Genomic DNA, 45,376 nt, shown 5'->3' on the forward strand with positions numbered 1-45,376 from the left:
GACCGGCGGAACTCCTCACTGCGTTCGTCAGACACCACCGGTCGGGCGTTCGGAAAACCTAACCGGACCCTCGTTCCTGCTCCAATGGTCTTCCGGCATAAAACCCTGCATCTTCCGTCAGCACTACAGGGCAAAGAAGGAGAGTTTCATTGAATGAAAGGGCAGGCCACCCTGACCGGAGTATGGATACCTGGGTTACCTGACCGGATTATTCCTATAAAATACCGATTACTGAATTAATTCCGAAGGTAAGGGTTCAGAAAAACAGCTGTTTGATAGAAGTTTATACTTTTCAGGTCATAGTTCGTTTCCTATGCAGTGATAACGTAAGTCGGAGGTGTTCGTGTTCGGGGACCATTGGAGCTCTGTCGGGTGTCGTCTTGCTTTTTCTGAACGCCCGACCGGTGGTGTCTGACGAGCCTGCGAGGAGTTCCGCCGGTCAGTGAAAGAAAAAGGTAGACGACCGACAGAAGCGACCGGGTCCCCGAACACGAATACCGAAGACGAACAAGTAACAAAATAATTCTACGTTTATAACGTGTAAATATGTATATAACTGTCAAAAATATATATAGCATAGGGGACTGATAGCTTATAGTGGAACCGTTTGTTTGTCTTCCGTATAACAAGTAAAAATACCCAGAGCTCCCTGCAGGTTACCTTTTAAAGGGACAGGGGTCGTGATACTGCTCTGATTGGCTGTATTTGCTGCATTTAGGGATACCTGGTAATCGTAATTAGCTTTCGTAATTCGTTTCAGCGTGAAAATAATTTCCTCTGCCTGTCCGATATCCGGAAGGATAACGGACTTTTCAGTAAGGCCTTCCTGTTGGAATTCACTATAATCCAGATAACATACTTCTTTGTTGAGAATCGAATCTGCATGGACAGCTTCTGCTGTATAAATGTAATAGTTTTCATCGGCTTTTTCCGAAATATAAAAACGAATGATCGCTTCATTTCCTGCTACCTGGCAATTATAGATAGATACTGCCGGAGGGATGGAGGTCGAAGCTGTGATCGATTTGTTATCGATCGTAGTAATATCGAGGAATAAAGAATCGATATAGCGGACTTCAAATTTTTCCGGGCTTCCATAATTGTATATAAACTCGGAACCGGGGAGAGTGTATAAAGTATGTATCAGTGAAATGGCTTTGTCTGCATGAATGGTCACTTTCATTTCTTTTGAAAAGTCGATTTGCAGATCTTCGGATACCGGAAGCACACTCGTTGCCGATAAAGCGAACGGCCGGCCGGGTTGACAATAACACTCGATAAAATACTCCGGAGTTTCCCCGGTATGACGGATAGGGAGATCTTCTTCAGGCATACACGCTACCTGGAAAAAATACAGCAGTAATATCGGATAGTATCGGTGTTTCATTTATAATTTTATTTTAAACGAAATATACGGTATAAACGGCAACATGACTTTAGATTTTGGAATAAATTTTGTATGATTGGTTGCTGTTTGTTCAGCTTTAAAATAGACAAAAGAGGGATTCGATTGATTGTAAACATTATAGGCTCCGATACTTAATTTTAAACTTGCATATTTATAAGGGATCGTATAATCGAGGCTTAAGTCCAGACGATGATTGTTGGGGAGTTTGTAATTGTAACGGTCTGTATAAACCGGCACAAGGATCGGTTTGTTTTGGCTACTGCTAATATTATGAGCGACAGCAACTCCGACAGGGAAAGTGGTATAAACTCCTGAAGAAAATGTCCATAAACTATTAAAAGTGAGTCGTGTACTGATATCGTAGGAGGTATTGACCACAACATTGTGTTTGACATCATAAGGAGGGAAAAAGGATTTTCCGTTATTGATTTCAGCAAATTTACGTTTGGATTCCGAGAGGGTATAGTTAAACCGGGCACTGATCTTTCTATGCTCCAGGGCTAGATTGAATTCAACCCCCCGGGCATGTCCGCTGCCGGTAATCATATTGTCGGTCAAAGCAGTGTATTTAGTAGACAACCCTGAGGAGAAATCTTTGACATGTTTCATTTTTTTATAAAAAATACCCGCATATAAAGTCAAACCTCCCTGGATTTCCTGTTCTGCTCCGATCGAATATTGATGGCAAAGCGCGGGTTTCATGTTTTTTTCGAGAGGATACCAGATGTCTACCGGAGTTTTTACAGTAAAGTAGGGATAAAGGCTTAAATATTGTGCCGTTTGGGCATAGTCGGCCCAGAAAGTGAATCTGTTTTTTGAAAAGCTGATTTTTGCCCGGGGAGAAACACAGAAGTTTTTTAAATTTCCGTTGTAATATTGAAAATTTAAACCGGCATAACAGGTAAAGTAATTATTTATTTGATAGGATATATCTGAATATATTTCATAGATATTGAATTTTTTATCAGAACTGCGGATGAGTATGTTTTCTTCTGCATCGGGCCTATTGGCTGTTTCAAAACGGGCTTGTTCGAATTTTCCTCCGATATTCCATTGAAACTTGTCCAGAAAAGAATGGGTATACATGATCCGTGCAATGATGGAATAATTCCGGTTACCACCTCCCATAGGAATCGTACCTTCGGCATCTCCTTCACTGAAAGCAGATTTTACCCCTAATCGGAAATGCAGGATATCACCGTTTGCAGGGGTATACCAAGCACCTGCATTGCCTGAAAAAGTGTGCCAGTTAAAGTCATAATTTACATTTTCATTTAACTTCATACTTAGACCGTCGATCGTAAATAACCCGAAGGCAGTGACCCGCCAACGGTTGGAAAGTTTGGAATCTATACTGACGGTGGCATCGTTGAAAGCATATTCGGGCATAAAATTTTGTTGTTTCTGGTCTTTTACCGATTTGTTATATAAGCGGGCGATGGTTTGTAAATAGGACGTACGGAATGAAGCGGCAAAAGAGGTATGATCTCTTACTAACGGACCTTTTATTTTCAGGGCAGAAGAGACAAGGCCTAAAGTGATTTCTCCCTCGTATTTTTGTTTGTTTCCGGGATCCGGCCTCATATTGATGTAAGAGGATAAGTAACTGTTGTAAACTGCCGGAAAACCGCTTTTATAGACTGTCGAATTATTCAGGATAAAAGGATCGAAAGTAGAGAGGATTCCGGTAAGATGATCCGGACTGGCGATTTCCATATCATGGGTGAGGAAACCATTTTCGCAACTGTTGCTTCCCCGGACATAAATCCCCGGATCGAGTGCATTGGTGGTAATAATGCCCGGAGTTGTGGCCAGGTATTTTAAAATGTCTTGTTCGCCCAGAATGGCCGGAATCATTTCTATACCTTCTTTCGAGGAATAGAGGCGTCCGGGAGTTGATCGGCCGGTAACGACAACTTCCCTTAGGTTGTTGAATTTATTTCTCAGAATGACGATAAATGGACTCCGGGTGTCTTTCAAAGTATAGCTTTCTTTTTTGTAATTCACATGTGAAAATTCCAGCGTACAGGGAACTTCACAGGCTAACTCAAAATAGCCTGTGGAATCGGAAGAAGTACCCTTGTTTTGTTCGGGGCACCAGACATTGACGCCGCTTACCGGAGTCCCGTCATGGATGATTACCCGCCCGACGATAAGAGTCTGGGAGAAAACAATTCCTGGGAAGAATAAACCGATGATAAATAAGAATTTATGCATAAGAAGCTATCAACAATCCTTACAAATGTAGTAAAAAGATGAAGACTGCACTCTGTTGGTTCCGGATTTTGTTCTTAGCTTTGTATCGAAATTTCAAAAAATCGCTATGGGCATTTATGTACATATCCCTTTTTGCCGGAGTAAGTGTTATTATTGTGGTTTCTATTCGGTTGCTTCTACTCAGCTGAAAAAAGCCTACATAGCTGCATTAGGACACGAAATACAATTGCGTAAAGATTATTTGGGTACATCGGAAGTAAAGACACTTTATTTTGGGGGAGGTACTCCCTCATGGTTGAGTATGGATGAATTGACCGATATCGTTACGACACTCGAAATGAATTTCGCATTGAACTGCGTAGCTGAACGCACTATCGAAGCAAACCCTGAAGATATTACCCGGGATAAACTGAAGGGGTGGAGAGCCTTGGGGTTTAATCGGTTGAGTATCGGTATCCAATCGTTTAACGATGAGGTTCTGAAACGGATAAACCGGACACATACGGCTCAGGATGCCCTCCGGTCCGTGGAGTGGGCTGCTGATTCGGGATTTGAAAATATAGGGATAGATTTGATACTTGGATTACCGGGGTATACGAGACTGCATTTGCAACAAGATCTGGAAATCGTAAATCATTTACCTATAACACATTTATCGGTTTATTTATTAAGCATCGATTCAAATACAGTCTTTGAAAAATTGATGCAGAAAGGTCGATTTCAGCCTCAAACCGACGATGAACTGGCTGATCAATATTTGTGGGTTTCCGATTACTTGAAATCAATTGGTTTCGAGCATTATGAAATTTCTAATTTCGCTAAAAACTCTAAATATTCCCTACATAACACCTCCTATTGGCAACAACAGAAATATGTGGGCTTTGGTCCGGCTGCACATTCTTTCGATCTGAATTCTCGTCAATGGAATGTAGCTCATCTAAAATCTTATATCGATAATTTAGCTAATGATAGGTTAAGCTTTGAAAAAGAGATTTTGACGGATAAAGATAAATTTAACGAATATATCATGACCAACCTGAGGACGATGTGGGGGATTCAGGAAGAAAAGATGCAATTACAGTTTCCTGACTTTTCGAAGACCGTTCGTCCGAAACTAGCCCCTTTTCTCGAAAACGGGTCGGTGGTTTGTCAAAACGGCCGGATCAGGCTGACAGAAAAAGGATGGTTGGTTTCGGACGATGTGTTCAGTGATTTATTCGTCGTTTGATTAGGAGATTTTCTTTGAAGGTATTGAATAAAGTTTTAAGCAGGAGAACTTTATTTTTGTCTGAATTTGTTATCTTTGCAAATCCGTGTCTTGAAGAGGCGGAAGAGAATGTTAAACGATTCATGTGTAAATTAAACGAGATGAGCACAAAAAAATTGTCAATCAAAGAGTTATTGCAATCTGGAGATTGCGACAAAGAAGTGGAAATCAGTGGTTGGGTGAGAACCAAGCGAGGTAATAAGCAAGTGAATTTTATCGCTTTGAATGATGGCTCTACCATAAATAATATCCAGATTGTGGTTGACATGAATAATATTTCAGAGGAGTTGATGAAAAAAGTCACCACAGGAGCTGCGATTCATGTGAAAGGATTGTTGGTGAAGAGTGAGGGAAGCGGACAATCGCATGAAATTCAGGCTCATGAATTGGACGTATTAGGGGAAGCCGATCCTGAAAAATATCCGATACAACCTAAAAAGCATAGTCTGGAATTTTTGAGAGACCATGCCCATCTGCGTTTTCGCACCAATATGTTCGGGGCTATTTTCCGGATTCGTCATGCTATGGCGTTTGCTATCCATCAATATTTCGATCAGCACGGGTTCTTTTATTTGCATACTCCGCTGATTACGGCTTCCGATTGTGAAGGTGCCGGCGAGATGTTTCGGGTAACGACACTGGATCCTAAAAATCCGCCTTTGACAGAAGAGGGAGAAGTCGATTTCAGACAGGATTTTTTTGGTAAAGCAACCAATCTGACGGTGAGTGGACAATTGGAAGGAGAGCTTGGAGCTATGGCTTTGGGAAAAATCTATACTTTCGGACCCACTTTCCGGGCTGAAAATTCAAATACGACCCGGCATTTGTCGGAATTCTGGATGATCGAACCGGAGGCGGCTTTTTACGATCTGGACGATAATATGGACTTGGCGGAAGATTTTCTGAAATACCTGATCCGTTATGCTTTGGACAATTGTATGGATGATCTGAAATTCCTGAGTGCCCGTCAGCAGGAGGAAGAAAAGAATAAGAAAGCAGAAGAACGTTCTATGGAATTGATCGAGAAGTTGAATTTTGTGCTGACTCATTCTTTCGAAAGAGTGACTTATACAGAGGCGATCGAGATTCTGAAAAATAGTAAGCCCAATAAGAATGGAAAATTCCAGTATCCGGTGGATGGCTGGGGTGTCGATTTGCAAAGTGAACACGAACGTTATCTGGTAGAAAAACACTTTAAAAAACCGGTGATTCTGACAGGCTATCCCAAAGAAATCAAAGCTTTCTATATGAAGCAAAATCCGGACGGAAAAACAGTTGCAGCCATGGATGTGTTGTTCCCGCAGATCGGTGAGATTATCGGAGGGTCACAGCGTGAAGAGAACTATGATAAATTGGTAGCCCGGATGAACGAAGTGGGGATTTCCGAAGAGAGCATGTCCTATTATTTGGATACCCGTCGTTTCGGATCGGCTGTTCATAGTGGGTTCGGCTTAGGATTCGAACGCTTATTGTTATTCGTAACCGGTATGGGAAATATTCGGGATGTGATTCCTTTCCCGCGTACACCTAAGAATGCAGAGTTTTAAAAATTAATTCGGTATACCAATGTAATTTTTACATTGGTATATTTTCAATGAGAGAATAGAAAACGTGCTCAAACAAAGTTTACAACAGAAATTAGGATTGAAGATTAATCCTCTTCAAATACAGTTGATTAAACTGTTGGAGCTTCCTACGTATCAATTGGAGCAGCGGATAAAAGAAGAATTGGAACAAAATCCTTTGTTGGAGGAGGTGGAAGAAAAAGGAGAAACGGATGTAAACGAGGAAACTGCCACCGATTCGGGAGAGGAGTTTGAGGATGATTATCAGGAAGATGAAAGCGAAGAGGAAAATGATTTGAGAGGTGACGATGATTTTTCTTTAGAGGATTACATGACAGATGATGACGATACACCTGATTACCGTTTGAATTCTTCCAACGCTTCTAAAGACGAGGAGACACGTGATTTTGTATTCTCTCAGGCTTCCTCGTTCCGGGAAAGTCTGATCGCACAATTAGGGACACGTCCGTTGAGCGATCTGGAGCGGCGCATCACTGAATATATCATCGGAAACATCGATGAGGACGGTTATTTAAGGCGGGATATCGAGAATATTGTCGATGATCTGGCTTTCGGTGCAGGGATCGAGGTCTCTGAGGAAGAGGTTTTTCGCTTGCTGAAGATTATTCAGGAGTTCGAACCGGCAGGAGTGGGGGCCCGTGATTTGAAAGAATGTCTGTTATTGCAGATTCAACATAAATTGAACGAAAATCCGGAGCACAAACTGTTGCAGGATGCCAAAGCAATTTTGGAAGAATGTTTCGAAGAGTTTTCACGTAAACATTACGAAAAAATATCCCGGAAACTACGATTGAGCGATACAGAACTGAAACAGGCCATAGACGAAATTTTGAAATTGAATCCCAAGCCCGGGGGGACAGTCGCCGATTTTTCTTACGGACAACAGGCCGAAAAGATTATTCCGGATTTTATGCTCGATTTGGTAGATGGAGAATTGCAGCTGAGTTTAAATTCAGGGGATATTCCCGAATTGAAAATCAATAAAGCTTATCTGAATATTCTTGAACAGTATCAGAAAGACCAGTCGCCTAAGAATAAGAAAGATGTCGTGTCGTTTGTAAAGTATAAGTTGAATTCTGCCAGATCGTTTATAGATGCTGTACAACAACGAAACAACACCCTGATGCTGACCATGACCGCTATCGTACAGTTTCAGAAACAATTTTTCCTGACCGGTGATGAAACGATGTTGAAACCGATGATTCTAAAAGATATAGCTGATATTACCGGATTGGATGTTTCAACGATATCACGGGTTTCCAATTCAAAATACGTTCAGACGTGGTTTGGAATATATGCTTTAAAGGATTTTTTTACTGGCAGTATGCAAACGACAAGTGGTGAGGAGGTAAGTACAGGTGAATTGAAGAATATGTTGAAAAAATTGGTCGATGATGAAGACAAGAAAAAACCGCTGACAGATGACGAATTAGTGATTTTGATGGAGAAGGCCGGTTATCAGATAGCCCGGAGGACGGTTGCCAAATACAGGCAAATGCTCGATATTCCGGTGGCCCGATTAAGACGTGAAATATAAACTCAACCTCTATCGATGAAATATATAGCTCAAACAATATCTTATGTTTTGCATCCGATGCTGATGCCTTTGTATATTCTTTTTTTTATCTTCAATAGTAACACTTTGTTTGCGTATATTCCCTGGGGGGTAAAACTGTATTGTTATCTGGTGACCGTATTCGCTCTTTTGATCATGCCCGTTATCAGTTTGCCTTTGTTTAAGTATTTCAGGTTGATCCGCAGTTATGAGTTGAACGATAAACAAGAAAGGGTATATCCGATATTGGTGGCTGTGGCCTTTGCCTTTTTAGGTTTTTGGCTGTTGGGACGTATCGGTTATACAAATATCGTAAGGCAGCTATACCTGGTGTTGATTATTTTGTTGTCCACTTTTTCAGTGATTACTTTCCGGTGGAAGATCAGTATGCATATGACGGCTATCGGTGGATTATGTGGTTTTCTGCTGGTCTGGGGGATGAACTATCAGGGGGACGTGCGTAATGCTTTTATTTTATTTTTGCTTTTGTCCGGTATATTGGCAACTTCCCGTTTGTATCTGAAAAAACACACTCCTTTGCAGGTTTATCTGGGTTTTTTGTTCGGTTTGTTTTTTGTATTTGGAATCCTTTTATAGGTCAGTTGACTTTGTGAACCCAAATATCTTGCCGGTCGGTGATTTTCCGGTATTCATCCCGGGCTGCATTCGCTTCGTTTTCTGTTGGGAAACTTTCTATGCTGACACGATATCTTTGGGAAGAACTGATCAATGTGGCCGGATAATCCTGGGCTTTTAATTTTTCGACAAGCTGTTCCGCCCGTTTTTTTTCTGCAGAGCTGAAACTCCCCACGATAATATGATATCTGGTACCACTATGGGTATTAGCTTGCTGGGGAAGTATTGGCGTAGCATGGGAAGGTGAAGTAGCTTCCTCGCCGGTTTGCCGTATGTTGTGGTTGCCTCCTGTTTCGCGGACAACAGTAATCGTACTCAGGTACTTGGCCGGCAGTTCTTTATTTTTACAACCGTAAATCAAAAAACTAAGTAATAGAAATAGCAGTGTAAATTTCATTGTCAAAGAATTTTGTCGCAAATATACAGGTTTGAACCGGAAAACGATATTTCGTCACAAATTTAGTAAAAAATAGGTTAGTTTATGCCGAGATAAATTAATTTTGCTGACAAGAAAGGTATCATTCGGTCCTAATGGTTGTAGTTTATGAAAAGAATTGTTTTTATCCTGGTGTTAAGCCTGCTGCTCGGAGCTTGTGAGCGGAAAAAGGAAACGGTTATCCGCATGGAGACTTCTTTGGGAAATATCCGGTTGAAATTGTATGATGAGACGGTATTACATCGTGATAATATCCTGAAATTAATCCGCGAAGGCTATTATAACGGTATGCTTTTTCATCGGGTAATAAAGGATTTTATGATTCAGACCGGTGATCCGGATTCGAAATCGGCACGTCCGGGGATGGTCTTGGGAGCTAACGATATCGGATACACATTGAAAGCAGAGATTGTCCCGAAATATTTCCATAAAAGAGGGGTACTGGCAGCGGCCCGTGAAGCCGATAATATCAATCCGGAACGGAGCTCCAGCGGATCGCATTTTTATATCGTGCAGGGAAGAATTTTTACTCCCGATATCATCGATGAAGAAATAGAGAAAATCAATAACAAGCGCTATACCGCCCTTTTTAATCGTTTACAACAAGCTTGTGAAGGAGAAATCCTGAAGTATCAACTAGCAAATGATTATGAGAAGTTGATGCAGTTGAACGAAAAGCTATCCGATACGACCCGTCTTTTATTCGATCAGGTGAAGTTGAAACTTACCGGGGAACAGCGGGCAGCCTATACGACCATCGGGGGAAGTCCCCATTTAGACGGGGAATATACTGTTTTCGGTGAAGTGATCGAGGGAATGGAAATTGTCGATTCTATTGCCGAACAAGAGACGGACGATAATTGCCGCCCCTTGAGGGATGTTGTGATTCTAAAAATAGAAGAGGAATGAGAACGGTTTGTTTGTTCGTGTTGTTGTGCGTATCGGCCTTGTCATACGGGGCTAAAAAATATAAATTGGTAGAGATAAGCACGAATTTAGGAAATATCAAAATCAGGTTGTACGAAAATACACCCCGGCATAGTGAGAATTTTTTGAAATTGGTGAAAGCGCATCATTACGATAGTCTTTTATTTCATCGGGTGATCGGGGATTTTATGATTCAGGGCGGTTCTTCCGATTCACGGCATGCTCCGAAAGAAACGGCAGTAGGAATGTCAAATCCGGGATATACCATCGAGGCCGAGATTCGTCCGGAGTATCGTCATTTCAAAGGTGCTTTGGCTGCTGCACGTCAGGGAGATGAGGTCAATCCGGAGAAAAGATCGTCGGGGGAACAGTTTTATCTGGTTCAGGGGAAGACATATACGGATCAGGAGCTGGACCAGATAGAAAAAAGAAAATGGCTGGCGGCGAAAAATCAGTTGGGGGATCGGTTATTTAAACCCTTACAGGAAGAATTTCAACGGTATAAAAAGACAGGCCAATATCAAAAAGCAGATAGTTTGCTACGGTACGTCAATGAGGAGATAGAAAAGCAATATGCCGAAAATCCTTATAAAATGTCACCGGAAACAAGGGAAATGTACAAATCGGTGGGGGGAACCCCCTTTCTGGATGGAGACTATACTGTATTCGGAGAGATTGTGGAGGGAATGGATGTTCTTGAGAAAATAGCGCTTGTCGCGACCGATTCGAACGATCGTCCTAAAGAAGATGTGATTATTTTAGGAACCAAGTTGAAAAGGAAATAAAGAAGATTTTATTTAAAAGTCGAAATACAGACTTTTCGTATAAAGGTAAATCCGGTCGGCAAACCTGAATCTTTCGGTTGAAATTATTCCAGTCTTGAAGGTTGCCGATTGGATTTACTAAAAGTTGCTGATATTTCTGGGATTTATTTTATCCTAAAATGATTTTCTTGATTTCACTCAGTTTGTTCAGGGCTTCGAGCGGAGTCAGACCGTTGATATCCAGGCCTGCGATTTCGTCACGTATTTGCGAAAGAACCGGATCGTCCAACTGGAAAAAGCTTAATTGGAGGCCTTCACGTGCTGAAGCGATACTTTCGACATTCTTTTGGATCGTGCCATTTTTATCCCGGTCGTTTTCCAGTTGTTTCAGGATTTCATCGGCCCGTTTGATAACAGATTGAGGGAGACCGGCCATTTTTCCAACCTGGATACCGAACGAGTGGTTCGAACCTCCTTTAACCAGCTTACGCAAAAAAATAACTTTGTGTGCGACTTCTTTTACCGATACATTATAGTTTTTTATTTTTTTAAAAGAATGCTCCATTTCGTTCAGTTCGTGATAATGGGTGGCAAAGAGCGTTTTGGCATGATATTTCGGATGTTCGTGCAGATATTCGACGATCGCCCAGGCAATCGAAATCCCGTCGTAAGTCGAAGTACCTCGTCCTAATTCGTCGAATAACACCAGGCTCCGGTCGGATATATTGTTGAGAATATTAGCAGCTTCATTCATTTCGACCATAAAAGTGGATTCACCTTGGGAAATATTATCGGAAGCTCCAACCCGGGTAAAAATTTTGTCGACATAACCGATTTTGGCGCTGGCTGCCGGTACGAAACAGCCGGCTTGGGCCATAATCACGATCAGGGCAGTTTGCCGGAGGAGAGCCGATTTACCGGCCATATTCGGGCCGGTAATGATGATAATCTGTTGTTTTTTATTGTCCAGCAGTACGTCGTTACTGATGTATTCCTCACCCGGGGGCAATTGTTTTTCGATAACCGGGTGACGTCCTGCTTTTATGTCCAGTACATCCGAATCGTTGATCTCCGGCCGGTGGTAATTATTGGCTATCGATATCTCGGCAAAAGAAATAAGTACATCCAATGCTGAGATAATCTTGGCATCCTCTTGCAGAGGGCGGATGTAACCGGCTGCTTCTTGCAGCAAATTGTTATACAGTTCTGTTTCTATGGCTAAAATCCGGTCTTCTGCTCCCAGGATCTTGTCTTCATATTCTTTGAGCTCGGGCGTAATGTAACGTTCCCCGTTGACCAGAGTTTGTTTGCGGATCCAGTTGGCCGGTGCTTTGTCTTTATGGGCTTTGGTTACTTCGATATAGTATCCGAAGACATTATTGAATCCGATTTTCAAAGAGGGGATTCCGGTTGCTTCTATCTCCCGTTGTTGCATTTGGAGCAACAGTTCTTTGCCGTTGCTTGAGATATTACGAAGTTCGTCCAGTTCGGCATTTACTCCCGTAGCGATTACTCCTCCTTTGTTGACCTGATGAGGAGCGTTTTCCTGAAGTTGAAATTTGATCTTTTCGAATAATTCCGTGCAAGGATTCAGAGGTTCTGTCATTTTTTTCATAACGGCCGATTCACTCTGCTGGCAAAGATCTTTCAACGGCGTGATGCAGGATAGGGCAATTTTCAACTGATTCATTTCCCGGGGAGTGATCCGGCCTACGCCGATCTTTGAAGCGAGCCGTTCCAGATCGCCGATGCTTTCCAGAAAGTTTTCTGCTTGTAACCGTCGGTCTTCCTGCCGGATAAAATGATCGACGATATCCAGTCGCTGATTGATTTCTTCGGGAGATTTCAAAGGCATACAAATCCATCTTCTTAGCGTCCGTCCTCCCATAGGCGTGATTGTCCGGTCGATAATATCCACCAGGGACCGTCCTTCTTCGTAAGCAGAATGTAGTAATTCCAGATTACGAAGAGTGAACTTATCGAGCAGGACACAGTGCGATTCGTCGATCCGGGAAATAGAGGTGATATGAGAAATCATATCGTGTTTGGTCATCTCCAGGTAATTCAATATGGCACCGGCGGAGGAAATACCGCAGTTCATATGTTCGATACCGAAACCTTTCAGAGAATTGACTTCGAAATGTTTCTCCAGGCGTTCGCTGGCTGCGTCCCGGTCGAAAAACCATTCTTCGATGGGATAGATATAGAATTTATTACCGAAAAGTTCATGAAAACGGGCTTCCTGCCCCCGGGGATAGATGACTTCTTTCGGTTGAAAACTATTCAGTAATTTATCGATCGTAGCATGCGAACCTTCGGTAGTCAGAAATTCACCTGTGGACAAATCCAATAAAGATAATCCGGCTTCGGTTTTGTTGAAATAGACCGAGGCCAGGAAGATGTTACTTTTCGTGTCGGTGGAATATTCGCTGTAACAAGCTCCGGGAGTGACCAATTCGATCACCCCTCTTTTTACCAGGAATTTTGTTTTCTTAGGATCTTCCAGCTGTTCACAGATAGCTACCCGCTGTCCTGCACGGACAAGTTTCGGTAAATAAGTGTCGATCGCGTGATAAGGAAAACCGGCTAATTCTACTGTACCTGGAGAACCACTGGAACGTTTGGTTAAGGTAATACCCAGGATTCTGGAAGTGGTGATAGCATCTGCCCCGAATGTTTCATAAAAGTCTCCCATCCGGTACAATAGAATGGCATCCGGATATTTAGCTTTAGTAGCATAATATTGTTGCATTAACGGGGTTTCGTTACCTTCTTTTTTGGCCATATTTATGTTGTTTTTTGATTGCTGGATATTTTATTTTGTTTTGTATCAATAGTGTAAACCTTTCATTATCTGCACAAAATAATGACTTAATTCTGACTGCTGACTTGTACTTATAAACGGCATTCAAAGATAAATATTTTCGGGGAGAAAAGTTTAAAAGCTCGTAAACATTATGTAATTTTGTGTCCATGAATATAGAGGAACTGACTGAATATTGCCAGAGTTTGAAGTTTGTGACAACTGAAATTTTATGGGGTGATGTACTGGTTTTCAAAGTAGGTGGGAAGATGTTTTGTTTTGCTCCGATGGATGAAGGCGAGTTAAAAATGAACCTGAAATGTGATCCGGAAGAGGCTATTGAATTGCGGGAACGATTTCCTGCTGTGCTTCCTGGGTATCATATGAACAAAAGATATTGGAATACCGTACTAATAGATGGTTCGGTAAGCGATAATATGCTCAGAATCTGGATAGGAAATTCATATCGGTTAGTGTTATCGAAACTATCCAAAAGCGATCGGAAGCTTTTGGAGGTATGATTGTCCTCTTTTAATAAGATAAATAAACAACAAGATAATGGATGGTATATCAGAAATTTTAGCAACGTACAATTGTGTCAGCTTGGACGAAAAAATTCAGTTCGAACTGGATGGTGTTGTAGAAAAAGAGATTAAGCAGGCTTATTGTATTGAAAATCTGGAATTTTGTGTTTCTTGTATGGATTACACAACCTTGAAAGTTTCAGATACCGAAGAATCAGTAAAGAATTTTACTGCTGATTTGCTGAAAAAACTGAAGAAGTTTAATTTGCGGGATGTCGCTGCTGTGTGTGTATTTTCTAATTATGCCGGAATTGTTCGGGAGGGATTGAAAGGAACGGAGATTCAGACGGCAGTAGTGGCGGGAAATTTTCCTAATTCCCAGACATTTACCGAAATAAAATTGGCTGAATGTAAAATGGCGATCGGTGCAGGGGCACAAGAAGTCGATGTTGTCATCTCGGTCGGGGATATTCTGGAAAAAAATTATGAAAAAGTATATCGCGAATTGAAGGCTATCCGGAAAGTTTGTGAAAATGTCCGGTTAAAGGTCATTTTGGAAACCGGCGAACTGAAAGACTTGGAAAGTATTTTCAATGCTTCGTTAATCGCTGCGTATGCAGGAGCTGATTTTATCAAAACCTCTACCGGAAAAGTCCCTGTGAATGCAACACCGGAGTCGGTTTATGTGATGTGTGAAGCAATCCGGCAATATTATGCCCAAACCGGAAAAAGGATCGGGTTGAAAGTAGCCGGAGGAGTGTCGAAAGCTCAGAATGCCATCCGATATCTGACTATCGTAAATCATGTTCTGGGATGTGAATGGCTGACTCCTTATTATTTCCGGATCGGGGCTTCTCAATTAATGGACGATATTGTGAAGGAAATCAAAGCTTTGCAGATGATAAAGTAAGATACTGTGTAAACAGGAAAACAGGACTAAGTAAATACTCAGTCCTGTTTTTCTTTATCTTCATGTTCTATTTCCAGCTTATCTTCATCGATGTCTTCTTCTTCATTGTAAATCTGAAGAAGTGGCTCTGCCCGGAAAGTACGTTTACTGATGCTGTGCTCCATGGTCAATAGTAAAGAAGGAAGCAGGATTAAATTAGCCAGCATGGCGGCGAACAGCGTGATAGAGGTTAACAATCCTAAAGCGAAAGTCCCGCCGAAACTAGACAGGCAGAAGATACCGAATCCGAATAATAAGATGATAGATGTATAAATCATACTTTGACCGGTCTCTTTTAACGCCAGGACTACCGAAGAACGGATACTCCAATTGGTAGCCTGTAGTTCCTGACGGTATTTAGCCAGATAGTGAATGGTATTGTCGACAGAAATTCCGAAAGCGACACTGAATACGAGAATGGTGGATGCCTTTATAGGAATACCGAAATATCCCATTACGGCAGCCGTGATGATCTGAGGAATGACATTGGGTACTAAAGCAATCAGTACCATTCTTTTACTTTTAAACATCCAGGCCATGAATCCTGCAATCAGGACGATGGCTAAAGCCAATGAAGAAAACAGGTTTTTGATCAGGTATTGGTTACCCTTGAAAAAAATAACACTCGAACCGGTAACCGATATATCATGTTTATCTCTCGGGAATATCGTTTCTATCTTTTTATACAGAGAATCTTCTTTAGCTTCCATTTTTTTGGTTCCGATATCTTTCACCCGGAAATTCATTCTTACTTTTTGCATGGTTGAATCGACAAAGGAATTGGCCATGGCATTCATACCTCCTGTCGATTCCATGACGTATTTCATAATGAAATTTTTGGTCATGTTACTGGGGAGTTTGTAATAAGAAGCTTTTCCGTTATAATAAGCCTGGTTGGCAAATTTGGCCGCTTCGACTACCGATAACGCCCGTGAAAGATCCGGATCTTGTGATAGTTCGGTATTTAACCGGTCCAATTTCTCTAGATTGCTTAATTTGAATACCTGGTTCGGTTTTCCGAAATCCAGGGTTACCTCTAAGGGCATCAATCCGTCGAAGTTCGACTCGAAGAAAGACAGATCTTGGCGGATGGGATCGGTTTCTTTCAAATCGTCCACCATATAACCGGTGGTTTTCATCAAAGTGATTCCGAATATTCCCGCAATAACGAGCACAATTGTTATATAATAAACGGTATGCCGGCGATTGATCACCAAGTAGATCAGTTTATCGATCACTTTGTTGATAAAAGGATTATAAAGATGTTTGGTTTGTTTGGTATCGGGGACGGGTAAATAACTGAAAACACTGGGTATCAGAATCAGACAGATAAAAAATACGGTAGAGATACTGATAAAAGCGATGAGACCGAAGTCTACAAGAATTTGGCTCGAAGTGATGATGAAAGTAGCAAATCCCGCAGCTGTCGTCAGGTTGGAAAGTAAGGATGCATTTCCGACTTTTTGGATCATTCGCTGCAAAGCTTTGATTTTGTTGCCGTGCCTCACATATTCGGCATGATATTTATTGACCATGTAGACACAGTTGGGAATACCGATTACAATGAGCAAAGGTGGTAACATGGCAGTCAATAAGGTAATCTTAATGCCCATCATAGCCATAAAACCGATGGCCCAGATTACGTTGATCCCGATGATCCCGACACAGAAGCCTACAATCCGGAAAGACCTGAAAAACAGATAGAGAATAATAGCTGTGATCAAAAGCGATAGGGCAATGAACATATACATTTCGCCTTTGATATTTTCGGCATTGATTACCCGGATATAAGGCATCCCGGAATAATGCATTTTCAGGTGATATTTTTCAGTAAAACGTTTGGTGATTTCCAGTACATCCTGTACTAGTTTTACCCGTGCCGGAGAATTCATTACCTCGGCGGATACGGTGATCATCATATTGTAGGTATGCTTGTCGCGGTTGATAAGCATACCGTCATAAAAAGGGAGATGTTCGGCCACATAAGCCAGACTGTCGAGCTCTGCCTGTGTTTCGATGTGAGAAGGAAAAATAGGAAGAACTTCGAATTTTTTGAGATCGGTATTTTTCTGTAAATTAAATGTATGTGTGATAGACATCAAGGCATTGACTCCCTGAAGGGCTTTGATATCATTGCCCATCTGAATCCAGTCGTTGGTCTTGTTCAGTTGATAGAAACCGGAATCCTGAATGGCAAAAACCATAACATTCCCCTCTTGCCCGAAAGTTTCTCTGAAACGGGTATAGTCAAGATAGGCACTGTCTGTTTTGGGGAGCAAATCTGCACTTTCATAGGACATTTGAATTTTTCTGGCTTGAAATCCCATGAAAATGGTTCCGAGTAATACTCCGGCTATAAAAGCAATCCGATTTCGAAGAATAATCCCTGCAATCTTAGTCCACATAGTGAAATTTAAATGAAATCTTCAATAGGTATATATTTATTACGAATGCCGAAAAGTCAATTCTTACCACAATACTGAGATTCCGCCATAAATCATTAACGGACAAATTTAACAAGAATATGTGAAAGCTTATTGTATTTTCGGATTGTTTTTATGCCTTTTTAGATCTCTTGCCGTTTTTTTTGCAAAATTAATTTCCATCGCTTCGGTGAGATCTACTCCGGTTTGATTTGCTAAACAGGTCAATACCCATAATATATCTGCCATTTCATCTGCCAGGTTATCTTTTTCCCCTTCTTTGAAAGATTGTTCTCCATATTTTCGGGCCATGACACGGGCTAATTCTCCGACTTCCTCCGTTAGGATAGTCATATTGGTCAATTCATTAAAATAACGAACCCCATAAGATTTTATCCATTCGTCCACTTTTTCCTGTAACTCTTTTAACTCCATAAAGTACTCGGTTTATAGTCTGTTTTTGGAATCGATTATAATCGTTACCGGGCCATCGTTAATTAGCCCGACTTGCATGTCGGCTCCGAATACGCCGGTTTTGATTTCCTTTTGTAACTCTTTCTGAAGCGATTGAACGAATTTCTCATACAAAGGAACGGAGATTTCCGGTTTAGCTGCGTCGATGTACGAGGGACGGTTACCTTTTTTGGTACGAGCCATTAGAGTGAACTGACTGACTGCTAAAATTTCCCCTGCTGTCTCCAGAATAGAACGATTCATTATTCCGTTTTCATCGTCAAAAATCCGTAAGTTACAGATTTTACTGCTTAGCCATTCAATATCTTCTTCATGATCGTCCGCTTGAATCCCCACGAGAATCATCATTCCCCGTCCGATAGAAGCATGTAGCTGTTGCTGAATAGTGACACTGGCTTGAATAACCCGTTGTATAACTACTTTCATACCTGTTTTATTTGTGGAGCAAAGGTATAATAACTATTTGGAAATTGGAAAACGTGGAAATTAGAAATTAATTTCTTACTTTTGCGCTTGAAAATTGGCTGAGTAGTTCAATGGATAGAACGGAAGTTTCCTAAACTTTAGATTCGGGTTCGATTCCCGGCTCGGCTACAAAACAGAAAGAATCGGAAGAACCCGGTTCTTTTTGTTTTGTTGGAATTTTGAATTCTATGAAAATTCATTTGCGATTACAGAGCACAACTGCTGCATCCTCCGTAATCTTTTCCGGGGTGGCCGTGATATTCCGGATGCCTTTGCAGCCAAACGACAGCATAGGAGCAAGTGGCGATAGGCTGGAGGTGATGTTGCAGGGCATAATCATAAGTTGCTTTTACTAGTTGAGCTGCGATCCCCCGGCCTCCGATTTCGGGGGGGACGATGGTATGACGGATATCCAGTTTGCCGTCCCGGATGATATAAGTGACGTAGGCCGTGTAGCCGTCCACGACTGTCTTAAACAGATTGTCTTCAGGAAGATGTGTGATTTCCATAGTTTGTTTGTTTTTACGAAGATATAAAATATTTTTTAATTGTGGGATATTCGGTATATTTGTCAGAGTGATTTAATAAAACAGATAATCGATAATATAGAAACTATGGAGAATTTTATTTTTCAAAATCCGACCAAACTGATTTTTGGTAAAGGGATGATCGGACAGTTAGCGAAAGAAATACCTGCCGGAAAGCGTATACTGGTGACTTTCGGAGGAGGAAGTGTTCGTAAAAACGGAGTTTATGATCAGGTAAAAGAAGCTTTAAAAGGATTTGAGGTGACGGAATTTTGGGGGATCGAGGCTAACCCGAAGATCGAGACGCTGCGTAAGGCTATCGAATTGGGAAAAGAGAAAAAGGTAGATTATTTATTGGCTGTCGGCGGTGGTTCGGTGATCGACGGTACGAAGCTGATTTCTGCCGGTATCTTGTATGAAGGCGATGCCTGGGATTTGGTGTTGAAAGGTTGTGAGAAGCACACTTTACCTTTAGGAACAGTCCTGACCTTGCCGGCTACGGGTTCGGAAATGAATAGCGGAGCTGTGATCTCCCGGAAAGAAACAGCCGAAAAATATCCTTTCTATTCTAATTATCCGGTTTTTTCTATTCTTGATCCGACGGTTACTTATACTTTGCCTCCTTATCAGGTCGCTTGTGGAATCGCCGATACTTTTGTGCACGTCATGGAGCAATATATGACCACTCCGGGACAATCCCGCCTCATGGACAGATGGGCGGAAGGAATTGTCCATACTTTAATAGAGATCGCTCCCGAGGTTCTTCGTAAACAGGATAATTATGAGCTGATGTCCGAGTTTATGCTTTGTGCTACAATGGGACTCAATGGCTTTGTTGCTATGGGAGTACGGCAGGATTGGGCCACCCATATGATCGGTCATGAACTGACGGCTTTACATGGTTTGACCCACGGAGCAACATTGGCTATCGTCCTACCGGGATTATGGCGTACATTGAAACAGAAAAAAATGGCTAAACTCGTGCAATATGGCGAACGGATCTGGCATATCGATCAAGGAACCGATGAAGAAAGAGCTGATAAGGCGATTCAAAAAACAGAAGAATTTTTCAAAAGTCTCGGATTACCTACTCGCTTAGGGGATGCCGGAATCGGGGAAGAGACAATTCTCGAGATTCAGAAGCGTTTTACGCAACGTCAGGTCGCTTTTGGAGAAGATCGGGATGTAACGGCTGAGGTTGCCGGACAAATACTCGAAAATTGTAAATAATCCGTCAGTAATCGTATGAATAAAAAGGTGTCCGGTTTACCGGGCACTTTTTTGTAAAAAATATTTTTTAATGGAGGTATTATCCTGTTGTTGTAAAAATTCCGGGCTTTCCGATGAATTTCCGGCTTCTTTTGTTAATTTAGCAGCTTTCTAAATTGAAAGGAGATGATGTATACGATTGAACAACTTCGGGAAATTATTAAGGCTGAATTAGATAAGCAAGAATATGTAGAAGAACCTTATTCTTTGTTCGAACCGATCAAATATATTATGGAAGACGGGGGAAAGCGACTTCGGCCTGTACTGACTCTGATGGCGTATAACCTGTACCGGGACGATATCGGGAAGGCTTTAAAATCTGCTATCGGGATTGAGATTTTCCATAATTACACCTTGTTGCACGACGATGTCATGGACGATGCCGAATTACGCCGGGGACGTCAGACTGTCCATAAAAAATGGAATAGTAATGTGGCTATTTTGAGTGGTGATGCTGCGGCTATCACGGCTTATAAGTATATCGAGACTTGTGAGGATCCTTATTTACGCCGGGTAATCGATGGTTTTAACCAGGTGGCGATGGATGTTTGCAAAGGACAGCAATATGACATGGAATTCGAAACCCGGGACGATGTAACGGAAGAAGAATATATCCAGATGATCTACCTGAAGACTTCTGTATTGATTGCCGGAAGTATGCGTCACGGTGCTTTGATTGCCGGCGCTCCTGAACATGAATACAAAGAGCTCTATGATTTCGGTGGATACCTGGGGTTGGTATTTCAGCTGCAAGACGATTATCTTGATGTCTACGGAGACGTGGAAGAGTTCGGGAAGAAAATCGGTGGGGATATCCTCTGTAACAAAAAGACTTATCTGCTGATCAAAGCTTTTGAGTTGGCTTCTGAAGAAGATAAGGCTTTATTGAAAGAGTGGGTCGTGAAAGAAAAATTCAATCCTCAGGAAAAGATCAAGGAAGTGACAGAAATATACAATCGTTCGGGAGTAAAAGAGGTCCTGAGGGCTAAAGTGGACGATTATCTTGAAAAAAGCCGGATTGCTTTGGATAAAATAGAAGTTCCTGAAGAAAGGAAAGTCCGGTTTTATGAGATGATTGATTTTATCGGAAAACGTAAGAAGTAATATATGTACAACAATAAATTGAAAGCAATTGTCTTGCCGGTGGTTATTGCCTTGGCTATTGTTTTAGGGATGGGGATCAATTCGCTGTTGGATCATAAAGAAGTGCCTGTAAATATGGGGCAGCGGATGATAGGTAGTAAATTGGATTATATTCTGAATATGATCAATTATTCCTATGTGGATTCGGTGGATATACATAAAATCGAGGAAGATGCTATCCCTCAGATATTGAATGATCTCGATCCGCATACGGTTTATATTCCGGCTAAAGATATGCAGCGGGTGAACGAAGAGATGGTGGGAAATTTCGGTGGAGTCGGGGTCCAGTTTTATAAATATCTGGATACGGTGACTGTCGTCAAAGTAGTTCCCGGTGGACCTTCAGAAGCTGCCGGGTTGCAGGATGGTGACCGGATTGTGAAAGTCAACGATTCTATCGTCGCGGGCCGGAATATGAATACGGATAAAATCATGTCTCTGATGCGGGGAGAAATCGGTACCGACATACAGCTTACGATTGTCCGCCGTGGAGAAAAACAGCCGTTGATCAAAAATATCACCCGGGGAAGTATTCCTATCAAAAGTGTGGATGTGGCTTATATGTTCGACGATACGACCGGGTTTATCAAGGTGAAAACCTTCGGGATGAATACTTATGATGAATTTATGGCTTCTCTGGCTAAGCTTGAAGGATTGGGAATGAAGCGGTTGATCGTCGATCTGCGCGAGAATGAAGGAGGGATTCTTCCGATTGCAATCCGTATGATCAATGAATTTTTGCCTGAAGGAAAATTGATTTTATATACGCAGGGAAAAGCTTCTCCCCGGATGGATTATAATTCCAATGGCAAGGGGAAATATCAACAATTGCCTTTGACGGTCTTGATCGACGAGGCGAGTGCTTCGGCCAGCGAGATTTTTGCCGGAGCGATACAGGACAATGACCGGGGAAATATCGTCGGACGCCGTTCTTTCGGTAAAGGGTTGGTGCAGGAACAAAGGCTGTTGCCGGATAATTCGGCTTTACGATTGACGGTGGCCCGTTATTATGTGCCTTCCGGCCGTTCCATTCAAAAACCTTATGACGAAGGAAAAGAAAAATATTATACCGATATTTATCAACGCCTGTTGCATGGGGAATTTTCTCAGAAAGATAGTATACATTTTGATGAAAAACTTAAATACCAGACGGTTGGTGGACGTACGGTATACGGTGGCGGCGGAATCATGCCCGATTTGTTCGTACCCGGAGATACGGTCGGTTTCTCCCGTTATTTGGTGGAGGTAAACCGGAAAAATCAGTATTTGTATGATTTCACTTTTGATTTTATGGACCGGCATCGTCAGGAAACTAAAAATATCAAGGATTATAAACAATTACTGAAGTATTTGGATCGTTTCGATCTGGTGAATGAGATGGCGGATTATGCAGCGGCTAAAGGACTGAAACGGGATGAAAAAGGAATCCGGGATTCTTATGATGTTCTCAATTCTTTAATCAAAGCCTTTATCGGGCGGCATGTATTGGACGACGATGGTTTCTATCCGATTCTCTATCAGAATGATGTAACTATAAAGAAAGCGATTGAAGCACAAGGTACAGGGGTACAAGCTGATTAGTAAATGACAGGAAAAAAAGGTATTCCCGGCGTTGGACAAGGCTTATTGGTGGCTTGTTAGGCTTGGGAATTGTTTGGGGGTTTTATGTCTCCCGGACTTCGGATAAAGAAATTGGAGCAGCCTCTTTGCATGAAGCAAAGAGGTTGTTTGAATATACGGAATTGCTTCCTTCGGATGAGGGAGAAATTGTTCGTCATACTTATTATACGCTTAGTTTCAATAGCCGGCATAAACAAGCCAACTGGGTGTATTATATCTTGGGATCGGAAGGAAAAGAAAGGGTGGCCGAGCGTACAGACCGGTTTAGGGAAGATAAAAAAGTACCTTCCGGATCTGCGAAGCCTTCCGATTACACTAAAAGTGGATACGATCGCGGACATTTATGCCCCGCTGCCGATATGACTCATTCTGCTGAGGCGATGGAGGAAACCTTTTTGATGTCGAATATTTCTCCTCAATTGCCGGTTTTTAACCGGGGAATATGGAAAAGCCTGGAAAAGCAAGTTCGGGATTGGGGAGAGAAAGAACGGATTTATATTGTCACCGGTCCTGTTTTTAAAGACAATAAAGGAAAAATCGGTCGGACTGGAGTTACCGTTCCCGGTTTTTTCTACAAAGTAGTTTATGCTCCCGGGGCCCGGCAAATGATTGCTTTTGTTCTTCCCAATACCCAAGAAAAAAGGCAATTGCGGGATTATGCAGTGACTGTGGATTCCGTAGAACGGCTCACAAACATCGATTTTTTCCCACAATTATCCGATACACTTGAAAATCGCCTTGAAGCGGCGGTCAATTATGACAGTTGGAGATAAGGTTAATCCAGCAATCGGTCGATGACCTCGCACATTTTCCCGAATTCTTCCGGATCGTAGAGACGGGTCATGAAGACTATCTTGCCTTGTTTATCGATAATGATATTTCGGGTGACTCCGGCTCCCTGGGCAGCAAAGGAGTAAAAGGCTTTACCTTCGGGGTCTAAGGTCAATGGATAAGTGATTTTTAAATCCTTGCCAAACTGTATTGTCTGTTCCCGGTTTTCTTTCAGATCGATACCGATCAGGGCAAAATGAGGATTATTTTTGTGTTTCAGCCAAATGTCTTTTTCGATGAAAGGCATTTCTTTACGGCATACTCCGCACCAACTGGCTGTAAATTGTAACATGACGATTTTACCGCGGAAATCGGATAGCTTTTTCCGGGTTCCGTCCGTATAAGTGATAGTAATGTCGGGTGCTTTATCACCCACTTTTACGATATAACCCCGATCGTCATTTTGGGTATAACCGAAATGACTTAACGTCAGGCAAACAAATAGCATGAAAAAATATTTCATAAAATGAATTTTAAAGGTATGATTACCAGGCAAAGCTATAAATAAAACAGGACTTTTAGCGGTTTACTGTTATTTTTTCGGTATTTTTCATACTCAATTCTTCAATTTATAAAAATAAAGACAAGGGTTATCGTCCTCCTTAATATTTAGAGCCCACTCTTGAGCCAAATCAGGTATTTTTCCTTTTTATTCCCGGTAGGAAACAATAGATGATGCTTCTGTAAAATTTACCATATACTCGTCAGTCATATAAACAGGCGAACTTCCAAAAATATTCCAGTAATATTTATTAGGCCATGGCACGCCGAATCGGAAATCCTTTGTCTCATTATCAATGATACACAAATTGATATGATGATTGTGCACGAAACTGAAGACAGTCCTCTTTGGGGTGATAAAAAGAGAAGAGCAGCCATACACAACAGGAGAATGCAAAACCCCTCCTGTATTTTCCCTATAATTATTGGTTTGCTGGTAGGAATAGGTGTGCCATTCTTTGGGAAACATGTATTTTTTCCCATAATCAATGCTTGCAATGATACGGCAAGTGTCAGGAGTTAATTCATAGATGTTATATTCGTATCGAAATGATGCATACACTTTGTTATTACAACTTGTCCAACAACGTGTATTGTTACCGACCCCTTCTTGTTGTTTAGGGAACTGTTTATAACATTTGACCAATCTGTTTTCTTTTTTGTCATATACCCCCACATTATATCGGTTCCGGTTCCAAAAATTATAATAGACGTAGATATAATTCGAATCGGTTGTAATTCTTTGAGCAGGATATCCTGTTGCAAATGACTTTTGGTAAACACCGTTCAGGTCATAGCATATGACCTTGTTTCTTCCGCTCCCTACTGTCACGTATATCAGGCTGTCGTCAATATGAAAATCAGACAGTTCGTAATATTCCTCCGGTCCTCTGCCAATATCGTCGATTTTGTTTATAAATTTTCCTTGTCTACTGAAAATGAATATAAAATCCTGTTCGTCATCCAACAGATACAGTTTATCATCCGCAATTTCCAGTTTGTCAATTTGGGAAATCAGGCATTCCGGAGTTGTTTCCAGGGGCACTATTTCTTTCCCACAAAACAGCGAATCGGCAAATAAGGGTTTATCCCCGGATGTCAGAGGAATATTGATTTGAAATATATCGGAATCCTTTTCATTCTGTCTGTCTTCATTACAACCGAAAACGATAATACCGGCTAAAAACAAAATTCCTATCCTAATGCAATATTTTATATTAGACATAATCATAGCATTTTGACCATAATTGAAGTCGGGAATCTCCCGACTTCACAAATTATTATTTCATATCTAACCAAAATTTTGCACAAGTGTGAGGTTTACATAAAAAAGTGCCATTCAATTCACAATCTCTTCTGATTCCATAAAATGTTTTTTTATATACTCCCTTTGCATTGAGACCTACAAATTTTCTAATCCCCAAAATAGTCACATAACCATCTGCATCTATAGATGCGCTGAAACTACAATCACCATCATGCACTTTATAACCTTTACTACTAGAATCTCCATCTCCTTCGATAATTTCACCATCTGGAGCTTCTCACAAAAAACTTCCTGGCAAATTCATACATGTATAGCCTTCTGGACAAGGATCTTCCAAACATTCATTAATGTCATTACCAAATTCATCATAACCGGGGTTTACAGAACTTGTCGTCATAATACTGATTGCGAGCAAAGCAATTGTCCATAGAATCATTTTTCGCAAATTTGTTTTCATAATCATTAATTTTGCTAGGTTAAACAAATAGTGTATTTATAGGGATTGCCAAAACATGTTCCGGCAATCCCTTTTTCTGTTTTTTACTTGATGAAAGGTTTCCCTAACATTTGGTCAATAACAGGGGTGAAGACACTGAAATTTCCGTGCCCGGACTCATAGGTTATTTTCATGAAATTTCCTTGTCCGTCGTTTATTTCCGTCACATTTCCATTTCCGTCGAATTTGTAGGTATATTGTGTTTCCCCGTCAGTGACGGTGGCAGGAACCGTTCCGTTGTATGTGAATTCAAGGGTTCTGCCGTTGCTTTTGACGGATTGCAACAGATTACCGGAATAGGTGAAGGAATAACGGTCCTGTTCAATCCAGTTCTCTCCGGCAGGGGCTGTCATATAAAGGATGGAAGTGATTCTGTCGCCTTCATACAATGTTTCGTATTTATGCAAGGTGCGTTCGTAAGTTTCCTGATGGATGTCTTCCGGGTCGTAAACATCATGATAAATCCGGTTGATGCAGATATTGCTGTTTTCATTGTATTCATAAGTATTGATTGTCCTGTAAGTTTTCAGATAGGAGTTGTCAAAGTCCTCGCCTGTACCCACATCTTCCCTCGGGGTGTAATGCACGACGCTTTGCCGTTTGATCCGTCCGTCCTCATACAGATCGACCTTCTGGCTATACAAAACCCTCCCAACGAGCGGGATGCTGTCTTTCAGACTGTAATTCCCTGCCCCGTACTTATTTTTCAGAAATTGGTCCAAACGACTGATGGAATCGCTGTCAATCTTGGGAATCCAATCATTGACTTCGATTTCATAATTGATATCCGAGTTGTTGGATATCCCGAAGTTGCCAATGGTGTCCCCCTCTGTATCAATGTGGAAAGCACTCTCTATCTGCTCCTTGTTGTAATTTATAATCCAAATGTAATCACCCCAATGGTCATTGTGTCCTTCTATCCTGGTTACCCGGAACAGATTCTTCTTGACAGTATGTTCCGACTCTTTTGCTATGTTCATATCGGCTTCTTTAGTACATGCCGTCACTAACGACAATACGAGAATTGATAAATATAGTGTATGTCTCATGATTCTGTGTTTTTAGAACGCTTTCTGTATATTGGTGGCTGTAATGCGGCCGAATCCTCCGAACTCGCCGTGCAGTTCCCGGTTCTTCTCCAAAGTGCCCGTACCCAGGGTGGCGATGGCGACAGTCCTGACGAACCCTTCCCGGCTTGAGGGATTGTAGGTCGACAATACAATCATACGGTTGTTGTTGCTTACCTCTATCACCTTATCGTCGGCATCCGCGTTCGGATTGGGATTGGTGTAGTCCACTTTTCCCTGATATTCTTTCCATGCCATCATGGAAGTGATTTCCTCTCCTTCGGGCGCCGTATATTCAAGGGTCACAAGAGGATTGGCGATAGCCAGGTTGATGGAATAGATTTTGGTGGAAGTGGCATAATAAATGACATTCTGGGTTTCCGTCCCCTCAAAAAAGCGTGCGTCCTGAATCTCGGGAAAACTGTTCAGGTCGATAATTTTCAATGGTTTCCCATTATCAGTCTCAGGGTCATAAGTCCGTAAAGTTATATACGAATAGATTTTCCCGTTGGTCTTGGCCTTCCCTGTTTTCGGGTCTTTTTCTTTCAGGATGATGTGCATCTGGCTGTCGTCACCGGAAAACATGGCCAGGCAGGTAAAACCCTGCAGTTTGTTTTGATCGAAAGGGGCGTCGGCGGGAAGCTTGGCACTGTTGAACACTTTCAACTGGTCGTCGCTGTCAAATTCCAACAAGCGTCCGTTTTTCTCGTCAAACCCGATTCCATTTTCCCAGGCCGGACGGTAGAAAATGCCCATGTAATAGTCGGACATATCGCTGGTCTGAAGATAATAGGAATACACCTTGTTGTCTTGTTGCATGCTCCTCGGATAGATTTTGCCGGTAATGGCAAGAAGTTCTGCCCCTATTTGCGGATCATAGCCAATGGTAGTCACATTGTACTGGCCGGGATCGATGACAAACATGTCGCCGTTGCCGTCGATATAGGAATAATTGAAAGGGTCCACCCGGTCCAAAGTGTGGTCGGTCCCGATGGTCAGCGAACGGTTGACCTGATAAGTGGTAGAACGGACGGCTGTCGCAACTCCATTGATTTTCCGACCATTGACACTCGAAAACAGATTCCGCATCACCGTATCCTGTTCTTTGTGATAGCTATCGGTGAAATTGTATGCCATGATCAGCGACACATCGGAAGTCATCTCGTCTTTTGTGTCACACACGATCAGACCGCTCCCGAACGGACTCATCACCGTCACATCGAACACTTGTTCCTGGATGATGTCCGTGGTATTGTCCCTCACTTCATACACCAGTTTGTAGGCATTGTTTTGCGCACTGACATCGACCATGTATTTCAGGGTCATGGTGGAATCGATGACTTTAGGAATAATGGTATTGCCTTCCAGGGTCCATTTGAACGAGAGATCTGCGTCCGGCACGCCTTCTTTGTAAGTAATCGGCTTTATCTCCAAGGTGTCGAATGCGAAAACTTTATAGGTGGTCGGTTCATCACCCAGATCGATGACAATCGGGTTCATCAGTTTATAGTTCAAGGAAGAGTCGTCCTCGAAACAGGAAGCCAGAAACAGGCTTCCCAATAGGGCTACAAGTAATGTTTTTATCTTCATGACTTTGAGTTTTTAGGTGATGATTTAAGGCATGGTGACCGGCTGTCCCTTATATTCTCCGTCTTCATGCTTCAACGGGTTGCCGGGATGCTCATTGTTGTATTCGGTCAGTTTTTCTTTCACCAAAGCGGCGTAGGCTTTTACCTCTGTACCGGTCATGGTCCAGCGTTCCGGATCGGGATTGTTCGGATCCGCACTGCCTCTGGGAGACCAATAGGGGAGGGAGGGAAGCCCGGTTGCATCTAAAATGAAACGGTACCATGAGTCGGAATACTCCCCAAAATAGTTATTTAATTGACTCCAATTGGCCGGTCGTCCGATTTTATTGGTGATATACAGGCTGAAAACCCTCCCGTTCAAATCCGTGACAGGAAAATCTTCCGTGGCCACCACCCGCAGTCTGGTCACATAGACGGAATCGTCCAGCAACGGACTGTAGTTTATTTTCACCTGCAACTGCCCCTGATAACTTCCTGCGGGGACACTCCCCGACAGGAGTTCATACATACTCTCCTCGGCTGTAATTGTATCCTCCGGTGACAGCCTCACCTTAATCACACGCTCTTTATCCATCGCACTCCCGGTAATGAGGAAAGGGATATTGACAGTGTCACATCCGATTTCCACATTTTCAGGATGTTCCGTAAAATTATAAGTGGTGGAGAATCCGTTGAAGTAGATTCCCGGAGCTTCCGTATACAGCGTCACCTTCTCCTTGGAGCAGGAGACCCCTGCAAACAGGGCGGAAGCTATGATGATTAACTGAAAAATAAAGTTTCTCATAACCGTTCTTGTGTTATTTATTGATACTATTGCCATAATCTTCACGTCCTCCTATTTCAACCTCCGTTTCGGGCAGGGGTAGAACAAACAAGGCATCGCCGGCACCTAAGGAGGCATTGGGAATGTTCAGCCCCAATCGTTTGTAATAGAAGAACAATTGCCCTTCTCCTGCAAACTCCTTTTGCCATTCTTTCTGTATTTCCCGGCTGATTTCCTCTTTGCTCAAGGAGGCGGGCAGGTTTTTCTCATATAGGATGCCTCTGGCCACCCGCACGGCGTTCAGTGCGTCGACTGCCTTTTGGGGATTGTTCAGGTTGTTATAGCACTCCGCCGCATAATAGTACATCTCCGGTTTGCGCATCAAGGGCATCTTGTTTTTTGCCCTGGATTCTGAATCTGCCGGTTCGTAGAATTTCAGAAAAGTCCAGGCTTTTGCTTCCGTCTTGTTAAACCACCGCATATACCGGATATCCGACACGCCTGTCCCATCGGCGATTTCATAAAGGCTTTCCCCCTTGGTCTTGGTAGTATAGAACACCTTTTCATTGTCAGTGCTGGAAAAGTCCGCGTTTATCTTGTACTGCTCTACATAAGGACGGAGTGTCTTATATAACTGGTTCACTTCCAGATAAAAGATGTGCTCGGCGGTAAACGACAAATCCCTCATTTTTTCTTCCACATGCACACTTGATTCAGGATCCACCCAAGGGATAACCTGCTTCTTCATGAACAGTTCCTCAATGGCCTCCAGAGCCTCCTTGTATTTCCCCTCCCACATACACACACGCGCTTCCGTTGCTTTGACTGCATAGTAATTGAAACGGCTCTTCCGTTCCTTGAAAAAGAGATCGTTCTCATCCATCTCATAGTCATCTCCTTTGATTGCAGTTCCGTAAGAATCCCAGTAGTTCAGCAGTGAATCCGCTTCCGCAAGATCCCGGTGAATGTATCCCAGTACTTCTTTTACGGTAGATTGTTTGGTGAGCACCTTGCTATACTCCGTCACGTAAGGGATGGAAAGCTTGTCCAGGTTGGAAGGCTGGTTCTCCAGATTTCCCCAGCCGAATATGCGCAGCAGTTCAAAGTGCAGGAAAGCCCGCAGACCGATGGCTTCTCCTTTGATGATGCCGTAAGTGGTGGGATGCAGGATGGCCTTTTTTTCGTCGCTCACTTCGAGCAGCGCGTTCAGGTTGGCGATGATGCGGTAGGTTTTTTGCCAGATACCGTCGATGGTCCCGGTATAGCTTTCATAACGGTACTGCTTGAGATTGTTGTAAGGATTGTTCGTGGCCATGTCATACTGCTGTGCCAGCACATCAAAAAAGCAGACAGTGGATTCCCGCCCGTAAAGGGTGGAATCCGCCATCATCATGTAGCATCCGATCAGGGCATCTCTGAAGCCGGTTTCATTCTCAAACATCTTGTCACTCTTGATTTCCGTTTTAGGCTCCACTTCCAGCCATTGGTTGCAGGCCGACAGGGAAAGGAGCAGGAACAATGACAAACTATATATGATATTCTTTTTCATGGTTCTCGGTGTTATAAGGTCACATTTAAGGAGAAATTGAACGTTCTGGCGAAAGGATAGGAGGTTCCCCGCTCAATGTCGATGCTTGAAAAGGTGAAAAGGTCGTTTGCATTGAACCGCAGCAGAATCCTTTCAAGACCGATTTTCTTCACAAAGTCATGACGGAAGAAGTCGTATGACAGTTGCAGGGAGGATATCTTCAATTCGTTCCGTTTCTGCACAAAACGGGAGGTAGGATATGTCTTCTCTGAAGCGAACTGCTGCTTTTCGGACACATACACTTCTTCGCTGATTGCTTTGTACAAGGCGATATCTCCCGGTTTGCGCCAACGGTCGGTATAGATGCGTCGGTCCACGTTATATTTCATGTCGGCGTTTTCCACTTTGTCAACCAATGTCTGGTTATACATTTTGGCCCCGTACTGATAAGTCAGTACAGCATTGATGCCGAATCCTTTGTACTCGAAATTGACACCGGCATTCCCCTGGAATTTGGGTAGTTCATCACCGCAGATGACCTGCTGGGCCGCATCGTAAGTATAGGTCCGGTAAGGATTGCCGTTCTCGTCTTTCGCGATATAGATTTCGCGGCCATTGGCCGGGTCTATCCCTAAGGAAGGCATCGCCCAGATGGCATCCATGGAAACACCGTCGTAATATTTCTGGACAGGTACATTACCTTCAGTAGCCAGTTTCTCCTGCTGTTCGTTATAGGAACGCATGGCTTCGGATATTTCCTTCAGGATGTTTTTGTTGCGCGATATCATAAGGGAGAACGACAGATAGGAACGGTCTGCCGGCTGTTGCCATACGGTCGCTCCGGCACGTAGGTCGAACCCCCGGTTCAATACTTTTCCGACGTTTTCCTGAACGGTGGTGAAACCGGTAGACGGAGCCAGGCTCAGAGGGTTCACCGCATTGTTTGTAATGGAATGGTAGTATTCGAAAGTAAACGAATAACGGTTTTTATAATTGAAGTCAAAACCATAGTTCTGCTCCACTTTCTCCTGCCACTTCAAATCCTCGTTGCGCATGTTCAGCAATTGCGCTCCCAACTGGTCTCCGTATGTCTTGTCAAGGAAATATTCGTATGAGGCCAATGCGTTATAAGCTGCCGAGCTTTGGGAACCGGTCGAGCCTGTCGTCGCCCTCAGACGCAGTTGGGTGATGTTGGAACCTTCCATCCAGCTCTCGTTGTGTATGTTCCAGCTTCCTCCCACACTCCAGAATTTCCCCCAACGACTGTTGGCTCCGTACATGCTGGATGCGCTCTGACGGAAAGTGGCGTCGAAGTTCAGACGATTGTCATAGGAATAGTTTGCCGACAGATAATAACCGAAATCCTTTACAGTCTCCTCCGTCCCTTTGGGCTTGGCATCTTTCAGATATTGCCGGGCAAAGATAATGTCGGTCATCTTGTCGCTCGGAAAGCCTTCTGCCTGTTGCAGATTGGTGGAAGACTGTTTGCGCGACAGATCAAAACCTGCATTGACAAAAATGTCATGCACACTCAGGAAATTCTTGTTATATTGTACGTCGAACTTACCGCTCAAGGAATGTTGTTCGCCGTTTTCCAGGTCGTAGCTCCCCTTTTCCGTCAGACGGTCGGTACTGTAGGAGGCGAATTTCAGATGATCCGACGGATAAAACTCGTCGCTCCTGCTGCGTTGTTCTGTAAGTCCGAAACGGGCTGTAGCCTTCAGGCCGGTCATGACAAACCATTGTAGTTCGAAATTATTGGTGATGTCGACGTATTTGTCCTGTAAGAGTGTGTTCAACTGTGCATTGTACAGGGGATTCGCCTCAAATTCAATATCCTCATACCATGCATTCACCGTGACACTGTTTCCCGGATCCAAAGAAGGGACGATGTTGTCGGTCAAATGACCGTATTGATCGTAGGGTGTGTAATAAGGGTTGAGTTTGGTGTATTCATCGAAAGTCCCGTACTTGGAGTCGTGCGCTTCGTTGGAAGTGATAGTCAACTGGTTTCTGAACAGAAAATTCTGATGCCTGTACAACAGGGAGATTGCTCCGGAGATGTTTGTACGATCCGAACCTTTCATAACCCCCTTGATGTTCTGGTAAGACAAATCGACGATGGCCTGTAATGCCTTGTCGCCCAATTCCACAGAAAGGCTATGCTTGTTGCCCACACCCAACCGCAACGGCTTGGATATCCAATCCGTGTTGATTCCCGATTTGACGGCCGACTGGCGTTGGTTATACATTTTAATCATCATGCGCTGTGATTCGAAATCGGCTCCCGGATCGTTGAACATCCCGAAAGCCTGTTCCACCTCCAGTTTTTCCGCAGCATTGCACAAATCGTACGAACTGAGGTCCGGAGCCTCGATTTCCATGCTTCCATTGTAAGTGACGCGCAAGTCTCCGGACGGATTCTTCTTCAATTCAATGACAATCACACCATTGGCTGCTTTCGAACCATAAATGGCCTTTGCCGAGGCATCTTTCAGAATGGTCAAACTTTCCACCCTGTCCATATCAAGGTCCATGATTTTCTGGAGAGAGGTCTCGAAACCGTCCAGCACGAACAAAGGCGCATTCGGGTCGTTCTGGTAGGTCGCCTTCAGATCCACATCTTCCATATTAATGGAAGACTTACCGCGCAACACCATTTCAGGCATAGCGTTCGGATCCGAGCCTAAAGACATGTTGTCGAAGAACATGATGGAAGGATCCAGATTCTTCAACGACTGCAACACATTAGAGTTCCCCACGCGCTTTAGGTCATCTTTCCCGATAGTCCTCACCGAACCGGTGAAAGTGTTAGCCTTACGTTCAAATACTCCGTTCACCACCACCTGATCCAAGACGGTGGCATCCTCTTCGAGGATGAAATTCAGTGCCGTCGATTTGCCAATTTTCTGCTCCTGGGGTTTCATGCCGACAAACGACACGAGCAGGGTAGTATTCGGGTCATCGGGTACGGTAATGGTATAATTCCCGTCCACATCCGACACCACGCCTGTAGAGGTACCCTTAATCCGGATGGTCGCTCCGGGCAATGGCTGGTTGTTGACATCTCTGACAATCCCTTTGATTGTCCTCATCTCTTGTGTTTGTGCGGTCGTCAGGATGGTCGGAGCGACCGGGACTGCCTGCACACGACTTGAAAAAAACAGAGGAGCCACTGTGAGTTGGCAGGCTATGCAGAGCATAGGGACTCCCCGTCCGTAAAGTTGTTTCTTTTTCATGAGTTTTTAAGGTTTAACGACAATTTAAAACGCTCGTTTTTTCTGGATACGGCAGACCTTGAAAACGAACGGAATCAATTGTTGAAACCTAAAAATCACAAATCATATAAACAATTAAAAATTAATAGATAACAGAAACAGAAAAGTATCGGAAAAAGTGTTGTTCAGGACACGGAAAATTGGAATTATTGTCCAGAAAAAACAAGCGTTTTTTTCTAAAAACAGATTCTGTTACAGTGCTTTGACTTCAATTTTTTAACGATTGCCACTCCGACGCTGATGTCCTGGAGTGCTGTGCCTGTAGAATCATAGATAATGATTGATTCGGGAGAGGCGGGGCATATTTTCCGGCCTGTGACGATTTCCCCCAATTCTGCATAGATGGACTCCTTACCCATCAGCCCCTGGGATATGGCGTGTTGTGATTCCCCCACCCGGCATGCCTGCACCTTAATGTCGGTGACAACGACGGAAGAAGCGACCAAGCGCGGATCCAGTTCCTGCTTGCCGGGACTGTCCGCTCCGATTGCGGCAATGAAACATCCCGGCTGTATCCATTCTTTGCGGATATAATACTTGTGTGCCGGAGTGGCTGTTACGATAAGGTTGCTGCACCGGGCAGCCTCTTCCCCGGAACAGCAGATTACCGGTATGCCGAGTTCTTTTTGCAGCCTGACTGAAAACGATTCCGCTTTTCTCACATTTCTTCCGCTTACCCGGATTATCTCAATGGGTCTCACCAATGACAAGGCCTTCGCCTGGATTTCCGCTTGTGTGCCATAACCGAATACGCCTAATTGAACCCTCCCTTCAGGAGCAAGGTATTTGGCAGCCACGGCTGTCGCCGCCCCGGTCCGCCATTTGCTGATAGTTACAGAATCCATGATGGCTATAGGACTTCCGTTCCGGGCATCGCATATATAGATAATCCCCAGAATGCTAGGTAAACCGTAATTTTCCATATTTCCCGGAAAGCCTCCGTTTATTTTTACTCCATAATATTCTTCATTCCCATAACATATTCCGCCTGTCTTCAAATGAAATTCTCCGTTCCTGACATCCGCATGTAGTAAATCCGGCGCATACACCTTCCCTTGTGCATGCAACGCATGTGCCTCTTCAATGACAGGTAAGTATTCTGCCAAAGAAAGGGCATTCTGAATATCACTCCGTGTCAGCACCAATGTTCCTTTTTCCATATTTTGTCTGTTTTCGAATTTAAAACATTGTCAACGAACCCCTTCCAGGGCTTTGCTGTATTTTCTGAGATTTGTAATGACATTCTCTATTTCATCTTCATCAAGTGATTGCAGAGCATTGGAAATGGTGAGGTTGATGGATTCCGTCGCTTCGTCCAACACTTGCCGGCCTACTGCAGACAAGGCAATCATCTTACGCCTTTTGTCGGCATCGTCCTGAAATGTTTCCACCAAATCCGCCTGCATCAGCTTTTTGACATTCCGGCTCATCGTGGAGTGATCCACCTGTAAAAGCTCTGCCAGTTCCTGAATAGACAGTCCTTGATGGGCATTGATATGGTATAGTGTGTGACGTTGTCCGAAGGAAAGCCCTGCCCGCTGCCTGAACAACCCCAGGTTTTTAATCAATTCGTAGTTTAATTGCCTTAAAGTATCAATTTGATTTTGCATACAATTTTTAATTATTTTGTAATATACATGTATATATCATATTTTATATGCCTACAAATATATGTATAATACATGCAATATCCCATATTCAAATTATTTTTTAACATTAAAATTTTAAAATTCATACAGACAACCTGTTCTTTCCGTTTTCCAAACGTCACCGCCTGATTCCGCAAAAGATGGATGAATGCCAGTAATTTGAAAAGTTTTTCCTTACACTTTTCAAACATTTACTTATTGATTATCTATTGTTCATTTATTGAAGTGATTTGAACTTATGTTAGTTTCTTAAAAATGCATTAAGATATTAAAATACAGCGTACAAATAGAAATGTTCTTTATATTATAGGTGACCAAATATTGCTCTGGCTTTCCACAGCAAAACATGGTTATGTCACTCAAAGTTGCCTTATTGAGGTGGCAAACGCCATTTTGCACAAACTCAAGACAGGCTGCCAATGGTCGCTTTTTCCGGTAGAGGCCTTGTTTAGCGTCAAGGTACTGACATACGGGGCTGTTACCATCATTACAGGAAATGGAGCAAGGGCGGCAAATGGAAATCCGTATGGATTCAGCTACTTGACAACTACCGTACTGAATTGGACATGTCCTGCGCAACGTATTGAGAAAGAAGGAAGTCATCACGAACATCCGTGCCAATAAACGAAGGGACAACGCCGATGATATTCTGGTGGACGACGAACTGTATGCCGAAAGGTATTACATAGAGCGGACCGACGCCTGGGTGGATAGCTTCAGAACGGTTCTAAACCGGTTTGACACTACTGTTTCCAGCCGGACATCTTGGAATTATCTGGCTTTCGCTATCCTGCTGCTAAAGAAAATTTCACGAAAATAAGAGGTTTAAATCATTTCTATAAATAAAACAGGACTTTTAGTGGTTTACTGTTATTTTTTCGGTGTTTAGATATTACCTTTGTTGCAAACGAAATTGATTTTATGGATTCCGATAGATATTCTATTCATTTTTCTCCTCTACAGGGTTATACAGACCGGATTTATAGAAATGCTTTCGCTCACTATTTCGGTGGGGTGGAGGTGTACTATACCCCTTTTATCCGGGTAGAAAAAGGGGCTCTTCGCAAGCGTGATCTCCGGGATATAGAACCTGAAACGAATACGGTTGCTGACTTGATTCCTCAGATTCTTCCCGGTAGTGCCGATGAATTTCGTTTGTTGACCGATGCAGTGGGAGAGAAGGGATACAGGCAGATCGATATTAATCTGGGTTGTCCTTTCCCGATGATTGCCGGTAAGCACAAAGGGGCTGGAATGTTACTTTATCCCGCACAGGTAGCGGAGGTACTGGCTCCCATTGCAGAGTATCCGGAAATTCAGTTTTCGTTGAAAATGCGGTTGGGTTGGGAAAATGCGAGCGAATGCATGGTGTTGGTTGAATTGTTGAATACCCTTCGCCTTAGCCGCATCGCTCTTCATGCCCGAACCGGCAAACAACAATATAAAGGCCATCCGGATTTAGAAGCATTTCAGGGTTTCTATGAGCTTTGCCAGCATCCGCTTTACTACAATGGTGGTATTGAATCTTTGTCGGATATCCGACAAATTCTGATTCGGTTTCCCCTGCTGAAGGGCGTTTTTATCGGTCGTGGATTGTTGTCTTCGCCTTTGCTGGCTAAGGAATTTAAAGGAAATGAAACTTTTTTACCCGAACAACGTATGTCAATATATTTTGCCTTCCATGAAGAGCTTTTTTCAGCCTATTCCCAGGTACTTCAGGGAGAAACTCAATTGCTGGTGAAGATGAAGACCTTGTGGGAATATTTTTTGCCTGAAACTGACCGGAAGTTATTGAAACGGATTAAAAAGTCTACCCGCTTACAGCAGTATACCGAAAGTGTAAAAGCAATATTTACTTCTTAACAGGAAAATTCGATGAAAAAATTTTTGTTCATTACCATAGGTGTCCTTTCTGTAATCTTGGGAATAATCGGAATATTCGTGCCTGGATTACCCACTACCCCTTTTATTTTATTGAGTTCCTGGTTATTTTATAAAAGTTCGAAGCGATTGCATGATCGTTTACATCGTTCCCCCCTTGGAAAATATATCCGCCGTTACGAATCCCGGCAAGGGATGAGTTTAACCGGTAAATTCATTTCGATTGCCTGTATGTGGATCATGATCAGTATTTCTGCTTTTCTTATCCTTGAAGATTTCAAAATACGTGTTCTTTTGTTGATATTGGGAGCTATCGGTACAGGAAGTATATTATTGATCGTCCCGACTGCTAAGCGGCAAAATCCGGGATCTGAAGAGGCCCGGTAGGATCGTACAGTCGCCGCCGCCCGGCCATAAGTTTATTTTTTCTTTCTATTCCGATTTCGGAATAGAAAGAAAAAGGGAACAGTATTGACACCGTTCCCTTTATATAATATAGAATTACACCGGTTATGCGATCACGACATTAACGATTTTTTTCGGAACAATAATCATTTTCCGGATTTCTTTTCCTTCAAGCCATTTGCCTGCCTCAGGGGAGGCTTTGACTGCAGCTTCGATTTCTGCCTGGGTTGCAGTCAACGGCATATTCAGTTTGAAACGTACTTTACCGTTGAAAGAAACCGGATATTCAAAGCTATCTTCCACCAGGTATTTTTCTTCCCATTGAGGGAAAGTTGCTCCGGTTACGCTTTCGGCATGTCCCAACAAATGCCACAATTCTTCAGCAATATGAGGAGCATAGGGTGCTATAGCAACGACCAGGGGTTCGAGAATAGCCCGTTTATTGCATTTCAGTGCAGCCAATTCGTTGGTACAAATCATAAAAGCCGGAATAGAAGTATTGAAAGAAAAATTTTCGATATCGAATTCGATTTTTTTCAAGGTTTTATGAAGTACTTTTAATTCTTCTTTGGTCGGTACTTCGTCACTGACAGAGAATTCTTCTCCGTTCAGGAACAAACGCCAGAATTTACGTAAGAATTTATATACGCCGTCGATGCCTTGTGTATCCCAGGGTTTGTGTGCTTCAAGCGGTCCCAGAAACATTTCGTAAAGTCGTAAAGTATCGGCTCCGAATTGTTCGATGATATCGTCCGGATTGACTACGTTGAACATAGATTTCGACATTTTTTCAACGGCCCAGCCACAGATGTATTTACCGTCTTCGAGAATAAATTCGGCATCGGCATAATCAGGCATCCATTTTCTGAAGGCTTCTGTGTCCAAAATGTCGTTCTTGACGATGTTGACATCTACATGGATCTCGGTTGTTTCGTATTGACTTTTCAAACCGGCAGATACATAGGTATTGGTCCCTACGATGCGGTATACGAAATTCGAACGCCCTTGTATCATTCCCTGATTGATCAGTTTCTTGAAAGGTTCCGGTTCACAAACTACTCCTAAGTCATATAAAAACATATTCCAGAAACGGGAATAAATCAAGTGCCCTGTTGCGTGTTCTGCTCCTCCCAGATACAGATCGACATTACGCCAGTACGCATCTGCTTCATGGCTGACCAATGCTTTATCGTTGTGCGGGTCCATATAGCGGAGGTAATAAGCCGATGATCCCGCAAATCCCGGCATGGTATTCAACTCGATCGGATATCCTTCTTTCGTGGTCCAGTTTTTAGCCCGGCCGAGAGGAGGTTCTCCGTTTTCCGTGGGCAGATATTTATCGATTTCAGGTAATTCCAAAGGTAATTCTGCCTCATCTATCATATAGGGCATACTGTCTTTGTAGTATACAGGAAACGGTTCGCCCCAATACCGTTGACGACTGAAAATGGCATCCCGTAGGCGGTAATTGATCTTGCTCTTCCCGATCCCCCGTTTCTCCACTTCTTCGGCGATGAAAGCGATAGCTTCTTTTACTTCCATGCCGTCGATCAGTCCACTGTTGATCATCTTCCCTTCTTTGGCATCATACGAACTCTTGCTGAGATCGATAGGCTGGCCGTTATCGATAACCGGGATGACCGGCAGATTGAACTTACGTGCAAAAGCGTAGTCACGGCTGTCGTGGGCCGGTACGGCCATGATAGCTCCCGTTCCGTAGCCTGCCAATACATACTCACTGATCCATACCGGAATCGCTTCGTTGGTAAACGGATTCATCGCATAAGAACCGGTGAATACGCCGGTCACGGTTTTGATCTCGCTTTGGCGTTCGCGTTCGGTACGTTTAGCTACATAGTCAAGGTATTCAGCTACTGCTTTTTCCTGATCGGGGGTGGTCAGTTGCCTGACATAATCGCTTTCCGGTGCCAGTACCATAAAGCTCACCCCATAGATCGTATCGGGACGGGTTGTAAAGATCTTCAATTGTATATCCGAGTCTTTTACATCGAAAATCACATCGGCTCCCTGCGAACGTCCGATCCAGTTGCGTTGGATATCTTTCAGCGAATCGGACCATTCCAGGTGGTTCAATCCGTCCAGCAAACGCTGTGCGTAGGCAGAAACCCGTAAAGACCACTGTCGCATATTCTTTTGTACGACCGGGAAACCACCTCTCACCGAGAGTCCTTCTTTGACTTCATCATTGGCTAACACAGTTCCCAGCTGAGGACACCAGTTCACCATCGTATCGGCCAGATAAGCGATCCGGTAATTCAACAATACACGCTGTTGTTCCCGGATATCCATGGCTTTCCAGGCTTCGGCCGTGAAGATCGGGGTATCCGAGTTGGCTGCATTGATATTTGCGTTCCCTTCTTTTTCAAAGGTTTCTACCAGTTTGGCGATCGGTTCGGCTTTTTGAGTATCTTTATTGAACCAATGGTTGAACATTTGGATAAATGCCCATTGTGTCCATTTATAATATTTCGGATCGCAAGTTCTCACTTCCCGGTCCCAGTCGAAAGAAAAACCGATTTTATCGAGTTGTTCCCGATAGCGGGCAATATTTTTCTCTGTTGTAATGGCCGGATGTTGTCCTGTTTGGATGGCATATTGTTCGGCTGGCAAACCATATGCATCGAATCCCATCGGATGCAACACATTGAATCCTTTCAGACGTTTATATCTGGAATAAATGTCGGATGCGATGTAGCCGAGTGGGTGGCCGACGTGCAAACCGGCTCCGGAAGGATAAGGGAACATATCCAGTACATAAAATTTCGGTTTGGACGGATCGACGTCGACTTTGTAAGTCTGATTTTCTTTCCAGTAGCTCTGCCACTTTTTCTCTACCTCCTTAAAGTTGTATTCCATGATAATATAGATTGTTTATGATTTCATTTTGAGGCACAAAGATATAAAGTAAAAGGTAAAAGCTAAAAGGTAAAAGCTAAAAAGTAAAGGATAAAGTTGTGGCGGAACATAAAATGACAGAAGTTTCTAAAGTCATGCAGATAATGCTGCCGGTAAGCTGTTCCGGCTTGAAATGTTTGATTTCCTGTAAGTCTTGCCGGTCGCGGTATACAGGAGATCTTTATCCCGGACAGTAGCCGGATGACAGACGGTCAACGATAATAAGCCGGAAGGATAATGATTTGCATGAGGTTAGAATTGTGGTTTCAGGTGATAAATGACGATGACAGGGTTATCTTCTTCTTTCAGTCGGAATTGTAAGGTTTGCTTTTGTCGGGAGACCGGTAAATATCGATTTCCGTTGTTGGGATCATAGTATTTTTCGTCGTCGTTCAATACTGCTAAGGCGGAAACAGCCATCGGAGCATAAGTGTGACCGCGAAAGTTATCGTTTAGTTCGACGAGTATACCTTGGTGTGTCGTTTTATTCCAGATCAGTTCCTGAGGTTCGGAGCCATTGTATAAAATGAAAAAATAAGAATCCGATTCGTATATATTTTTGATAAAGATACCGGAGCTGACCAAAAGACTGCCTGCTTTCATGGGATCCGAACCGTTCAGTTGCCGGAGAATCCGGTCCGGAATAACTTTGTCTTTTAATGCATTGATAATGAAACGGGGAGATAAAGAATCTTGCCGGTATTGGAAGATCGTATCGTTATAGAGTATGGCACAACTCAATTCTTGTTTATAGGGTGCCGTTTCAAAAAAATCGAGGTTTACCCGGTTAAGAGTATTGCCTAAATCGAGTGAGAGCGGGACATATCCGATATCTTTGAGTTCATCGGTATTGTAATTATAAGTGGAATAAAATACGTTACATCGATACATCAGGTCGTATTTGAAAAGTAATTTCCCCGGTTCGGCAAAATCGATCGAGTTTATACTACGGATGATATCGGTATCCCGATGTAGTTGGGGTACCAGATCGACACTCCGGATGAATCGGTTTGTGGGCGTATAAAATAAGAGCTTATCCGAATCGAAAATAATCACTGTGTCTGCCTGAGGCGGAAAACAATAAGATTGAATAGAACGATATTCCCGTGGGCCTCTGCCCCGGGTACCGATGGTATTCAGAAATTTCCCCTGACGGTTGAAAACATAGAGGGAATCGTTTTCCGAATTTACCAGGAAAATATATTTATCGGTGATTTTCAGCTGTTTTACTCTGCCGATTAAAATCCGATCCGAGGTTTCTAAAGGGATGTAGGTACAACTGTCGATGAGTTGGGTTGGATCGAAAGACCGGACTTTCTGCAAGTCGCTTTTAGAAATACGGGTAACATCTATATTTCGGGGGACGGTTGGGTGCCCGCAATTGAATAGGAAACAAGCGAATAGACAGAAAAAAAGTAGCCGCATCGGAAAGGGAATTAGGGTTCTTTAGCAAATGTATAAAAAAATAATTACTTTCGTACGGTAATGGGCTTAAAACAAGGATATGTCGTCGGGTTTAGTGCTATTTATTTTGCTTGCTTATTTCGGGATACTGATTTTGATCAGTTATTTTACTTCCCGGAAATCGGATAATGAGACTTTTTTTACGGCTAATCGGACTTCCCCCTGGTATTTGGTGGCTTTTGGGATGATCGGGACCTCCCTTTCAGGAGTAACGTTTATCTCCATACCGGGTGAAGTCGGGAATAGCAATTGGACTTATTTGCCCGTCGTAATGGGAAATTGCATCGGATATGTGGTGATTGCCTTGGTTTTATTACCTTTATTTTACAAGTTGAATTTGGTGTCCATTTATTCCTGGCTGGGTATCCGTTTCGGTGAAAAAGCCCGTTTGACCGGATCGTTTTTCTTTATTTTATCTCAGTTGGTCGGCGCTTCGTTTCGTTTGTTCTTAGTGGTTGGAGTATTGCAATTGGCTTTATTCGACAGTCTGGGAATTCCATTTGCTTTGACGGTATTTATTACCTTAGGATTAGTGTGGATATACACTTTTCGGGGTGGTATAAAAACGATTGTTTGGACGGATACCTTACAAACGGTTTTTATGCTGATTTCGGTGGTTTTGACTATTGCCGTCATTTGTCAGGAGCTGGATCTGAATTTTAGTACGATGGCCGGTTCTATTCGGGAGAGTTCTTATGCCCGTATCTTTGATTGGGACTGGCGTTCTTCCCACAATAGCCTGAAACAGTTTCTGGCCGGAATAGCGATTACGGTTGCTATTAATGGATTGGACCAAAATATGATGCAAAAGAGCTTGACCTGTCGTTCACTGAGAGACTGCCGGATCAATATGTATTCTTTTTCTTTTCTGTTTTTACTTACGAATGTTTTATTTCTCGCGTTGGGAGCTTTATTATATATATATGCGGAGATGAAAATCGTAGAACTTCCCGGAAAATCGGACGATGTTTTTGCTTTTTTATCGATGAACTATTTCGGAGTAACCACCGGTTTATTTTTCTTGCTGGGCATAACGGCAGCTGCTTACTCTTCTGTAGATTCTTCCCTGACCTCTTTAACCACTTCCTTCAGTATCGATTTTTTGAAGATCGATCCAAAGGATCCTTTGCAAAAACGCCGGAGAATAGGAGTACATCTGGCTTTTTCACTATTGATGTGTATCGTAGTAATTCTTTTTCGGGAATTGAATAATACCAGTGTCGTCAATGCGGTATTGAAAGCTGTCGGTTATACGTATGGGCCGATTTTAGGGTTGTTTACTTTTGGGCTGATGACCGAATATCAGGTAAAAGGAAAATTTCTGCCTTGGATATGTTTGCTGTCACCCCTGATTTCTTATGTCCTCGATCATTTTTCAGAACAATGGTTTTGGGGCTATTGTTTCGGTTTTGAAATTTTATTGGTGAATGGTTTTTTGTGCTTTCTGGGTTTATGGATTTTCCGTAAACGAATAGTAGAAGCAATATAACCTCATAGATTTGTTAAAATTATTTTATAATGTTATCTTTAACGCCGATAAAGCGTAATAGTGATAGAAATTAATTACAGCACGATGAAAATTACTGTTATTTTACTAGCCCTTTCTTTGTTGTGTCTTTTTTCCTGTAAGGATAAAAAGGTAAAAGAAGAATTGACGACACAGAAAGTAGAAGTTGTTGAAGTGGCAAAACCGGAACCGGTGGCTCCTCCTAAAGAAGAACCGAAACCTGTTGTGAAACAGGTGAATTATTATCTGGTGGCCGGATGTTTTAAAATTCCGGAGAATGCTGAACGTTTACAGGCTAAATTAATCCAGGAAGGTTACGACTCCCGGATTGTTCCTTTTTATAATATGAGCATGGTCACTTATGATGGCTATGAAACTCGTAAAGAGGCACAAGTGGCTCTGAACCGGATTGTGAGAGAACCCGGAAAAGAACTGACCTGGGTATATCCTGTCAGATAAACCGGGCTTACAACTCTATACCTGTAAAAACCCGAAGTGCATAACCGATTAGGAAACTGATCGCTGCTATGCCTATACTGATTATTGCCATTTCAGTAAAGCGATGCCGGAAGCTTTCTGTTTTGACAATGGAATAATAGTAATTGAAAATAGCTATAATCACTAATGCTCCGAACAGACAGACGCCCAGCCCCCAATATACATTGGACAGGAGGACGAAAGGCAAAATCAGGACAACGACAGTGATAACATAAGCGATTCCGGTGTATACGGCGGCTTTTAGTGCATTTTTGTGAACATTGTTTTCAGTTCGGGTAGAGAGATATTCCGAGGCAGCCATGGAAAGAGCTGCTGCAATGCCGGTAATAGCGCCTGTCAGGGCTACCAGTTTGGCATGTTGAAGGGCAAAAGTATAGCCGGCCAGGGCTCCGGTAAATTCTACCAGCGCATCGTTCAGTCCTAAAACGACAGAACTCATATAATTCAGCCCTTCTTCATCGATAAGCTCGATTAATCTCGATTCATGAATTTCTTCATCCCGGGCAATTTTTTGTAAATCTTCCAAATGAGTTTGACGGTAGGCTTCCTGAGCATATTTTTCACTATTTTCCATCAGTTTGATACTGAAAGTAAGCCCGAATAAACGGGCAATCCAAACATAGAAACGAACTTTGCCTTTTTCCTGACTTCGTCACTCAAAAAATGTTCATTTTATAATTGATTGATAAACAATATTTTGTATCTTTTCATGCCCTTATTTTGGGGTACGCAAAAGTTTTTTT

36 protein-coding genes, 1 tRNA gene and 2 pseudogenes are annotated in these 45,376 nt (G+C 42.8%); 18 read left to right on the forward strand and 21 right to left on the reverse strand.

The genetic code is table 11. The features are described 5' to 3' along the window. Positions 1-592: 592 nt before the first annotated feature. Both WS42_RS05255 and WS42_RS05260 read right to left on the reverse strand, forming a co-directional pair. Positions 593-1,387 carry a DUF4249 family protein gene (locus WS42_RS05255; protein ID WP_046403300.1) on the reverse strand — a complete coding sequence of 265 codons (795 nt, stop codon included), beginning with the start codon at positions 1,385-1,387 and terminating at the stop codon, positions 593-595. Then, positions 1,388-3,625: a TonB-dependent receptor gene (locus tag WS42_RS05260; RefSeq protein ID WP_046404414.1), complete on the reverse strand. Its 2,238-nt coding sequence runs from the start codon at positions 3,623-3,625 to the stop codon at positions 1,388-1,390. Positions 3,626-3,731: 106 nt separating this feature from the next. Between WS42_RS05260 and hemW the strand changes: the two genes are divergently transcribed. From hemW to WS42_RS05280, 4 genes are all read left to right on the forward strand, one after another. After that, on the forward strand, positions 3,732-4,853 hold the full coding sequence (gene hemW / locus WS42_RS05265; protein WP_046450811.1) for a radical SAM family heme chaperone HemW: 1,122 nt from the start codon (positions 3,732-3,734) through the stop codon (positions 4,851-4,853). 140 nt (positions 4,854-4,993) lie between these two features. Next, complete coding sequence (gene asnS, locus WS42_RS05270) at positions 4,994-6,439, forward strand: asparagine--tRNA ligase (protein ID WP_041556852.1); 1,446 nt, start codon at positions 4,994-4,996, stop codon at positions 6,437-6,439. Between the two features lie 64 nt (positions 6,440-6,503). Then, entirely contained in the window at positions 6,504-8,015 is a 1,512-nt protein-coding gene (gene rpoN, locus WS42_RS05275; RefSeq protein WP_046450812.1) for an RNA polymerase factor sigma-54, read from the forward strand. A 15-nt stretch (positions 8,016-8,030) separates the two neighbouring features. Continuing rightward, the gene (locus tag WS42_RS05280) at positions 8,031-8,630 is read left to right on the forward strand and encodes a hypothetical protein (protein ID WP_022160819.1); all 600 of its coding nucleotides are present in this window, start codon (positions 8,031-8,033) and stop codon (positions 8,628-8,630) included. 1 nt (position 8,631) lies between these two features. Here WS42_RS05280 and WS42_RS05285 read toward each other — a convergent pair whose 3' ends face one another. Beyond that, positions 8,632-9,066 (reverse strand): SPOR domain-containing protein, encoded by a 435-nt coding sequence (locus tag WS42_RS05285; RefSeq protein WP_013612857.1) that lies wholly within the window; start codon positions 9,064-9,066, stop codon positions 8,632-8,634. 147 nt (positions 9,067-9,213) lie between these two features. Between WS42_RS05285 and WS42_RS05290 the strand changes: the two genes are divergently transcribed. Further along, positions 9,214-10,014 (forward strand): peptidylprolyl isomerase, encoded by an 801-nt coding sequence (locus WS42_RS05290; RefSeq protein ID WP_022160818.1) that lies wholly within the window; start codon positions 9,214-9,216, stop codon positions 10,012-10,014. Further along, positions 10,011-10,817: a peptidylprolyl isomerase gene (locus WS42_RS05295; protein WP_022160817.1), complete on the forward strand. Its 807-nt coding sequence runs from the start codon at positions 10,011-10,013 to the stop codon at positions 10,815-10,817. Before WS42_RS05290 ends, WS42_RS05295 begins: the two co-directional genes overlap by 4 nt. 148 nt (positions 10,818-10,965) lie before the next feature. Here WS42_RS05295 and mutS read toward each other — a convergent pair whose 3' ends face one another. Further along, entirely contained in the window at positions 10,966-13,581 is a 2,616-nt protein-coding gene (gene mutS, locus WS42_RS05300; RefSeq protein ID WP_022160816.1) for a DNA mismatch repair protein MutS, read from the reverse strand. A gap of 188 nt (positions 13,582-13,769) precedes the next feature. On the opposite strand from mutS, the gene WS42_RS05310 reads away from it, so the two are divergent. Together WS42_RS05310 and deoC are read left to right on the forward strand one after the other, a co-directional pair. Further along, the gene (locus tag WS42_RS05310; protein WP_013612844.1) at positions 13,770-14,120 is read left to right on the forward strand and encodes an MmcQ/YjbR family DNA-binding protein; all 351 of its coding nucleotides are present in this window, start codon (positions 13,770-13,772) and stop codon (positions 14,118-14,120) included. A gap of 37 nt (positions 14,121-14,157) precedes the next feature. Next, positions 14,158-15,033, forward strand: a complete 876-nt coding sequence (deoC, locus tag WS42_RS05315; RefSeq protein WP_013612843.1) for a deoxyribose-phosphate aldolase — start codon at positions 14,158-14,160, stop codon at positions 15,031-15,033. Positions 15,034-15,071: 38 nt separating this feature from the next. Here deoC and WS42_RS05320 read toward each other — a convergent pair whose 3' ends face one another. The 3 genes from WS42_RS05320 to dtd all read right to left on the reverse strand — a co-directional run bounded on the left by WS42_RS05320 (position 15,072) and on the right by dtd (position 18,395). Then, on the reverse strand, positions 15,072-17,477 hold the full coding sequence (locus tag WS42_RS05320; protein WP_046404420.1) for an efflux RND transporter permease subunit: 2,406 nt from the start codon (positions 17,475-17,477) through the stop codon (positions 15,072-15,074). 129 nt (positions 17,478-17,606) lie between these two features. Beyond that, entirely contained in the window at positions 17,607-17,930 is a 324-nt protein-coding gene (locus WS42_RS05325) for a nucleotide pyrophosphohydrolase (protein WP_013612841.1), read from the reverse strand. A 12-nt stretch (positions 17,931-17,942) separates the two neighbouring features. Further along, complete coding sequence (gene dtd, locus WS42_RS05330) at positions 17,943-18,395, reverse strand: D-aminoacyl-tRNA deacylase (protein ID WP_022160814.1); 453 nt, start codon at positions 18,393-18,395, stop codon at positions 17,943-17,945. Positions 18,396-18,491: 96 nt separating this feature from the next. Here dtd and WS42_RS05335 point away from each other — a divergent pair. Continuing rightward, positions 18,492-18,563, forward strand: a tRNA-Arg gene (locus WS42_RS05335). A gap of 77 nt (positions 18,564-18,640) precedes the next feature. Here WS42_RS05335 and WS42_RS05340 read toward each other — a convergent pair. Continuing rightward, on the reverse strand, positions 18,641-18,943 hold the full coding sequence (locus tag WS42_RS05340) for a GNAT family N-acetyltransferase (RefSeq protein ID WP_022160813.1): 303 nt from the start codon (positions 18,941-18,943) through the stop codon (positions 18,641-18,643). 105 nt (positions 18,944-19,048) lie between these two features. On the opposite strand from WS42_RS05340, the gene WS42_RS05345 reads away from it, so the two are divergent. The 4 genes from WS42_RS05345 to WS42_RS05360 all read left to right on the forward strand — a co-directional run bounded on the left by WS42_RS05345 (position 19,049) and on the right by WS42_RS05360 (position 23,766). Further along, complete coding sequence (locus tag WS42_RS05345; protein WP_046403364.1) at positions 19,049-20,191, forward strand: iron-containing alcohol dehydrogenase; 1,143 nt, start codon at positions 19,049-19,051, stop codon at positions 20,189-20,191. A 168-nt stretch (positions 20,192-20,359) separates the two neighbouring features. Next, complete coding sequence (locus WS42_RS05350; protein ID WP_046405463.1) at positions 20,360-21,334, forward strand: polyprenyl synthetase family protein; 975 nt, start codon at positions 20,360-20,362, stop codon at positions 21,332-21,334. A 3-nt stretch (positions 21,335-21,337) separates the two neighbouring features. Next, positions 21,338-22,954 (forward strand): S41 family peptidase, encoded by a 1,617-nt coding sequence (locus tag WS42_RS05355; RefSeq protein WP_046450813.1) that lies wholly within the window; start codon positions 21,338-21,340, stop codon positions 22,952-22,954. A gap of 62 nt (positions 22,955-23,016) precedes the next feature. Beyond that, positions 23,017-23,766: a DNA/RNA non-specific endonuclease gene (locus tag WS42_RS05360; RefSeq protein WP_229053068.1), complete on the forward strand. Its 750-nt coding sequence runs from the start codon at positions 23,017-23,019 to the stop codon at positions 23,764-23,766. Between the two features lie 2 nt (positions 23,767-23,768). On the opposite strand, the gene WS42_RS05365 is transcribed toward WS42_RS05360, so the two are convergent. The 10 genes from WS42_RS05365 to WS42_RS05410 form a co-directional block, all read right to left on the reverse strand. Continuing rightward, the gene (locus WS42_RS05365) at positions 23,769-24,272 is read right to left on the reverse strand and encodes a TlpA family protein disulfide reductase (RefSeq protein WP_228026239.1); all 504 of its coding nucleotides are present in this window, start codon (positions 24,270-24,272) and stop codon (positions 23,769-23,771) included. 201 nt (positions 24,273-24,473) lie between these two features. Continuing rightward, the gene (locus tag WS42_RS05370; protein WP_046450815.1) at positions 24,474-25,550 is read right to left on the reverse strand and encodes a DUF4934 domain-containing protein; all 1,077 of its coding nucleotides are present in this window, start codon (positions 25,548-25,550) and stop codon (positions 24,474-24,476) included. Between the two features lie 319 nt (positions 25,551-25,869). Beyond that, positions 25,870-26,049, reverse strand: coding sequence for a calcium-binding EGF-like domain-containing protein (locus tag WS42_RS05375; protein WP_046450816.1), 180 nt, complete (start codon positions 26,047-26,049; stop codon positions 25,870-25,872). A gap of 83 nt (positions 26,050-26,132) precedes the next feature. Then, the gene (locus WS42_RS05380) at positions 26,133-27,137 is read right to left on the reverse strand and encodes a hypothetical protein (protein WP_013612831.1); all 1,005 of its coding nucleotides are present in this window, start codon (positions 27,135-27,137) and stop codon (positions 26,133-26,135) included. A 12-nt stretch (positions 27,138-27,149) separates the two neighbouring features. Next, the gene (locus WS42_RS05385; protein WP_022160807.1) at positions 27,150-28,745 is read right to left on the reverse strand and encodes a PKD-like family lipoprotein; all 1,596 of its coding nucleotides are present in this window, start codon (positions 28,743-28,745) and stop codon (positions 27,150-27,152) included. Positions 28,746-28,769: 24 nt separating this feature from the next. Next, positions 28,770-29,528, reverse strand: a complete 759-nt coding sequence (locus WS42_RS05390; RefSeq protein ID WP_013612829.1) for a DUF4843 domain-containing protein — start codon at positions 29,526-29,528, stop codon at positions 28,770-28,772. Positions 29,529-29,541: 13 nt separating this feature from the next. Next, a complete protein-coding gene (locus tag WS42_RS05395) occupies positions 29,542-31,056 on the reverse strand; it encodes a RagB/SusD family nutrient uptake outer membrane protein (protein ID WP_013612828.1) in 1,515 nt (504 codons plus the stop codon). A gap of 11 nt (positions 31,057-31,067) precedes the next feature. Then, the gene (locus WS42_RS05400) at positions 31,068-34,274 is read right to left on the reverse strand and encodes a SusC/RagA family TonB-linked outer membrane protein (protein ID WP_118160677.1); all 3,207 of its coding nucleotides are present in this window, start codon (positions 34,272-34,274) and stop codon (positions 31,068-31,070) included. Between the two features lie 215 nt (positions 34,275-34,489). Beyond that, entirely contained in the window at positions 34,490-35,473 is a 984-nt protein-coding gene (locus WS42_RS05405; RefSeq protein WP_118160679.1) for an ornithine cyclodeaminase family protein, read from the reverse strand. Positions 35,474-35,503: 30 nt separating this feature from the next. Next, positions 35,504-35,923 carry a MarR family winged helix-turn-helix transcriptional regulator gene (locus tag WS42_RS05410; protein ID WP_013612825.1) on the reverse strand — a complete coding sequence of 140 codons (420 nt, stop codon included), beginning with the start codon at positions 35,921-35,923 and terminating at the stop codon, positions 35,504-35,506. 306 nt (positions 35,924-36,229) lie between these two features. Here WS42_RS05410 and WS42_RS15355 point away from each other — a divergent pair. The 3 genes and pseudogenes from WS42_RS15355 (at position 36,230) to WS42_RS05430 (ending at position 38,230) form a co-directional block, all read left to right on the forward strand. Beyond that, positions 36,230-36,782 (forward strand): annotated as a pseudogene (locus WS42_RS15355) (transposase family protein). 101 nt (positions 36,783-36,883) lie between these two features. After that, on the forward strand, positions 36,884-37,825 hold the full coding sequence (locus WS42_RS05425) for a tRNA-dihydrouridine synthase family protein (RefSeq protein ID WP_022160803.1): 942 nt from the start codon (positions 36,884-36,886) through the stop codon (positions 37,823-37,825). Positions 37,826-37,837: 12 nt separating this feature from the next. Next, complete coding sequence (locus WS42_RS05430) at positions 37,838-38,230, forward strand: YbaN family protein (protein WP_013612822.1); 393 nt, start codon at positions 37,838-37,840, stop codon at positions 38,228-38,230. 123 nt (positions 38,231-38,353) lie between these two features. Here WS42_RS05430 and leuS read toward each other — a convergent pair whose 3' ends face one another. Beyond that, entirely contained in the window at positions 38,354-41,125 is a 2,772-nt protein-coding gene (leuS, locus tag WS42_RS05435; protein WP_013612821.1) for a leucine--tRNA ligase, read from the reverse strand. Between the two features lie 291 nt (positions 41,126-41,416). Further along, positions 41,417-42,589, reverse strand: coding sequence for a DUF4934 domain-containing protein (locus tag WS42_RS05440; protein ID WP_013612820.1), 1,173 nt, complete (start codon positions 42,587-42,589; stop codon positions 41,417-41,419). Positions 42,590-42,668: 79 nt separating this feature from the next. Here WS42_RS05440 and WS42_RS05445 point away from each other — a divergent pair, with 79 nt between their 5' ends. Together WS42_RS05445 and WS42_RS05450 are read left to right on the forward strand one after the other, a co-directional pair. Further along, entirely contained in the window at positions 42,669-44,117 is a 1,449-nt protein-coding gene (locus tag WS42_RS05445; protein ID WP_013612819.1) for a sodium:solute symporter, read from the forward strand. Between the two features lie 84 nt (positions 44,118-44,201). Continuing rightward, positions 44,202-44,594, forward strand: coding sequence for an SPOR domain-containing protein (locus WS42_RS05450; RefSeq protein WP_046403331.1), 393 nt, complete (start codon positions 44,202-44,204; stop codon positions 44,592-44,594). Positions 44,595-44,601: 7 nt separating this feature from the next. On the opposite strand, the pseudogene WS42_RS05455 reads toward WS42_RS05450, so the two are convergent. Then, positions 44,602-45,276: pseudogene (locus tag WS42_RS05455) on the reverse strand (VIT1/CCC1 transporter family protein); the annotation flags it as partial. Positions 45,277-45,376 lie beyond the last annotated feature (100 nt).

Source organism: Odoribacter sp. N54.MGS-14 (genome assembly GCF_000980295.1).
Taxonomy (GTDB): Bacteria; Bacteroidota; Bacteroidia; order Bacteroidales; family Marinifilaceae; genus Odoribacter; species Odoribacter splanchnicus.

Excerpts from the sequence above, each read along its gene's own strand:
- WS42_RS05400 (WP_118160677.1), bottom strand. The coding sequence starts at position 34,274 with ATGAAAAAGAAACAACTTTACGGACGGGGAGTCCCTATGCTCTGCATA.
- WS42_RS05325 (WP_013612841.1), bottom strand. The coding sequence starts at position 17,930 with ATGGAGTTAAAAGAGTTACAGGAAAAAGTGGACGAATGGATAAAATCT.
- WS42_RS05375 (WP_046450816.1), bottom strand. The coding sequence starts at position 26,049 with ATGAAAACAAATTTGCGAAAAATGATTCTATGGACAATTGCTTTGCTC.
- WS42_RS05290 (WP_022160818.1), top strand. The coding sequence starts at position 9,214 with ATGAAAAGAATTGTTTTTATCCTGGTGTTAAGCCTGCTGCTCGGAGCT.
- WS42_RS05340 (WP_022160813.1), bottom strand. The coding sequence starts at position 18,943 with ATGGAAATCACACATCTTCCTGAAGACAATCTGTTTAAGACAGTCGTG.
- WS42_RS05295 (WP_022160817.1), top strand. The coding sequence starts at position 10,011 with ATGAGAACGGTTTGTTTGTTCGTGTTGTTGTGCGTATCGGCCTTGTCA.
- WS42_RS05405 (WP_118160679.1), bottom strand. The coding sequence starts at position 35,473 with ATGGAAAAAGGAACATTGGTGCTGACACGGAGTGATATTCAGAATGCC.
- asnS (WP_041556852.1), top strand. The coding sequence starts at position 4,994 with ATGAGCACAAAAAAATTGTCAATCAAAGAGTTATTGCAATCTGGAGAT.
- WS42_RS05350 (WP_046405463.1), top strand. The coding sequence starts at position 20,360 with ATGTATACGATTGAACAACTTCGGGAAATTATTAAGGCTGAATTAGAT.
- hemW (WP_046450811.1), top strand. The coding sequence starts at position 3,732 with ATGGGCATTTATGTACATATCCCTTTTTGCCGGAGTAAGTGTTATTAT.
- WS42_RS05345 (WP_046403364.1), top strand. The coding sequence starts at position 19,049 with ATGGAGAATTTTATTTTTCAAAATCCGACCAAACTGATTTTTGGTAAA.
- WS42_RS05395 (WP_013612828.1), bottom strand. The coding sequence starts at position 31,056 with ATGAAAAAGAATATCATATATAGTTTGTCATTGTTCCTGCTCCTTTCC.
- WS42_RS05410 (WP_013612825.1), bottom strand. The coding sequence starts at position 35,923 with ATGCAAAATCAAATTGATACTTTAAGGCAATTAAACTACGAATTGATT.
- dtd (WP_022160814.1), bottom strand. The coding sequence starts at position 18,395 with ATGAAAGTAGTTATACAACGGGTTATTCAAGCCAGTGTCACTATTCAG.
- WS42_RS05390 (WP_013612829.1), bottom strand. The coding sequence starts at position 29,528 with ATGAGAAACTTTATTTTTCAGTTAATCATCATAGCTTCCGCCCTGTTT.
- WS42_RS05320 (WP_046404420.1), bottom strand. The coding sequence starts at position 17,477 with ATGTGGACTAAGATTGCAGGGATTATTCTTCGAAATCGGATTGCTTTT.
- WS42_RS05255 (WP_046403300.1), bottom strand. The coding sequence starts at position 1,387 with ATGAAACACCGATACTATCCGATATTACTGCTGTATTTTTTCCAGGTA.
- WS42_RS05280 (WP_022160819.1), top strand. The coding sequence starts at position 8,031 with ATGAAATATATAGCTCAAACAATATCTTATGTTTTGCATCCGATGCTG.
- WS42_RS05450 (WP_046403331.1), top strand. The coding sequence starts at position 44,202 with ATGAAAATTACTGTTATTTTACTAGCCCTTTCTTTGTTGTGTCTTTTT.
- WS42_RS05370 (WP_046450815.1), bottom strand. The coding sequence starts at position 25,550 with ATGTCTAATATAAAATATTGCATTAGGATAGGAATTTTGTTTTTAGCC.
- WS42_RS05310 (WP_013612844.1), top strand. The coding sequence starts at position 13,770 with ATGAATATAGAGGAACTGACTGAATATTGCCAGAGTTTGAAGTTTGTG.
- leuS (WP_013612821.1), bottom strand. The coding sequence starts at position 41,125 with ATGGAATACAACTTTAAGGAGGTAGAGAAAAAGTGGCAGAGCTACTGG.
- WS42_RS05380 (WP_013612831.1), bottom strand. The coding sequence starts at position 27,137 with ATGAGACATACACTATATTTATCAATTCTCGTATTGTCGTTAGTGACG.
- mutS (WP_022160816.1), bottom strand. The coding sequence starts at position 13,581 with ATGGCCAAAAAAGAAGGTAACGAAACCCCGTTAATGCAACAATATTAT.
- WS42_RS05385 (WP_022160807.1), bottom strand. The coding sequence starts at position 28,745 with ATGAAGATAAAAACATTACTTGTAGCCCTATTGGGAAGCCTGTTTCTG.
- WS42_RS05445 (WP_013612819.1), top strand. The coding sequence starts at position 42,669 with ATGTCGTCGGGTTTAGTGCTATTTATTTTGCTTGCTTATTTCGGGATA.
- deoC (WP_013612843.1), top strand. The coding sequence starts at position 14,158 with ATGGATGGTATATCAGAAATTTTAGCAACGTACAATTGTGTCAGCTTG.
- WS42_RS05365 (WP_228026239.1), bottom strand. The coding sequence starts at position 24,272 with ATGCTATTTGTTTGCCTGACGTTAAGTCATTTCGGTTATACCCAAAAT.
- WS42_RS05440 (WP_013612820.1), bottom strand. The coding sequence starts at position 42,589 with ATGCGGCTACTTTTTTTCTGTCTATTCGCTTGTTTCCTATTCAATTGC.
- WS42_RS05430 (WP_013612822.1), top strand. The coding sequence starts at position 37,838 with ATGAAAAAATTTTTGTTCATTACCATAGGTGTCCTTTCTGTAATCTTG.
- WS42_RS05285 (WP_013612857.1), bottom strand. The coding sequence starts at position 9,066 with ATGAAATTTACACTGCTATTTCTATTACTTAGTTTTTTGATTTACGGT.
- WS42_RS05425 (WP_022160803.1), top strand. The coding sequence starts at position 36,884 with ATGGATTCCGATAGATATTCTATTCATTTTTCTCCTCTACAGGGTTAT.
- WS42_RS05355 (WP_046450813.1), top strand. The coding sequence starts at position 21,338 with ATGTACAACAATAAATTGAAAGCAATTGTCTTGCCGGTGGTTATTGCC.
- WS42_RS05260 (WP_046404414.1), bottom strand. The coding sequence starts at position 3,625 with ATGCATAAATTCTTATTTATCATCGGTTTATTCTTCCCAGGAATTGTT.